Origin of the sequence: Janthinobacterium sp. HH104 (assembly GCF_001758715.1) — a bacterium.
GTDB lineage: Bacteria > Pseudomonadota > Gammaproteobacteria > Burkholderiales > Burkholderiaceae_D > Janthinobacterium > Janthinobacterium aestuarii.
On record NZ_LRIB01000060.1, the window covers coordinates 1 to 57671 of the forward strand.

Consider the following 57671-nt stretch of genomic DNA (forward strand, 5'->3'; position numbering starts at 1 on the left):
GGCGCAGCAGGTCGTCGTCTTCACTGCGCGCGCCGGCGTCGGCCATGGCGGCAAACACGGGCTCCAGCACGCAGGCCGAATGGCACATCAGGGCCCAGTTCAAGTCCGTATGCGCGCCACGGCTGCGCAAATCGACCAGGCCCGGTTTCGGCGTCAAGGTCACTTCATCGAGCAGCGCCTGCAGCACTTGCCGTCCCAACGTGGCGCAGCGTTCCCGCACCGGTGTCATCGTCATCATTGTGCTCATTGCAATCATTACCAGCTCCTGAATTTGGCGGGGGGTTGATACAGGCCGTCCGACCATTCGACCAGGTCGGCGATGCTTTTCGCGGCCAGCAGCGAGCGGTTCGCCGCGCCGCGCTGCACGCCGATATCCTCGGGCAGCGCGATCAGGCCGTCGGCGCGCAATTTGGCCGTCGTCTTCGGGTCGTGGCGCAGGCCAATCGGCGTCACGCCGGCGACCGCCGCCAGCATGGCCTTGCGCTCGTCGAGCGACCGGGCCTTGTACAGGTAAGCGATGCCCTCTTCCGTCAGCACGTGGGTGACGTCGTCGCCATAGATCATCACGGGCGCCAGCGGCATGCCGCTGGCCTGCCCCACGGCCACGGCATCGAGCGATTCGACGATCGTCGGCTGGCCGCCATCCTGGAACGTTTCGACCATCTGCACCACCAGCTTCTTGCCGCGCGCGAGCGGATCGTCCGTCTCGATCAGGTCCAGCCAGGCCGGCGTCGGATGGCGCCGGCCATGCGGGTCGTGCCCCATGTTCGGCGCGCCGCCAAAGCCGGCCAGCCGGCCATTCGTCACGGTGGACGAGTTACCTACGCCATCCATCTGCAAGGTGGCGCCGATGAAGAGGTCGACCGCGTACTGGCCGGCCAGCTGGCACAGGGCGCGGTTCGAGCGCATGGAGCCGTCGCGGCCCGTGAAGAACACGTCGGGCCGCGCAGCCGCATAACCTTCCATGCCCAGCTCCGCGCCGAAGCAGTGCACGCTTTCGACCCAGCCCGTCTCGATGGCCGGTATCAGGGTCGGGTGGGGATTGAGCACCCAGTTGCGGCAGATCTTGCCCTTCAAGCCCAATTGCTCACCATACGTGGGCAAAATCAGCTCGATGGCGGCCGTATTGAAACCGATGCCGTGATTGAGCGACTGCACCTGGTGTTTTTCATACACGCCGCGGATCGCCATCATGGCCATCAGCACGTGCACGGGCTTGATCACGCGCGGGTCGCGGGTAAACAGCGGTTCGATGAAAAATGGTTTGTCGGACTGCACGACGAAATCGATCCACGAGCCGGGCACGTCGACCCTGGGTAAATCGCTGACGTCGTCGACGATCTGATTGACCTGGGCGATGACGATGCCGTCGCGGAAGGCGGCCGATTCCACCAGGGTCGGCGTGTCTTCGGTGCTGGGGCCCGTGTACAGATTGCCCTGGCGGTCAGCCATGTAGCCGGCCACCATGACGACGTTCGGCGTGAGGTCGACGAACAGGCGCGCATACAGTTCGATGTAGGTGTGGATGGCGCCAACTTCCAGCAAGCCATCCTGCAGAAACTGGGCGATGCGCAGGCTTTGCGTGCCGGCAAACGAAAAATCGAGCTTGCGGGCGATGCCCCGCTCGAACAGGTCCAGGTGTTCGGGCAGGCTGACGCTGGGCATGATCAGGTGCAGATGATTGATCTTGTCGGGATTGACCTGGGTCAGCATGCGGGCGAGGAAGTCGGCCTGCTTCTGATTATTGCCTTCGAGGACGACGCGGTCGCCCGGCGCCAGCAAGGCTTCGAGCACGGCGACCATGTCGCCCTGCTGCAGCACGGGGCCGCTCGCGTAGTGGCGCACGGCTTCCAGGCGGCGGCGCTTCTCGGTGCGCCGCGTGTCCCATTGTTTTTGCCGCTGCGCTGGCGCTGCTGTGGCGGTTGACATCTTGCCTCCGAATTAAGCTATCGAACCTTGACGATAGAGCGAAAACGGGGCCGCGACAATCAACCTGCTACCATGTTCATTACCCTGAAGTTAATGAACTCACGATAATCACGGTGAACATGGCCATCAACGAAGAAATCACGCTGAAAAAGCTCGAGGTTTTTCTCAGCTTTATGGAATTGAACAACCTGGCGCGGGTGGCCGACGCGCTGGGCCAGAGCACGGTCAGCGTGCACCGCGCCCTGCACTCGCTGGAAGACGGCTTGCGCTGTCCCCTGTTCAAGCGCGAGGGCCGCAGCCTGATACCGCTGCATGCGGCCTACACCTTTGCCGAATCGGCGCGGCGCGCGCTGGCCGAGTGCGAGGAAGGCGTGCGCAAGGTGCGCGAAATGTCGGGCATCAACCCCGTGCGCCTGAAGATCGGTTCGCTGTATTCATTGACCCTGCACTGCATCCCGCAACTGGTGATCGCCCTGAAGCTGCGCCGGCCCGGCCTCGACATCGACCTGACCCTGGGCTCGAACCGCGAACTGCTGCAAAGCCTGGCCGATGGACGCCTGGACGCCATCATCGTCGGCGTGCAGGAGGAAGAACAGCATGCCGGGCTGGTGGCCGTGCCCCTGTTCCAGGACGACGTCTACCTGGCCGCACCGCTAGCCTCGCCCTATGCGGGCGCCGCCTCGGTGGACTTGCAGCTGCTGCGCCATGAGAAATTCGTCACCCTGAACGAAGGTTTCGTCACCTCGCAAAGCTTCAACCACGCGTTCGACCTGGCGGGATTCGTGCCCGACACGGCCATGCGCGTGGGCGACATCTTCTCGCTGATCAACCTCGTCAGCGGCGGCATCGGCTACAGCCTGCTGCCGGGCCGCGTGCGCGCCTTCAGCTCGCGCATCGAACTGCTGCCGCTGGACGCGCGCTACGGCTCGCACCAGCAAATCACCCTGCTGATGCTGAGCAGCCGCGAGCGCGACCCGAATTTGCTGGCGCTGGCGGCGGAGTGCAGGTTGTATGGGCGTGGCGAGCGCGCAACTGGCAGCTGAAATGGCGTCGCAGATGCGCCGCGAACATGCCTGTATCAGCTCAAGTTGGAAACTCTCCGCGCATATAGGTTTTCCAGAGATTGTCGATAAAGTCGATCTCGACTTTATCGTGGCATGCCTGTGCAATCAGGCCCATATCGTCCGACACATAGCCAGCAAGGTCGGAATTCTCAGTGATTTGATACACTTTCTTGAATGCGACCTCCCTGATCCCCTTCACCAGGGCGCCTTCAGGTGGACAAGATGAGGTCACTTTTTCGTAGCTGGCACACCATGCGCCATCAAACTCAACAGATTCCCTGGCGCACAATACAGCATCCCAATCAGTATCTTTCTGGAAAATAGTCTCAAGAAAAATGCTGTCATTTATTGTCGCTAAAATGTCGTTTGCGGTCGTCATCTCGGTATTTCGTATTGATCAGTGTGGATGCCATTCGGCATTTCGTATTCCTGCGCACCAAGGCTGGTGATGACCTGGCGCGTCATGACATGGCACAATTAAATAGCGCTATCCCAAGGCGCCGACAACCTGACGGCGCAGTTGATCAGGCCCACCATCGAATACGTCTGCGGGAAATTCCCCCACATCTCCCCCGTCACCGGGTGCGTATCTTCCGACAGCAGGCCCAGGTGGTTGCGCGCCATCAACATCGTTTCGAAGATTTTGCGCGCTTCGTCTTTCCTGCCGATGCGGGCCAGGGCGTCGATGCGCCAGAAGGTGCAGATGTTGAAGGCCGTTTCCGGTTTGCCGAAGTCGTCGGGCGCTTCGTAGCGGCGCATGTAGGGGCCGTCGCACAGCGATGCTTCCAGCGCGTCGACGGTGGCGATGAAACGGGGGTCCATGGGGTCGATGAAGTTGACTTCCGCCATCAGCAGCACGGATGCGTCGAGGTCGCGCCCGCCCAGGCTTTCCGCGAAGGCCTGGCGTTCCTCGCTCCACGCTTCGCGCAGTAATCTCTCGCGTATCAGCACGGCGCGGCTGTTCCAGTGCTCGGCCCGGTCCGGCAAGCCCAGCTTATGGGCGACCTTGGCCAGGCGGTCGCAGGCGGCCCAGCTCATCAGCATGGACGAGGTGTGGACCCTGGCCCGCGTGCGCAGCTCCCACATGCCCGCGTCCGGTTCCGCGTGCAGTTTGAAGGCCTGGTCGCCCACGGCTTCCAGTGCGGCGAACTCGGCTTTTCCGCCCCGGTGGAACAAGCGGTGGTCGAGGAAAGCCTGCGCCGCGCCCAGGACGATGTTGCCGTAGACGTCGTGCTGAAAGTGTTCCTGCGCCTGGTTGCCGACGCGCACGGGACCATTGCCGCGGTAGCCGGGCAAGTGGTCGAGCATGGATTCGGGCAACTGCTCTTCCAGGCCGATGCCGTACAGGGGCTGGATGTGGCCGCCTTTCGAGCGGGCGACGATATTCGTCAGCCAGCGCAAATACTCTTCCATCGTCCCAACTTCCGACAGGCTGTTCAATGCCCGCACGACGAAGAAGGCGTCGCGCAGCCAGCAGTAACGGTAATCCCAGTTGCGGCTGCTGCCCGGCGCTTCCGGAATGCTCGTCGTCATGGCGGCGATGATGGCGCCCGTGTCCTCATATAAAGACAGTTTTAATGTGATGGCGGCGCGGATGACCACGTCCTGCCATTCCAGCGGCACGGCCAGGCGGCGCGTGTAGGTGCGCCAATAGTTAATCGTTTCCTTTTCGAAGATGCGCGCCGTCTCGTCGATGCCGCCGGCCAAGGTTTCATCGGGGCCCAGCAGGAAGTTGGCGGTGCCGCCCAGCACGAAATACGTTTCGCTCAGCACATAGTTGAGCGAAACATCGGTGTTCAGGCGCAAGGTCTGATCCGGCCCCACGTAGCGGATGTGGTGGCTGCCCTGCGTGACCTGCGGCGCCAGCTTGCCCCAGTCATAGCGGGGCCGCAGGCGCACACGGATGCGCACGGCGTGATCAAGCGGACGGACCCGGCGGATCAGCATCAGCGGGCGGAACATACGGTCGCGGCTGAGGAAGCGGGGCGCGAAATCCGTGATTTCCACGCCGCGCCCATCCGTGTCGTACAGCCGCGTGCGCAGTACGGCCGTGTTCGGCTCGTAGAATTGTTCGCTGCGGGCAAAATTCTCGATGTCGATGGCCCACACGCTGCCATTTTCCGTGTCGTCCAGCAAGGTATTGAAGACGGGGTCGCCATCGAAACGGGGCAGGCAGGACCAGACGACTTGCCCCGCCTGGTCGATCAGGGCGCTGAAGGCGCAATTGCCCACCACACCGCAGTTGAGGGACGCTTGCGCCGGCGGCGCAGTGGCGGCGGACGCATGGGCGCCGCTGGGGGTGTCATAGGATGTCGTCATTGGCTACTCCTTGAACGGGGATACGGACGCGGCCAGCAATACGGTGCGCAAGACGTCCGGGCTGGCCAGGCGCAGGCTGGCGGCGCTGGGGCCGCTGCCCACTTTCACGCCCTGCCCCCCAATTTGTTGAACATAGGCAAAACCTGCCTCGTCGGTGGTATCGTCGCCCGCGAAGACAGGACGGCGTCCCTTGAACGGCGCCTCGGCCATGAAGGCGGCGATGGCGCCGCCCTTGTCCGTGGCGGCCGGCTTGGCTTCCAGAACCATTTTGCCATGCAACAGCAAAAGACCGGGGCACGCTTGCACGGCCGCCGTCATTTCCTGCAGGCACAGCTGTTCCAGTTCCGGCGCCAGCCGGTAATGCAGGGCCACGGCGCCGCGCTTGTGTTCCACCAGCAAGCCCGGATGGCGATCCGCCAAGGCCCGGGCATGCGCCAGCACGGACGACACGTCGGGCGTGGCCGCCACATGCCGTGTGCCGTCGGCGCCGCGCCGCTCCACGCCGTGCACGCCGGCCACGGGCAGGATCAGGGGCGCCAGCATGGCGTCGATCTGCGCGACGGGGCGGCCGGAAACGAGGGCCAGCGCGCCGCCATGCCAGCGCGCCAGCAGCATCAGCGCGTCGACCACGCCCGCTTCCAGGCGCACGCCGTCGGGCGTGGGCGCCAGGTCGACCAGGGTGCCGTCAAAGTCGAAAAAGACGGCGCTGCCGGGCGCACTCAGCAGTTGCAGCAAGGCTGCGCTATCGTCAGGGATCTCCGCCATCAGATCCCCTTGCGCCGCTTGATGCGGCTGTGGGCATCGATCTTGGTCATGACCTTGTCGCGCTGGCGCAGACGGGCCGCATCGAGCAGCATGCGCCCGGCCCAGCGGTAGACATTGAAATGTTTTACACGGGCCCGCATGCTCTTCATGCGCTCGCGCTGTTCCACGGGCGGCATCACGAGGGCGCGGTACAGGGCTTCGGCGCCCTGCTCGATATGGTAGGGGTTGATGATCAGCGCTTCGTGCAGCTCGCGCGCGGCGCCCGTGAACTGGCTCAGTACCAGCACGCCCAGCTCGTCGTCGCGCGCGGCGATGAATTCCTTGGCCACCAGATTCATGCCGTCGTGCAAGCTTGTCACCATGCACACTTCGGAAGCGCGGAAATAGCGCTGCAAATCGTCCTGGCCATGGTGCTCGGCTTTCAGCAGGATGGGCACATAGTCGCCGCTGCCGAAGCGGCGGTTGATGCGTTCGACCATCTTGCGCACCCGGGCGTCGAAACTCTGGTATTCATCGAGAGACGCGCGGCTGGGGGCGGCGATTTGCACGAAGGTGAAATGACCGACCATGCCAGGCTGCTGTTCCAGCATGCGTTCGACGGCCTGGAAGCGCTCGACGATGCCTTTCGTGTAGTCGAGGCGGTCCACGCCGATACCCAGCAAGTGGTCGGGCGCCACGCCCAGTTCGCTGCGGATTTGCGCGCGGCACGTGGCCACGTCGGGCTGGTCCGGGTTGTCTTCCGGCCAGGCGATGGAAATCGGATAATCCTCGACCTGCGTCATCTCGCCGCCATAGGAAATGGTCGACGCTTCCGGTTCGATACGGGTTTCCAGGTAGCGGTCCACCGTTTCGAGGAAATTCTTGCGGTGGAATGGCGTGTGGAAGCCGAGAATCGTGCTGCCCAGCAAGCCGTCGAGGATTTCTTCGCGCCATGGGCAAATGCCAAACGATTCCGAGTTCGGCCACGGGATATGCCAGAAAGTGATAATCGTCGCCTTCGGCAAGGCTTCGCGCACCATGCGCGGCAGCAAGGCAAAGTGGTAATCCTGCACCAGCACGACGGGATTGTCCGCCTTCGCCTCGGCGATCACGGCGTCGGCAAAGCGGCGGTTGACCTTCACATACTGCTCCCAGTCGGACGAGCGGAACACGGGGCGCACATGGGCGATATGGCACAGCGGCCACATGCCTTCATTGGCGAAGCCATAATAATAGCCCTGCTCTTCCTCCTGCGTCAGCCACACGCGGCGCAAGGTATAGCTGGGATTGTCCGGCGGCACGGGCACGTGGTCGAGCTTGTCAACCGTCTCGCGGTCGGCGGAACCGGCGCCATGCGCGATCCACGTACCGGAACAGGCGCGCATCACGGCTTCCACGGCCGTCACCAGGCCGCTGGCGGGACGCTGCACCGCAACACCGGTCTCCGTTTTGGTGTGGATATACGGTTCGCGGTTCGACACCACGAGCACCTGGTCGCCCGACAAGTCCGCTTCGAGCAAGGCGCGCAGCTTGTCCGGCGTCCAGTCGGACGACCAGCCGTTATCGCCCTGGCGTTCCAGGTGGTATTCCTGCAGCAATTCGCGCAAGTCGCCGATCAGCGGCTGCATTTCCGGCGGCGGCGCGGGCGCGGCGGCCGGTGCGGCGGCGGCAACGGCGGGATTGTTCTTCGACAGCAATTCGCCGCGCAGGATGTCCTTGACGGCCGCCAGCCAGCCGCGCCAGCTCAGGTGCGCCACGAACACGGTCATCAGGGAAATCAGCACGGCCAGCACGGCCAGGAAGGCAAAGATAAAACGTTTGGTATCGGTATTGCGGCGCTCGACAAAGCTCATGTCCTGCACCAGCACCAAACGGCCCAGCTGGGACGCATCCTGCATCACGGGCGTTTCGCTGATATGGACTTGCCCTTGCGGCAATTGCGCCAGGGATTTGTACAGGCCGCCCGTGGAAGGCGTGCTCCAGCAGCCGATGGAAGCGGGGTATTGCGCGGACTGGTACAGCAAATGGCCCGCATTGTCGCAAAAGCCGATGGCGATCAGGCGCTCGTCGCGCGTGGCGCCCTGGAACAGTTCGCTGATGCGGGTGGTGTCCTGCGCGGGCAGGTATTCGGTCAACGAGGGCCGGAGGGTTCCAGCGAGCAATTCTGCCCGGCTGTCGAGGTCGCGCACATACCAGCGCAGGGTGATGTTGTCGAGCAGGGGTACCACAATATAGGCAAACAGTCCCAGCACCAGAGCCAGTGGCAGGATGAAGCGCAAGGACATTCGGAGTGATCGTACTATCATCGTTTTCCTTTGCAAAAACAAAAAGCATGGCAAGTATGACTATGTTTCCACTGCGGCGACGCCCGTTTGCTTTCCGTATTGAAACGTCAACGTGACATGGCGCAGCGCAGCAATTTCTGCAAGTATCCACGTTGATGCAAGTCTTATCCGTACGGCAACGCACGCCCCCGTTACGCCATCTGCCCGTAAAATACCCGCTTCCGACATCCATTTCATTTAAGAACAAGGAGTTTTCGCCTATGGATCTCAGCACGTTCCACTCGTTGATGGGAGGCCCGCTGCGCTCGGCGCTGACCGTGCTCGTTTCCGCCCTGCTCGTCACCCTGGTTGCCATCGGCGTGCACCGGGCCGGCATCAGCCTGCTGAAAAGACTGGCCAATGGCCACCCGCTTGCCAGCAACGTCGCGCGCGTGGCCTTCCGCGCCAGCCAGCTGTGCCTGATCGTCTTCGGCTTGCGCATGGTGCTGGCCAGCGCACCCGACGACACGCCGGGCCTGGTCGCCATGTCGCACCTGGCCAGCGTGGCGCTGATCATCGCGCTGACCTGGCTGGCCATGCAATGCATCGAATCGCTCAGCATCACGATTTCCCAGATCAATCCCGTCGACGCGGCCGACAACCTGCGCGCGCGCCGCCGGATCACCCAGGCCCGCGTGCTCACGCGCAGCGCGCACGCCATCGTGGTCCTCCTGGGCCTGTCCTTCGTGCTGTTGACCTTGCCCGGCGCGCGGCAGATCGGCGCCAGCCTGCTGGCGTCGGCCGGCGTGGCGGGCCTGGTGGCCGGTATCGCCGCCCGGCCCGTGCTCGGCAATTTCATCGCAGGCCTGCAAATTGCCTTCTCTCAACCCATCCGCATCGACGACGTGCTGATCGTCAACGGAGAATGGGGCACGGTCGAGGAAATCAAGGGCACCTATGTGGTCGTGCGCGTATGGGACGAGCGCCGTTTGATCGTGCCGTTGCAGTGGTTCATTGAAAATCCGTTCGAGAACTGGACGCATACCTCCTCGGAGATCCTGGGCACGGTGTTCCTGTGGCTCGATTTCAGCATCCCGATCGAGCCCCTGCGCGCGGAACTGACGCGCATCTGCGAAGGCGCCAAGCAATGGGATGGCCGGGTCTGCACCGTGCAGGCGACGGATTCGAACGAGCGGGCCGTGCGTGTGCGTTTCCTCATCAGCGCTGTCGATTCAGGCACGGCGTTCGAATTGCGCTGCATGGTACGCGAGCAGATGCTGGCCTTCATCACCACCCACTATCCGCACGGCCTGCCCCGCTTGCGCTCGACGCACGACCCCATCGAGCTGCATGGCATGCAGGCGCAGAACGACAGCGTGTCGCTGCACAAAGCATAAAAAAACCGTGCGGCGCGCTGCCCTTGCCCGCGCGCCGCTACAATGGTTTGCATGAGCACCACCGCCTGGTTCATCCTGATCGGTTGCCTGATGCTGGCGCGTGGCCTGGGCGCCGATGGCATCGCGCGCCTGCCATTGACCTCGGCCATGGCTTACCTGGGCGTGGGCCTGCTGCTGGGGCCCATGTTCCTCGGTCTGTTTTCGTTCGATCTGGTGCAGCAAGCGCCACTGCTGGAAACCCTGACGGAAATCGCCGTCCTCATCTCCCTGTTTTCCGCCGGCGTCAAGATGCCCGTGCCTTTCAGCCTGGCGCGCTGGCTGCCGTCGCTGCGCCTGGCGTGGCTGTCGATGGCCATCTCCGTGGCCCTGGTGGCGGCCTTTTCCTGCCTGGTGCTGGGCCTGCCCCTGGGCGCGGGCATACTGCTGGGCGCCATCCTCGCACCCACCGACCCCGTGCTGGCCACCGACGTGCAGCTGCGCCATGCGGGCGACCGCGAGCAATTGCGCTTCATGCTGACCAGCGAAGCGGGCATGAACGATGGCAGCGGCTTTCCCTTCGTCATGCTGGGTCTGGGCTTGCTGGGCCTGCATGAGCTGGGGCCGCACGGGGTCACCTGGCTGTGGCGCGATCTGGTCTGGGCCAGCGCGGGCGCCATCGCCCTGGGCGCGGCCGGCGGCGCGCTGCTGGCCTGGCTGGGCTGGCAGGTGCGCGCCAAGGAGCCGAAACACGCGATGCTGGACGACCTGGCGGCCCTGGGCTTGATCGCCCTCGTGTATGGGGTGTCCACGTGGCTGCACGCGTGGGGCTTTTTGGCCGTGTTCTTTGCCGGCGTGGCCTTGCGCCAGACGGAACTGCGGCTGGCGGGCGCGCCGAAAGACCGGCACGGCTTGCTGCAGGCCGAGGAAACCCATGCCGTGTCCGCCGCCAAGCCGCACGACAGCGACGTGACGCTGACCGTCAGCGGCGAATCCCTCGTCTTCAAGGAACATCTGGAACGCCTGTCCGAACTGACCCTGGTGCTGCTGCTGGGCGGCGCCGTCACGGCCGCCGCTTGGAGCTGGCAGGCGTGGAGCGTGGCGCTGTTCCTGCTGCTGGTGGCGCGCCCGGCCAGCGTGATGCTCGGTCTGCTGGCCTCGGGCACCAGCGTGCGCCTGCGCGGGCTGGCCGCCTGGTTCGGCGTGCGCGGCATCGGCTCGCTGTACTACCTCAGCTATGCCATCGCGCATGGCCTGGCGGACGGCCTGGCGCGCGAACTGGCCGACATCACCCTGGTCGTCGTCATCCTGTCCATCGTCGCCCACGGCCTGACGGTCAAACCGCTGCTGGAACGCTACTGGCGCAAATAGGCGCCGGCGGCACCCATTTGTCACTGCTTCAAAGCAATGTTTTGTCAATTGCGCCTATGACGGGCGGAAATATTGTTAAGATAATTAAAAATGGCAAAAGAGAGAAGCAATGAAACGAAGAAGCGTGCTGGGACTGGGCGTCTCGATGGCCCTGCTGCAAACGGGTTGCGCCACCGATCCGGCCAGGCTGGCGTGGGAAACGGCATTTGACGGCTTCATGCGCGATGGCCTGGCCCGCACGGAAACGCCGGGCATGAGCGTGGCCGTGGTGCGCGGCGAGCAAACGATTTTCGCGCGCGGCTATGGCTGGGCCGACATCCAGGCCGGCAAGAAGGCCGACGCCAGCACGGTGTTCCATGTCGCCTCCGTCAGCAAGCTCGTCACGGCCACGGCCGTCATGATGCTGCTGGAACAGGGCGCCTTCCAGCTCGACGACAAGGTGGCGGCCTACTTGGACTTCCCGCTCATGCATCCGAAGTTTCCCGACGTGCCCATCACCTTTCGCCATTTGCTCAGCCACACCTCGGGCATTTCCGACGCCGTGTACGAAAAGACGACGACGTTTGCCGTGCAGGGCGACCCGCGATTACCGCTGCGCGACTTCGTCAAGGGTTACCTGTCGCGCGGCGGCGCCTGGTATGACGCGGACGTGTCGTTTGCGGCCCGGCCCGGCACGGAATGGCGCTACAGCAATGTCGGCATCGCCCTGCTCGGCTATCTGGTGGGCCGTTTGAACCCCGATGGCCTCGACGCCTTTACGCAAGAGCACCTGTTCGAACCACTGGGCATGGACAGCACGGCGTGGAATCTGGCCGGCTTGCCGCGGCGCACCGTCGTCGCCCAGCCGTATGCGCACAAGGAACCGGGCCTGCAAGCGCTGCCGCCCGTCGGCTATCCGGACTGGCCTGCCGGCCTGCTGCGCAGCTCGGCGCATGACTTTGCCCGCTTCCTGGCCATCTTCAGCAATGGCGGCCGGGTCGATGGCCACCGCTACCTGCAAGACTCCACCCTGCAATTGTTTTTCGCGCCGCAAGCAGCCCCCGTCGTGCCCGCCGACTCGTCCGTGCGGCAAGCCCTCGTGTGGCTGCTGCGCGACGTCGACGGCAGGCCGCTGGCCACGCACAGCGGCGGCGACCCGGGCGCCGCGTCCGTCGTCTGCGTCGACCGCGCCAGCAAGACGGCCGTGCTGGCCTTCGCCAACGTCAGCGCCGACAAGGAGTTTCGTTCATTTCAGAAAGAAGTCGTGCTGCGCCTGCTGGCGCATGGCGGCAGCGCGCAAGCGCGGTAGGCATGCCGCTTGTGTGAGCGGGCGCACGGTGGCGCCCAGGCAAGAACGTATGCTGTGCTGGTCAGATTTGACGTTCAACAAGGAGACCGGCATGACTAACCGCATCGGCAACAAGGACGTGGCGCAGCAGCGCAGCAAGAGTGAAAAAGCCCGCATCAAGGCACAGAACATCGCCAACGAGGCGGTCAAGAAGGCCGAGGCCAGGGCCAAGTACCGCAACGCCGTCAAAGGCCAGCCGGGCCAGCCCGCCCCGGCAGGCTAGGCGCCGAACCAGCCGCGCAATTTCTCGGCGGCCCGTTCCTTGACCTCGGCCGTGATGTAGGTGGCGACCGTGGCGACGGCCGCCGCCAGCACGGCCAGGTCATCCGCATAGCCGACCACGGGCGTGATATCGGGAATCGCATCGATGGGCGAAATGAAATAGCCGAGCGCGCCGTAGATGGCCGTCTTGGCCCACAGCGGCGTATTCGGCTGCTGCGCCGCGTAATACAGCCACAGGGCTTTTTCGATGACTTCGCGTCCCGCCGTCTTGGCGAACTTGACGACCTTGTCCCAGAAGCTGTCATCCGTGTATTTCTTTTCATACTGCTTGTCGGCCTGGGGGGCGTGGTCTTCTTCCAGATTCTTTTTTCTGCCAAACATCTGCTGCTCCTGTCTGCCGCGCACGGCGTTACGAATGCGCACCTTAGCATAACGGCGCGGCAGGTGCGCGGCGTACAAGGTACGCTATATCCATGGAAATATCCGCCACCACCACGGCCCGCGCCGCCGGCCTGCGCTACACGGGCGACCATCAGAGCGGCATCGCCCGATCGGGCAAGCCCGGCAAGTTCCGTTACCGCGACGCGGATGGCAAAGTCCTGCGCGATGCCGCCACCCTGGCGCGTATCAAGGCGCTGGCCATTCCGCCGGCCTGGACGGACGTGTGGATCTGCCCGCACGCGAATGGCCATTTGCAGGCGACGGGGCGCGATGCGCGGGGCCGCAAGCAATACCGCTACCATGCGCGCTGGCGCCAGGTGCGCGATGAAGTGAAATATGAGCGTATGCTCAGCTTTGGCCGCGCCCTGCCCGCCATCCGCGCCGCCGTCGCGCGCGGCATGCAGCTGCCGGGCTTGCCCCGGGAAAAAGTGCTGGCCACCATCGTCCACCTGCTGGAATTGACGATGATGCGCATCGGCAACGAAGAATACGCGCGCACGAACAAATCGTTCGGCCTGACTACCCTGCGCACGCGCCACGTGCAGGTCGACGGCAGCGCCGTGGCCTTCCACTTCAAGGGCAAGAGCGGCGTGCGCCACGATATCCGCCTGAGCGACCGGCGCCTGGCCAGGGTGCTGCAGCGCATGCGCGAATTGCCGGGGCAGGAACTGTTCCAATATGTCGATGAGGATGGTGCGCGCCACGGCATCGGTTCGGGCGACGTCAACGATTACCTGCGCGAAGTGACGGGCGAAGACTACACGGCCAAGGATTTCCGCACCTGGTCCGGCACCCTGCTGGCCGCGCTGGCCCTGCAGACGTTCGAACAGGTCGATTCCGATGCGCAAGCGAAGAAAAACATCGTGCAGGCGATCGAGTTCGTAGCCAAGAAGCTGGGCAACACGCCGACGATCTGCCGCAAGTGCTATGTGCACCCGGCCGTGCTGGAATCGTATCTCGATGGCAGTTTATTGGAAGGCATGCGCGAGCGGGCGCGGCAGCAGATGCAGGACGATTTGCAGGCGCTGGCGCCGGAGGAAGCGGCCGTGCTGGCCTTGCTGCAGCAGCGGCTGCAGGGTGCCGCTACGGTCAAGCCCGGCGTTCCGGCTGGCAATGTGCCGACAGCGTGAGCGCATCGCTGCTGCAGACAGGCAAGGCGCCATGGTCGGCATCGCGCGCCACGGGTGCCGGCGCGGCATCGTCCGGCTGGGCCTCGCCCATATTCATCAAGGTGGCCGCCAGGGTCGAGAACGTAAACAGGCAGATCAGCAGGAAGGGCTTGTTCACGTGGATGGACTGGCCTGGCTTTTGCATCGCGTACTCCGTCGGACTGGTTGGCTGTTGCAGCATGAGCACGATCATCGCGTGTTTCCGCAAGGCATACAATCAGACAGTTTCGACAAGACGGGTAGGACAGCGCTGACAGGCTCAGCCATGACGTCCCGTGTCGGAAAATTTGACACCTGCTCCGTCCCATTGCCGCCAAGCCCTTGTTTTTAAAGCACAATCGATGCAGGAACGCTTCCTGCTTGACCTCCTGCCTGGGCACGCTTGGCGCCAGGCTATGGGGGAACGATCATGAGCTTTATCAAACAGGCGCTGCTGGCGCTACTGCTGTGCGTAATGTCTGCCGCGCACGCGACCAGCATAGGCTACACGGCGACATCGCTGGGCGGCACACAGTGGCGCTACGACTATACGGTCAGCAATATCACCCTGGCCGTGCCCATCGAGGAGTTCACCTTGTTCTTCAGTGTGGGCCAGTACGCCAACCTGCAGAGCGGCTTCACGCTACCAGGCTGGGACGTGCTGGTGGTGCAGCCCGATCCCGCCATTCCCGCCAGCGGCTACCTCGACGCGCTGGCGTTGGTCGGCGGCATCGTCCCCGGCGCCACGCTCACGGGCTTTTCCGTCACCTTCGATTACCTGGGCGCGGGCAGCCCCGGCGCCCAGCCGTTTTCCATCCTCGACCCCGTCTCCTTCATCGAGCTTGAGGCGGGCATCACGCAACCGGCCGCCGTCGCCCTGCCGCCCACGCCATGGCTGCTGCTGGCGGGCGTAATGGCCATGGCCTGCCTGCGGCGCCGGCAACTGGCGGTCGCCGCGCTGGCCACGGGGCTGGCACTGAGCCTGTGTGCCTGCGGCGGCCCGAACGATCCCACGCAGGCGCCCGCGCCGAAGGTCATGCTGGCCGGTGCGACCACCGCCCAGGCCGCCGGGGACCTGGAAGTCACCTTGCTGGAAAAAGTGGCCGAGCAGCGCGTCAACCGCACGGCCTGGGACTACACCTACCGCGTACACATCCGCAACAATGGCAGCGAAGCGGCCGTCAACGTGCAAGCCGTGCTGGCCAGCGCGCCCGCAGGCAGCACCATCATCGATGGCAACGTGCTGGCCGGCAGCATCGGCGCGGGCGCCACCGTCACGCCCGCCGACACCATCACCGTGCGCATCGAGCGCAGCATCGCCTTCCAGAGCTCCGGCCTGACATGGACCTTCAGTACCGGCGACGGCATCGTCCTCGACCCCGTACGGCCCGCGCAAGTGATCGTGCTGCCGCTGGCCGAGCTGGGCTTTCCCGATGGCGCCGACAGCGTCAAGGCCAGCGGGGCCGTGACGGACGTGCTGCTGCAGGACGGCAGCCTGCGCTTTTCCACGCCCGGCGACACGGGCGTGGACCAGCACGCGCAATTTTCCCTCAGCAAGGGCGGCAAGGTCACGACCCTGGACCTGCTGATCCAGACGCAACTGCCCACGGCTGTGGAAACCTATGTGGAGCCGAACGATGACGGCAGCGTGCCGACCACGGCGCCCGTGCTGGCCATCACGGGACTGGGGCCGAACAACCGCCTGCAGCCGGGCGGCCTCGCGTTCCGCCTCGTGGATGCGGCCCCCATGGCCCTGCAGGATGACAGCGACGGCCTGCTGTCCGGCCCGAATGACGTGGCCATCAGCCTCAAGACCTACTGGACGTTCGATGCGGCCAGCGGCACCTTCAGCATCGGCGCCACGGTCATGCAACAACTGCTGGCATCCCTGCCCAACGGCAGCTACGACCTGAACCTCAATTTCGTCTCGCAGGATGGCGAGTTCACGGCCAGCTATGCCTTGATCGTCATCAAATCCGGCATCGTGCTGCAAGGACAGCTGCGCACCCCGGCGGGCGGCAATGCCACGGGACTGGCCGGCAAGAAGATGCTATTGGCCGGCTACAACAACCACCAGCGCCAGGTGGCCGTGGTCGACGCCACGGGCGCCTTCCATTTCGATGGCGTGCTGCCCGATACCTACCAGCTGACCTTGAACGATCTCGTCCACCCGAACGTGGTCAGCGTCAGCGCCGTCGTTTTTGAGAACAGCAGCAACGTCAATGTCGACATCGTCTATCCGTATGCGGCGAGCCTGGCCTTGCGCGGCGGGGTGCAGACCTATGCGGCCGGCCGCGTCACGCAGGATGGCGCCGGACCGCCCGCGCGCGACCTGCCCGCCAGCCCCCGCGCCGCAGGCGACGCCACGCCGCAGGCTGACGAGGGCAGCAAGACCTTCACGGCCATTGCAGCCGCACAAAACCAGACCATCACCTCGCCCATCGCCTTCACCGTGCCCCAGGGCACGAAAAACGTGGGCGTGAAAATCACCGTCAGCACGGCCGAGTATCCCACCTACACGACGGCGCAAAGCCAGTACAACGATACCTGGTCATACGCCGTGACAGGGCTGCCCGGCGTCAACCTGGCCGCCACGGGCGCCGTCAACCAGTCGCACTTCACGCAAGGCACCATCGTCAGGACGGAGTGCGTCGACGTCAGCAAGCAGACCCATACTGGAGCGCTGAACCTGGGTGGCAACGTCAGCGCCACGAATATCGGCGACAGCGCCCTGGCCACCGTGACGACGGTGGAACTGAGTCTCGCGTGCAAGGGTTTGAAGGTGACGCTGGCGAAGTTCAGCTCGCCGAACCAGGCCGCCCACCCCGTGCTGCAGCCGATCAAGCTGACGGGCAATTTGGCGGGGCCGTATGTTTCCGTCTCGCAAGGAACGGCTACGGCCACGCACACCTTGCCGCTGGAATTGCACTACACGCCAGCGGCGGCGACGATTACGGAAGTCAACATCGGCATTTCGTCGGGCGGCGGCAATCCCGCCTTCAGCGCGGAGAATCTATTGTCCCAGACCAATACCAAGACTGCCGGCACCGTAAAATTTCCCAGCCTGGTGCTGCCCGCCTTTGCCGGCGCCAAGCTCGACAAGAAGGCCGTCGTCACGGTGCGTCTGAAGGGCCGCATCGATAATGTCGATGCCAGCTCCGACCCGGCCGAAGGGGGGCAAGTGGAATTCAAGGGCGACACGGCCTACATCCCCCTGTACCTGGCCGACAACGAGGCGGCGCTGGCGGCGCGGCGCTATGGCACGCGCGACCCTGGCGGCGATTCGTGGGCCACGCGCCTGGCCATCGCCTGGCTGGCAGGCAAGGCCTACCGCTTCGACGACATCAGCGGCCAGCACGTGACGCAGACGGCAACGGGCCGCTCCATCCTCGGCCACAGCGGTCACAGCGACGGCCAGCAGATCGACTTGCGCTACGCGGACGGCGCGGGCGGCTACACGGACGCGCTGGGCGGCCAGAACGATGGCGCCGCCATTCAAAATCTGATCAATGCCGCCAAGGCGGAAGTGGTGGCCAACCCCGCGCAAAAGCCGAAACTGGCAGCCCTGGTGGCGTGGATTGCGGCGAACCGCGCCATGCTGGCCCAGGAAGCGGCGCAGGCCAGCACGCGCGTGATCTACATCGGCCCCCGCTTCATCAAGCTGGCCCTCGTCGACGGGCGTTTTTCCGCCGCCACTACCGACCATATCCCCGGCGCTGGCGCCTGGACCAAGCCGGCCAAAGTGCACATCGAGACGGGACACCTGAGCCACTGGCACATCAGCATCACGGCCCATCCGTAAGCATGGTCAGGCGGGCAGATCGGACAGTTCCAGCTCCGAAAACCCCGCCCGGCGCCGCGCTTCCAGGTTGAACGGACCGCGCAGGGTCGGCGCTTCGTAGCGCAGCGCCAGCTCGGCATAGGTGGCGCGCAGCTCCAGGCCCCTTTGATCGCACAGATAGCCATACCAGCGGTTGCCGATTTCCACGTGCCCCACTTCATCGCGCAGGATGATGTCGAGGATGGCGGCGGCGGCCATGTCGCCCGCCTGCGCCAGCTTGGCGCGCAGCGGCGGAATCGCGTCGAGCCCCCGCGCTTCCAGGGTGCGCGGCACGAGCGCCATGCGCGCCAGCACGTCGCCGCGCGTCTTGTCGACCATTTCCCACAGGCTGTCGTGACCGGGGAAGTCGCCATACGTGTGGCCCAGCACCTGCAGGTGCGCCTGCAGCATGGCAAAGTGCGTGGCCTCCTCCTTCGCCACGCGCAGCCAGTCCGTGTAGTAATCAAAGGGCAAATCGGGGAAGCGCCAGAGCGCGTCGAGCGCCAGATTCATCGCATTGAATTCGATGTGCGCGAGCGCATGCACGAGCATGGCGCGCCCTTCCGGCGTGATCATCGACCGCCGCCCCACGAGGCGCGGCGGCACCAGTTCCGGCCGTTCGGGACGGCCCGGCACGGCGCCGGTCGGCGCCAAAGGCAGGTGCGCATCGAGCGTAAGCTGGGCCTCGGCCATGGCCGCCACCATCGCCACCTTCGTTGCCGGGTCCGGTTCGAGCAGGCAGGCGAGCGCAGTTGTACGCAATTCCTGTGGCGGCGTGGAGGTCAGTGGGGATGATGCGTGCATGGTGCTTCCTTCGTGCGCTTTCTTGAACAAGGCGCGCAGTGTATCAAATTGCCTGCCCCACCAGCCAGTCGAACAAGGCCTGCACTCTTGCCGGCAGCGCGGCGCGCCCGCTGTGCACGAGATAATACGCCTGCGGGCTGGCCAAGGAAAAGCCGCCAAACGGCAGGATCAGCTGGCCGCTATCTAGCCACGGCTGCACCAGCTGGCGCCGGCCCATGGCCACGCCCGCGTGGTGGATGGCCGCCTGCGCGCACAGGTCGGCGCGGTCGAAACGCAGGCTGCGCGCGGGCAAACTCACTTCTGGCGCCTGCCCGTTCAGCCACAGCCGCCACTCGGCATCGGGCGCGCAGGCGGGCCAGGCCAGGGTGTCGTGCAGCACGGTCGCGTCGCGCAAGTGTTGCGGCATATCAAGCAAACCATGGTCACGCGCATAGTCCGGGCTGCAGACGGGCGCCAGCCATTCGTCCATCAGCTTGCGCGATGCCAGGCCGGGAAAGTTGCCGTCGCCGTAATGCAAGGCCAGGTCGACCTGGCCCGCGCGAAAGTCCACGCTATCATTTCCCACGCGCAAATCGATCGACACGTCCGGATACTGTGCCGTGAAACCTGCCAGGCGCGGCACGAGCCAGCACTGGGCGATGGAGGGGCGCGCATGCACGGTGATGCTGCCCGTGAGCGCATCGCCGCCGGCCAGCGCCGCATGCAAGCCCTCCCAGCCGATTTGCAGCGCGGCGAAGATGCGCTCGCCATCCTGCGTCAGCTTTACTTGCCGCGTCAGGCGCTCGAACAAGCGCAGACCCAGGCCCGCTTCCAGCCGCGCGATACGGTGGCTGACGGCGCTGGGCGTGAGCGCCAGTTCCTGCGCGGCCAAGGCAAAACTGGCATGGCGCGCCGCCACGAGAAACGTGTGCAGGTTGGCAAACTGGCTGGCCGTCAGCGTCGCCATGCGCGGTGCGCCGGCCGGCATCAAGCGGCGCCGGCCGCCAGCAAGGCGTGGCCGCGCGCCACGTAAGCGGCCATTTCGTGCTCCGGCACCATGCTGCCGCCCGTGCCCCACACCAGGTGCGTGGCCGTTTCCAGGTGCCGCTGGTATTGCGGCGCGGCCAGCACGGCAGGAATGCCCGCGAAACCGGCCACGGCCGACGGTTCCAGGCGCAAGCCTTGCGTTTGTTCCAAGGTCGCCAGCAAGCGGTACAGTTCTTCATCCGTGACGGTGGCGTAGCCGTCGATCAGCCGCTGCATGGCACGCCCGACAAAGCCGGACGGGCGTCCCACGGCCAGGCCATCGGCGGCCGTCAGGTTGTCGATGCCGATTTCCTGCACGCTGATGCCATCATGCAAGCCCGTGTACACGCCCAGCAGCATGCACGGTGAATGGGTCGGCTCGACGAAGATGCAGTGGACATGATCGCCAAAGGCCAGCTTCAAGCCAAAGGCCACCCCGCCGGGGCCGCCACCCACGCCGCACGGCAGATACACGAACAAGGGATGCTGCGCATCGACCGTGACGTTCTTTGCGGCGAACTGGGCTTTCAGGCGCTGGCCCGCCACCGCGTAGCCGAGAAACAGATCGTGCGAATTTTCATCGTCGACGAAGTGGCAGGTCGGATCGCTTTCCGCCTGCTTGCGCCCCGCTTCCACGGCCACGCTGTAGTCGGTCGCGTACTCGACGACGGTGACGCCGTGGCTGCGCAATTTGTCCTTCTTCCACTGCCGCGCATCGGCCGACATGTGCACGGTGGCGCGAAAGCCCAGGCGCGCGCTCATGATGCCGATCGACAAACCCAGGTTGCCCGTGGAGCCGACGGCGATCGCATACTGGCCGAAAAACGCCCGTACGGCGTCGCTGGCCAGCAGGCTGTAATCATCGCCCTCTTTCAGCAAGCCGGCGTCCAGCGCCAGCGTTTCCGCGTGTTTCAGCACTTCATAGATGCCGCCGCGCGCCTTGATCGAGCCGGAAATGGGCAAATGGCTATCCTGCTTGAGCCACAGCTGACCGCTTGTCATGTCTAACGCCAAACCTGGTACCGCCTGCATGGCGGGCAACGGCACGACGGGCGACTCAATGATGCCGCCGCTGGCCTGCGTTTCCGGGAAAGCCTTGGCCAGATACGGCGCAAAACGGGCCAGGCGCGCGCTGGCCTGCGCCACGTCATCCGCCGTCAAGCCCACGTCATTCAAGGCCTCGGCCGCCGGCGCAATGCCGGGATTGAACCAGCTCAAGGGCTGCAAGGCCATCAGTTCTGTAATCAGGGGAAATTTTTCGCGCAGCGCGGCGATGGCGGAAGTGGGCAGCATGGCAAGCTCGTAAAGAAACAAGCCATGATTAGACCGCATCCGGGCGCCGCTGGCAAACGATGGTTGATCAGGCAATGGGTGACGGTGGATCATCTGTCGTGATGGCCCGGCTGCTTCCCTATTTCAATTTGATGTACAGATGCATGGCGGGATTCTTTTCGTTTTGAACTTCTTTGACTTCAACGAAAGGAAGGCGGCGCACCAGCTCACTCAATTTCTGGCAGCCATAGTGGCGCGGGTCGAAGGCCGGGTTATTTTTCAGGATCAGACTGCCGACGCTGCTCAAGGAGGCAAAACCGTCATCGCGCGCCGCGGCGATAATGGCCTTGCGCAACACTTCCCGCGTATCCGCGTCGAGGGAGACAGGCGCCAGCCCATGTAACGGTTTTTGCTGCTTTTCTGCCAAAGGAGGCGGTGTCACCGGCCGCAAGATCTCCGTATAGACAAACTTGTCGCAGGCGGCGACAAAGGCTGGCGGCGTCTTTCTTTCGCCAAAACCATATACGGCCAGTCCTGATTCGCGAATCCGTGTCGCAAGGCGCGTGAAATCACTGTCGGACGATACAAGGCAAAAACCGTCCAGTTTTTCCGAGTGCAGCAAGTCCATGGCGTCGATGATCAGCGACGAATCCGTCGAATTTTTTCCTGTCGTATAGCTGAATTGCTGGATCGGCTGAATGGCCATCAAATGCAGGACTTCCTTCCAGCCCTTCAAATTGGGCGTAGTCCAGTCTCCATAGGCTCTCTTCACCGATGCGGTACCAAAAGTCGACACCTCCGTCAGCAACTCCTTGATGATCGACGCCTGGGCATTGTCCGCATCGATCAGGACGGCCAGTTTGGCATTACTTGTCATAATTTTTGGGCCTGATCAGCTAAACGCCGTTTGATTGCAGTTCCCACTATGCAGCCAAATGTTCCGTCAAGCAATACCAGAACCGGCAGCCCTATCCCTGACGATAGCTAAATTTAATTCCTGAATGCACTATCGATTAAAGAAAAATTACCACAAAGTCACAAAAATAAGTTATCTTAAAGGCAAATAAAAGGAGACATTTTTTCTCTTTTCCACCGAGGCAAAAATGCGCTCCAAGAATGACAAAGTCACTGCTACGAATATGGATATCCTCGACTGCGCAAGGCAGGACGACTTGACGGCCCAAAAGGTCGAAGTCGGCATTATTTTCCAGGAAATGCTCGATACGGCCACGGCCGCCGCCTACCTCGCCAAGAACAAGGTGCCGATCGCCACCGCGCTGCGCGTCCTCACGGGGTCACGGCGGAAAAAGAACGGCGGTGGGAATTGATGGCGCTGTGCCGGATAGCCAGAGGATGGTGTTGAAAAAGATACACGCGCACATTGTCACAAACCCCAGGCGCTCGCCGATGTGGCAATGCCAGCAGGCACCTTCCGTGCGCATCGGCGCAAGAAGGCGCCCGCTGATTACTCGCCTTAGAACTTCAGTTGCAGCCCCAGATCAATCGACCTGCCCTCGGCCGGCAATGCTTGCAGCGCGCCGCCGTTCGCTTTCAAGCCGGACAAATACACGCCACCCAGCGGGTCTGCATACGCGCGGTTGAACAGGTTGCTCACGCCCGCGCTCAGGCTGGCCATCTTGCTCAGCGCTACGCTGCTGCGCAGGTTGACGAGCGCGTAGCCGCCCGTTTCCGGTTCGACGCGGCGCGCGTCGACCTTATCCTTGCGGGCCACGATTTTCGTTTCGATGCGGTTGCTCCAGGCGCCCAGCTTGTGCTCGACGGCCAGCAAGGCGTTGAACGGCATCATACGGTACAGGTCGCCGCCATCGCTGCGCTTGCCCCGCGTGTATGCGGCGTTGCCTGTCGCCATGAAGCTGCCCCAGCGTGCGCTGCTCGTCAGTGGCAGCTGCCACGCCAGATTGGCGCCATACAGCTTGGCGTCGTGGTTGGCAAAGCGCAGCAAATTGCCGTTCGCACCCATTTTCATGTAGGGGTGGAAAGATGACAGCACGTCGACGTCGATGTAATTGTCGACCTTGCTGTAATAGGGGTTGAGGCGCACGAACCAGCCCTCCTCGCCGCCGCCATGCCAATCGGCCGTGAAGGCCGCCGTGTAAGCGGTCTCGGGCTTGAGGTCGATACTGCCCACATAGCCGTTGCCATCGCCAAACCAGTTGGTCATGGTCATCGCCATCGAGCCGCGCCCCCACGAGTAGCGCTCGTACAGGTTGGGCGAGCGCACCTTGCGCGCCAGCGCGAATTCATAGCTGCTGGCCGCGTCTGGCGTGAACGTGGCTTGCGCCGAAGCATCGATATTCGTGTCGCGCTGGCTGCGGCTGCGCGAATTGAAGGCCCTGGCGGCCATCACGTCCGGCATGTTCATCATGTTGGTGCCGTACGATTGCACGTCGCCCGTATCCATGCGCACGGATTCGCCGCGCACGCCCAGCACGCTCGTCCAGCGCGCATCGTGGCGCGTTTCCAGTTCGCCGAACAGCACGGTTCGGTCGCGCTTGCCGTCGTTGATGTTCAGGTAGGTGCGCGGCCCCATCATCATGGAACCGGGCACGGCCGGCCAGTAATCGTCAAGGCGGAAGCCGTGCCACTCCTGGCCCAGGCGCAACTCGCCCGCGCTCATGGGCAAGCTGGCCATCAGCGCATAGCCCGTGTTGCGCCCGTGCGTGATCATCGGCATCGTTCCCGTGCGCTCGGGGGTGAAAAAGCCCATTTCATGGTCCGTCTGCTGCCAGTAGGCGCGCGCGTCAAACACGCCCCAGCCGAACTCGCCCTTGTAAGCGAGGTTGGCGAACTGGCCATGGTTGTCCGTCATGTCCATGTACTGGTTGGGAAAACCCTGGTACGGAATGTGCTGCACGCCGGCGCGCAGGGTCAGCTGCTGGCCATCGCGCTTGGCCGCCAGCACGATGGACTGGTTGATGCTTTCAAACATGCTGGCCAGCACTTTGTTGCCGTGGCCATCTTCATAGCTGTGTCCGCGGGTGTAGGCACCGCTGTAGCCGACGCTGAGCACGTCGCTGCCGGCCGACGCGTTCACGCTGGTCGCCACGCTGTTGTTGACGCTGCGTCCCGACACGGCAAAGCTGCCTTGCGTGAGCAGGCCCGCGCCGGGCTGGGCGAACACGGGCGCGTTCGACTGCACTTCAATGGTGCCGCCGATGCTGTCGCCGCCCGCGCTGACGGGTGTCACGCCCGCGATCAGGCGGATGCGCTGCACCTGCTGCGGATCGATATACGACAGCGGCGCATTCATGTGGTTGGCGCAGGCCGACGTCAGTTCCATGCCGTCGATGCGTATTTTCAGCCGGTCATCGGCAAAGCCATTGACCACCGGCAAGCCGGACACGCCGCCGCCGGCCGCCACGCTGTAGCCGGGCGTGCTCGATAACATGAGCGCCGTGTCGGCGGCGGGACGGTAGCCGTCGCCTATGGCCGTGACGATGACTTTCATCTCGGGCAAAACCTGTTCAGTGCGGGTTTGCGCCACGGCGGGCATGGCGATGGCGAGGGAAATCAATAAGGGGAAATGTTTCATGGTGCTGCTTTCAGATTCTGTATGGGCAAGACGAACAGACGCAAGCGCACGATACGCGCGGCGCAAGGCAGTTCAGGGAAAGGGACAGATCAGAAAGCGGCAGGCGGCCCGCGAGGCTGGACAGGTGTCCAGGCGAACAAGGGCGTGGCGGATTGGTAGAACAGCAGGGGCAGCAAGCCCGTGATGAGCTCTCCGGAAGCGAGCACGAGGGTCGTGGGCGGCACATCCAGGGCTGCCGCATGCATGCTGCAGCACGGGCAATCGCCTATGCGCATGCTGCTCTTGGTATCGGGCTTATCCGTGGAGAATGTTGCGGGTAGCATATTCATGCCGCCCGCCACCGAGCAGATTTCCAGGCTGGGCACGGCCAGGCCGCTGGCGACCGTCAGCGCACGCGATACCGTAGGGGCGAGCGTGGCCAGGAAGATGGCGATACACGCGATCCACAGGACGATGCCGGCCTTGCCTTTGCTGATGAACATGGCAACATTGTATCAGCGCAGGTCACCCGTGGACAGCGCGCAAGTCAAGCCTTATAGATCCACCTTCATCGACAGCTTGATCGCGCGCGGCGCGCCCGATGCCAGGCGTGTGCCGGCACCAGCCCAGTAGCGCTTGTCGGCCGCATTTTCCACGTTCAACTGCCAGACAACGGCCTTGTCCATCACGCGGCTCGCATAGCGGGCGCCCGCGCTGAACAGGCTGACGCCGCCGAGGAAGGCCTGGTTCAAATCGTTGACGGGACGGGCGCTGTAGTAATACGCGCCGCCGTTGACGGACAGGCCCGGCATGGCGTCAAACGCGTAAGCGAGAAAGGCGCTGGCCGTGCGTTTCGACGCGTTTTCCGGCGCCTTGCCGTTGTAGTCGGCGTTGATGTGCGCAAAGCTTGGATCGAGGAACTGGGCCGACGTCTGCCACGACAACTGGCGCGTCAGCTTGCCCTGGGTCGACAGTTCAAGGCCGCGGTAGCGTTGTTCGCCGTCCGACGTGAATACATTGCTGGCATTCGTGTAATAGCCGGGGCGCGTGATGTCGAACAGCGCGGCAGACAGCAAGGTGCCGCCAGGGGTCAGCCAGCGCGCGCCCAGTTCCTTTTGTTTACTCACGCCAGGCGCCATCTTGACGCCTTGGTTGACCGTGCCCGTCGGGCCCGTTTCGCCCTCTTCCAGCCCCCGCGCCGTGGAGGCATAGAACGACAGCTCGGGCATGGCCTTGTAGATCAATGAGGCCATCGGCGTCGTCTTGCTGACGTCGTAGTGGCTGGCGCCCTGGTCGCTTTGATAGCTGCTGCGGCGCACGCCGATGACGCTTTGCCATTGCGGGCTGAAAACCATGCGGTCGAGCGCATACAAGCCCGTGTCGCGCGTGTCGAGCCCGGCCGTCGTCGGCGCCGTCGGCTTGGGGCCGAACACGACAGTCGTCACGGGCACTGGGTTGTACAGGTTTTGCGAGGCGATCGTGTAATTGCTCTGGTAAATCGGATCTTGAGATTTGTCCGTGCGCGACGCGCCCAGGGTCAGTTCGTGGGCGATGGAACCCGTCTTGAAATTGCCGGCCAGTTCCGCGCGCAGCAAGTCCGACGTCATCACGCTGTGCTGGATATTGCCCGTGATGCGGCCCGCGCCCGTGGCCAGCGCGGCCGCGTTGTTCAGGCGGAAGATCGCCAGGCGGCGGTCGCGCGCCGTTTCCGAGTGGCCCGCCTCCACCGTCAAGGCCCAGCCATCGGCGATGGCGTAGTCGGCGCGCAATTGCGCGTTTTTCGTTTGCGCTTCGAAATTCGACCAGTCCGGGCCGATCAGCTTGCGCGGATCAACGGCACGCGGCAAGCTGATCACGCCTTTCACGGCCGTGGGCAAGGCGATGCCCGCCTGCTCCGTCACCCTGCGGCGCTCGTACTCGAGGTCGGCCTTGAGCAGCAATTTGTTCGTCACTCTCCAGTCGAGCGCCGTGGAAAGGAAGCGGCGGTTGCCATTGCCGACATCATCCAGGTAGGAACCGAGGGTGCCGCCAGCGGCATTGATGCGCACGCCGAATTCCTGCTGCACGCCAAAACGGCGCGCCACGTCGACATTCGCCACGGCACTGCCACGGTCATCGAGGCTCAAGCCCATGCTGGTGACGGGCTGGCTGCCGGCCCGCTTGGTAACGAAGTTGACGACGCCGGCCGGCGACGTAAAGCCGTAGTACAGGGCCGAAGCGCCCTTCAGCACTTCCACCCGCTCCTTGTTTTCCATGGGCACTTGCGAGAAGTTCATGATGGGCAGGGAGCCGTTGAGGCGGTAATTCGTGCGGTTTTCCACGGCAATGCCGCGTATCACCAGCTGATCCCACGTCTCTCCCCCGTTTTGCTGGCGCGTCACGCCGGCCGTATTGCGCACGGCGTCGTACAGGCCGGAGACGGCTTGCTGCTCCAGCAATTCGCGCGTGATCACGTTGACGGTCGATGGCACGTCCATGATGCTGGCGCCCCGAAAACTGCCCGCCTCCGTGGTGAGCGGCACCAGTCCTTGCGCGCGGGCGCCCGTCACTTGCACTGCCTGCATGACTTTCTCATCGCCAGCCGTCGGCTCGTCCTGGCCGCTGGCCGCATTGGCCGCCAGCGCGGCGTGGGAAGCGAAGGCCAGCGACAGGGCTGCCGCCACTGGAAGTAAACGGGTGCGGGGAGTGGCAACAGGCATGGCGTCAGGCTTTCAATTGGGAAATGGGGGGCAAGCGGAAACTTACGGTTAGCGCACATGATACCGATAATGAGAATCATTATCAAGAAAAGGTGAGTTTGTGTGAGTTTTACAGAAGAAACTAGCTCCCTTAGGCGCCTGTTATCACTTGAACACGTTTGGATTTTGCAGACGAGGCCGCAAAGAGGCATACTGACAGTCACGGCGCGCAAGACGTGCCGCCCAACAAGATACTAAAAGGTAAGTTCGTGAACACAATCGACAACAAAAGCGTGCAGACGAAAACATTTCGCTGGAAACGCTGGCAGCGCTGGGCCCTGGGCACGGGCTGCGCCCTGGCCGCCTACAGTGCGGCCGGCTTCTGGCTGGTGCCCTACGTCATCAAAAACCAGTTACCCAAATTTGCAGAAAAAGAACTCGCGCGCCAGGCCAGTATCGCCGACGTGCGCTTCAACCCGTTCACCCTGCGCCTGGAAGCGGACAAGATCGCTTTCACGGAAGCGGCCAGCGCAAACAATGCACCGCTACTGTCCATCGGCGCCCTGGCCGTGCAGCTGGAATGGAAATCCATCGTCCGCCGCGCCTGGAGCCTGGCGGAAATCCGCATCACGGCGCCGCAAGCGCAGCTGACGATCACGCCGGACGGCAAGTTCAACCTGGCCGAAGTGCTGGCCACCTGGCAACGCAACCATCCGGAAAAGAGCGAAGGTGGCATGCCGCGCCTCGTCATCGCCCACTTTGCGCTGGAGCAAGGCAAAGTCGACTGGCAAGACAAGAAGGCCGGCTATGCGGACAACTTCACACCGATCAACTTTACGCTCGATAATATCTCCACCCTGCCCGACGCCAACGGCAGCTACAGCCTCAGTGCCGATGCGGCGCGCGGCGGCAAGCTGCACTGGCGCGGCACGGCCTCGCTCAGCCCCATCCGCGGCGAAGGCGAACTGATACTGAACGACGCTTCCCTGCCCGGCCTGGCCGCGTATTTGAAAGCCTATACGCGCGCGACTGTCGCCAGCGGCAAGCTGTCGGCGCGCCTGCCCTACGCTTTTTCCTATGCGGACGGCAAGCTGGAAGCGACCGTCAAAGGTGCGGGCCTCGCCTTGCGCGATTTGGCGCTGCTACAAAGTGGCAAGAGCGACGCCTTTACGTCGCTGAACACTTTGGGCATCGCCGGCGTGAACGTGGATCTGGCAGGCCAGAAGGTCACGGTCGACAAGGTCAACTTGTACGGCGGCAAGGTGGCCGTGCGCCGCGACAGCAAGGGCGAGATCGACGTGGCGAACCTGATGCTGCCCGGTAATCCGGCGCCAGCAGCATCTGCCGCCGCCACGCCCGCCGCACCAGCCACGCCCGGCAAGTGGAAAGTGGACTTGAAACAGCTGGCGCTCGCCAATATGGACGTATCCGCCATTGATGAAACCGTTTCGCCAGCTTTGCAGCTGAGCGCCAAACAGCTGCAGCTGAACCTGCAGCTGGGCTTGCAGCAAGGTCCATCGGGCATGGCCACCGTCATCGACGGCGCACATTTTGGCTTGGCCGACCTCACCATGCAACGGGGCGCGCAAACGCCGTTCAAGCTGGCCCAACTGGGCTTTATCGACGGCAAGATCGACTTGGCCGCGCACACTGTGCACCTGGGCGCCGTGACGGCCAGCGGCGCGCAGATCGACCTGGCGCGCAACCGCCAGGGGGAATTTGCGATTGCGCAAAAGCTGCCCGTGTTTGCCTCCGGCAAGGCCACCCCTGCCAAGGACGCGCCATCCGCGCCATGGTCCACCAAGGTAGACAAGGTGGAACTGAGCAAGTTCGGCGCCCGTTTCGATGACGCGGGCACGGGCATCAAGGTCAATGTGCAGGATGCCCGTTTGTCACTGCAAAACGTCAGCAACGACATGAAACAGGCGCTGCCGTTTGAACTGGGCGTGGGCCTGCGCGAAGGCGGCCTATTGACGGCCAATGGCAAGTTCGTGCCGAGCACGGGCGCCGTCGATGCGCAGCTGAATTTGAAACAGCTGACCCTGGCGCCCGTGCAACCATTGCTGGCGCAGCACGTAAAACTGAAGCTGGCGGGTGGCGCAGTGTCCGGCAGCGGCCGCCTGATGACGGGCGGCGGCGCGCCGAAAGCGCCCAAGGTCCGCTATGTGGGCGGCGTCGATATTGCCGGCCTCGTGCTCAATGAAACGGATGGCAAGCGCTTTGCCTCTTGGAAAAGCGTGCGCGCCGACAAGATGACGGCCAGCGTAGGCCCGGACTTCGTCGACATCCCCGAACTGCGCGTGGTGGAACCGAACGCCCAGCTGATCATCGAAAACGACCGCAGCCTCAATGCCCAGCGCCTGCTGGTCAAGGCGCCCGAGCCTGCCACGGCAACGGCCCCCGCTCCTGCGGCCTCCGCCACGCCGGCAGCCGACGCCGCCTTCCCCGTGCGCGTGCGCCGCGTGCGCCTGCAAAACGCCAAGCTGGATTTTGCCGACCTCAGCTTGCGGCCCCAGTTCGCCGCCAAGATCTATGAACTCAATGGCGTCGTCACGGGCCTGTCGACCAAGCGCGATGCGCGCAGCCAGATCGAACTCGATGGCCGCATCGACGAATTCGGCCTGGCCCGCGTGCGTGGCCAGCTGAACCCGTTCGCCCCGACCGACAACACCGACTTGAACGTGGTCTTCAAGAATGTCGACATGGTGTCCGCCTCGCCGTACACGATGAAGTTCGCCGGCTACAAGGTGGCAGAAGGCAAGATTTCGCTGGACTTGCAATACAAGGTGCGCAACCGCCATCTCGACGGCACCAATCAGATCGTGCTCGACAAGCTGACCCTGGGCGAGCGCATCGACAGCCCGGACGCCTTGAAGCTGCCGCTGGAACTGGCGCTGGCCATCCTCAAGGACTCGGAAGGACGCATCGACCTGGGCTTGCCCGTGTCGGGCGACATGAACGACCCGCAATTCAGCTATGGCGCCCTGATCTGGAAAGCCGTGGGTAATGTGCTGACGAAAATCGTCACGGCGCCGTTCCGCGCGCTGGGCAACTTGCTCGGCATTAGCGCCGACAAGCTCGAAGCTATCGACTTCGACGCGGGTAGCGCCGTGCTGCTGCCGCCCGAGCGGGAAAAACTCAAGCAGGTGGCGCAAATCCTCGCCAAGCGCGAACAGCTGAAGCTGGCCGTGCCTGGTCAGTACAGCGACACGGACGCGGCCGCCCTGCGCGCCCAGGCCGTGCGCCGCGCCGTCGCCGCCAAGGCCGGCATCAAGCTGGAAGCGGGCGAAGAACCGGGACCGTTGAACTTGGGCGAACGCAAGATACGGGGCGCCCTGCGCGACCTGTACGGCGAACGCTTCGGGAAGGCCGAGCTGGACAAGCAGAAAAAGGCGGCGGAATCGGCTGCGCCTGCCACAGCGGCCGCATCCGCCAGCGCCACAGCTCCGGCTCCGGCTCCGGCAAAAATCCCCGTATTCCAACGCCTGGGCAAGCTGATCGAAGGCGAGCCGCAAGTGGCCGATACGGGCGCCTTCTACAAGGGCTTGCGCGAGCAGCTGGAAGCCAAGCAGCCCTTGCCCGCCGACGCCTTGAGCAAACTGGGCACCCAGCGCAGCGCGGCGATTCTGGCCGCCCTGCAGCAGGATGGAACGCCGGCGGCCAGGGTCAGCGCCGGTGCGCCGGAAAAAACGGAGGCCGCGCCGGGCAAGCTGGTGGGACTGAAACTGGGATTGGCGGCGCAATAAAAAAAGCGTTGTCCGCAATAAGCTCGTGGACAACGCCTTTTTATCAGGAAGCGACTTTATTTGAATTTATTTCTTGGGCAGGAATTTTTGCAGATCGAATGCACTGACATCAAATTCAAATACAGGCGAACCTTCCTGATACATTTCTGCGGCAATGCGCAGCCTTTTCGCCTTTTTTAATTCCTGGAAAAATTTATCCCCATCACGGAAGTGGATCGTTGTCGTACTTTGATCGGAGGCGCCAACGGCCTTGTAATAACCAGGCGGACTATCGTCAAATCTCACCTGCACCAGGCAATCTTGATAGGATTGGCACAATATCTGGCCCTTCTTAATCGAGAACATCGCACTCTTCTTAGGCCGGCTATCACTCATCAGCGTCACACTGGCATTCTGTTCTCCGTTATACGGAAAAGCAAAATCAACCGTATTACTGCTATGCAGGTTCGCAAAGTAGACCGTATCGCCGCTCATTTTATCTTCGCTGGTGAAGTAATGCCATGCATCGACCGGCTTGACTGCCTCAATGACAGCAGCTGGGCTGCTATTTGTCGCGGCCTGCGTTGTAGCATCAGGCGCTTTGGGAGAACAGGCGATCAAGGAAAGGAGAATTGCTGTTATTGCGGAAATTTTTATCTTTGTCATTACAATCATTCACATATTATTTGAATTGAAACACCGCTTTGAAGTCTAACAAACGGCGTTCCCACAAGCAACATGCAAATTTGAAAACTCGCCAAACCGACAGCGAATGCCGCCGCGGTGCCGCCAGCAATGGCGGCACCGCGGCGTGTCTAACTATTTCGTCTTCGCCCCCTCCTTCACCGCCTCATCCGGCAAGGCAAACGCCACCAGGCTATCGCCCATCTTCGTGCCCAGCGAACCATGGCCGCCGGCCATGACTACGACATATTGCTTGCCCGTCTTGTCCGAGACATAGCTCATCGGCGTGGCCTGGCCGCCGGCCGGCAGGCGGGCTTTCCATACGGTCTTGCCGTTGCGCACGTCGTAGCCGCGGATGTAGTAGTCGAGCGTGCTGCTGAGGAAGGCCACGCCGCCGCCCGTGGTGCTGATGCCGCCCAGGCTGGGCACGCCCAGCGGCAAGGCGATGGGCACGGGGGCGCTGTCGCGCGTGGTGCCGTTCTTGTGCATCCACACTTTTTTCATGGTGCGCAAGTCGACGGCGGCGATATAGCCCCACGGCGGCGCCTGGCACGGGAAGCCCAGCGGCGAAAGAAAAGGCTTGATTTCCACGGCAAACGGCACGCCCGTCTGCGGCTGCAAACCCATTTCCGATCCCGTGCCGCCCTTCGCATTGGCTTGCGCGCGCGGCACCAGGCGTTCCAGAAAGCCCATGTAATCGGGGTTCACCAGCAACAATTGCCGGCCCGGGTCGATGGCCGCCCCGCCCCACTCGAAGATACCGAGCGGGCCCGGCGAGATGATGGCCCCCTTGATCTTGCCTTCGGCCACCGTTTGCGGCGTGAACGGCCCTTCGTAGCGGTGCTGGCGGAAGATGATGCGGCACGCCAGCTGGTCGAACGGCGTCGTGCCCCACATATCCGTTTCGCTGATGTTTTTCTCGGGCAAGAAAGTGAGGGCCGAAAACGGCTGCGTGGGCGACAGGCGGTCGCCGGGAGCCGGATTGTTCGTCGGCACGGGTTTTTCCGGCGCAGGCACGACCAGGCTGCCGTCGCGCCGGTCGATCACATAGATGTCGCCCCGTTTCGTCGTGGCCACGACGGAGGGAACCTTGCCTTTCGGCGTGTCGATGTCGACCAGGGTGGGCTGGCCGCCGATATCCATGTCCCAGATATCGTGGTGCACGGTCTGGTAGACCCAGCGCACCTTGCCCGTCGCCAAGTCCAGCGCGACGATGGCGCTATTGTATTTCTCGCCATGGGGATTGCGGTTGCCGCCCCACGTGTCCGGCGTTTCATTGCCCATCGGGATGTACACCATGCCCAGTTTTTCATCGACGCTGGACACGCCCCAGGAATTGGGCGAATTGTTCGTGTAGGTCTTGCCATCGGCAATCGGCGCCGTGTCGTCGGGGTTCGACGCATCCCAGTTCCACATCAGCTTGCCCGTGACGGGATCGTAGCCACGGATCACGCCCGACGGCTCTTCCGTGGAAAAGTTGTCGGTGACGCTGGCGGCCATCACCACCACGTTTTGCGCCACGGCCGGCGGCGACGTCGGCATCAGGAAGCCCCGCTTCTTCATGCCCATGCCGTGGTACAGGCCGATCACGCCGTTTTCGCCGAAGCTTTTGCAGGCTACGCCCGTGTCCGCGTTGACGGCGATCAGGGTCGCATCCATGGTGGGCGCGAGGATGCGGCGCGGGCATTCCATGCCGGCCGCCTCGGGTGCCGGGTCGCCCTTGGCGCGGCCCGCGTTGACGTCCCAGTAGGCGACGCCACGGCAGATCATGTGCTGGTAGGTCGATGCGTCGCGGTTGATCTTCGGATCGTGGCGCCAGATCTCCTTGCCCGTGTCCGGATCGAGCGCGATGACGATGTTATGCGGCGTGCACAGGTACAGCATGCCGTTTACTTTCAGCGGCGTGACTTCGTTGGCGATCTCGCCCGGATCGTTCGGACCCTTGAAGTCGCCCGTGTTGTACACCCATGCCTGTTTCAGCTGCGACGCGTTGGCCGGCGTGATCTGCGCGGCCGGCGCATAGCGGTCGCCATAGCCGGAACGCCCATACGCGGCCCAGTCGTTGGGCGCCACGCCGGGCGCGAAATCGCCTTGCGGCGCGGCCGCCATGTTCTCGGCCGGCACTTCGCCATGCAAAGTGTAATAGTCCTGGAACAGCGAGAACACGCCCACGGCAGCCGTTAGTACCACGGCGGCGGCCAGCGCGCTCTTGCCCGCATCGCGCGGTTTCGCTCCGGCCGTCAATGGCGGATCGAGGCGGCGGTCGACGAAGGGCAGCAGCAGCCAGACGGCGGCGGCGAACCAGATATCGAGGCGCGGCAGCAATTGCCACCAGTCGAACTTCACTTCGATCACGGACCAGATCAGGGTGGCGAACAGCAGCAGCGCGAGGAACAGCTGGGCGCTGCGCCGCCCCTTCCACACGAGCGCGCCCGCGACGAGCATGCCGATACCGGCCACGACGTAATACCAGGAACCGCCCAGGCTGACAAGCCAGGCGCCGCCGCCGGCAAGTGCCAGGCCCAGCAAGATGAAGATGACTGCGGTGATGACAAGCAAGGGTCCAGGCCGGGCAGAGGCAGTCATGATGCTCCTTTACAAGAGTCAGTCGGCGGCACGCGCCTGCGCACCGTATTTGATGGCGATCAAGGAATTCATTTTTTCACTAATCGGCAAAGCGTGCCACACGCCAGAAGGCCAGGTACACGCCGTGTGGCTTTTTATACACGGCCTGACCGTCCAGCCCGCTATAAGCATATGTTTTCAATGAAAATCATTGAATAAAATAATTAAACAACAAATTTCTCGAATAAAACGAATTTTTATCGTAAAATGGAAAAAAACACCCAAGCCAAACATTTTTCTTGAATTTCACTTCATTGGAGCGGCGCCCATCATGACCATCGCTAAACGGCTGTACGCCTTGATCCTCTCCGTCGTCCTCGGGCTGGCCGCCCTTGCGGGCTTTGGCATCTACCAGATGGACCGCGTGTACACGGCGGCCAGCTATGCCACTGTCAACACGGTACCCAGCCTGCTCACCCTGAACGACGCTTTCGTACCGTTCGCGCAGATGCGCACGGCCGTCTGGCAGCACATGGCCAGCAAGGATGCGGCCGGACGCGCCAAGCTGGAAGCGGGCATCAGGGAAGCGCGCACGGCGGTCGGCAAGGCGCTCGACCAGTATGAAAAAGAAGATATCACCGATGAACAGGACCGCGCGCTGCTGGCCGCCGACCGCGCCGTGCTGCTGCGCTACGATGAAGTACGCGACAAGGTGCTGGCGCTGTCGAAGGCCGGTGAGCTGGACGCGGCGCGCGACTTGCTGGTGCAAAACCAGCCCATCATCAAGGAACTGGTCGACGCCCTCGCCGCCCACCACCGCTACAACGCAAACCTGGCTGCCAAAGGTGCGGCCGATGGCGCCGCAGCCGCTGCCAGCGCGCGCTGGATTGCCATCACCCTGTCCCTGGCCGTGACGGCGCTCGTAGCCAGCATGGGCCTGCTGCTGGCGCGGCGCATCGCCGCCTCGCTGGCCGACGCCATCGGCGTGGCCCGCACCATCGCGGACGGCGACCTCAGCGTGCAGGTCCGCGCCACCTCGAACGACGAGGTGGGCCAGCTGATGCAGGCCATGGCGGACATGAGCGCGAGCCTGGTGCGCATCGTGGCCGAAGTGCGCTCCGGCACGGACAGCATCGGCACGGCCTCGGGCGAGATCGCGTCCGGCAACCTGGACCTGTCGGCGCGGACGGAACAGCAGGCGGGCTCCCTGGAAGAAACCGCCTCGGCCATGGAAGAACTGACGGCCACCGTGCGGCAAAACGCGGACAATGCCCGCCAGGCCCAGCAAATGGCCATCGGCGCCTCGGACAAGGCGCAACGGGGCGGGCAAGTGATGGGCGACGTGATACGCACGATGGAAGCGATCGACAGCGCGTCGAACAAGATCGCCGACATCATCGGCGTCATCGACGGCATCGCCTTCCAGACCAATATCCTGGCCCTGAACGCGGCCGTGGAAGCGGCGCGCGCCGGGGAACAGGGACGCGGCTTTGCCGTCGTGGCCACCGAAGTGCGCAACCTGGCGCACCGTTCGGCCGCGGCCGCCAAGGAAATCAAGGTACTCATCAGCGACTCCGTGGAACAGGTGGGCCAAGGCGGCAAGCTGGTCCAGCAGGCCGGCGCGGCCATGACGGAAGTGGTCGACACGGTACGCGGCGTTACCGACATCGTCAGCGAAATCTCGGCCGCCAGCGTGGAGCAAAGCACGGGCATCGAGGAAATCAACCGCGCCATCACGCAGATGGATGAAGTCACGCAGCAGAACGCGGCCCTGGTCGAAGAAGCGGCGGCGGCATCGCAATCGCTGCAGGAGCAGGCAGCCAGGCTGGCCGGCGTGGTGGGCGCCTTCAAGCTGGCGCAGGGACAGGCCGGCGCGGCGCCGCGCGCGCCTGCCGCGCCGCGGCCCGCGCCGCACAAGGCGACGCTCAAGCTGGTCGCCACGCGCCCCGCAGGCCAGGCCAGGAAAGCGGCGCCGTCCGCCGCCGATTCGGGCGACTGGGACGTATTTTAGGTCCGCCATCACGCAGGATCACTCGCATAGAACGCACTGGAACACTGCCATGAACTCCTTTCTCGCCATTCACCCCTTCCTTCGCTGCGAAGATCTCTCGCTGATGCGCCCGGCGCTGGCGCTGGCAGGCCTGCTGTTGCTGCTGGCCGCGCTGCTCTGGCGCCGCACCCGCTGGCAGCAGGCCGACCGCACACAGGCCGCCGGCGCGGCACCGGCCGATCTGCATGCGCTGCTGCAAATGCGCAAAGCGGTCCCGCCGGCCAAGGCGGCTGACAGCGCACCACCGTCGACAGCGCCCAAGACACCGGACACGCCGCCATTCGACGCGGCCCGCCTGGACGCCATGTTCGGCCACGACCGGCGCCTGCAGGGCGAGATCCTGGCCCTGTTCGTGGCCGAGACGCGCGACCGCCTCGCCGGCATCGCCCATGCGCTGCGCTGCGAGCGGGCCGCCCCGGCAAGAGTGCTGGCACAGGAAATTCTCGACGGCAGCCAGTCCATGGGCCTGCTCCCATTGCAGGCCCTGTCGCGCCAGGCCGTGCATGCGGGCTTTTCCAACGATATCGGCGCCCTGCACCGCCTGCATGCGGAACTGCTGATGGCGCTCGATGCGCTGTCGCAAGCCGTCACGGCCCTGCAAACGGCGGGCGCGGCGCAGGCCGATGACTGCAGCGGCGTAAGAAGCCGGCCATGAGCGCACACATCGACCTGACGCGACTGCCCGGCGGCGCCATCCTGCCTTCGCCCGCCTGGCGGCGCCACTGGCTGGCCACCTTGGGCCAGCAGCAGGTGCCGCTCGATGAGCTGGCGGAACAGCTGGGTTGCGATCCGGCCATGACCGGCAAGCTCATCGGCCTGGCGAATGCGGGCGTGCCGCCGGGCGGGCGCAGGCATGGGGCCGTCAGCACCGCGATGCTGGCGGCCATCGGCCTGCCCGCCCTGCGCCAGGCGTGCGCCACTCCGGCCCCGCCAGCGCCCACGTGCGCGCACTTCGACGCGCAGCGCTACTGGTCGCACTCGCTGGCCATGGCGTGCGCCGCCCGCGTGGCAGGCGACGCGCTGCAGCTGGCGCCGGCCGATGAGCTGTACAGTTGCGGCTTGCTGGCCAACTGCGGCCAGCTGGCCCTGGCCACCGTGCATCCGCAGGAATATGGAGAACTGCTGGGCCAGTACGGCAATGGCGTCACGGCCCGGCTGCTGTGCGAAGAATCGCAGCGCTTCGGCCACCACCAGCTGGCCCTGTCGGCCATCCTCATGCGGGGCTGGGGCATGGCGGACATCCTGTGCGACGCCGTGCTCTGCCATGCCGCGCCGCCCGGCTTCGGACGGGCCGGGCGCATGACGGACCTGGCGAAGCTGCTGAAGCTGGCCAGCAGCTTCGCCGACCTGATACTGCGCAACGGCGCGGGGCCGCGCGAGCTCGCCCTGGCCACGGCGCGGGTACTGGGCCTGGACGCAGGCCACATGGAAACCCTGCTACGCCACAGCAATGCGGAGTGGAGCGAATGGCGCGATATCCTGGAACCGCACACCCATCCCGCCCCCTGCCGTACGCGCACGCGAGTCCGGCCTGCCGCACGCCAGGTTTTCAGTGAATTCATCTAATTCGTTGAAATTGATTTTTTGAGCCCGATTGCGTATCATTCCCTTCAACTTCATCGCGACCATAAAGCCCATCATGCACACTGCAGACGTCTGCACCACCCAAAAGGCCGCCGAAATCCTCGGCATCTCGGTCACCTCAGTGCAGCAACTGGTCGAGGCCGGCGTGATCGAAGCCTGGAAGACCAAGGGCGGCCACCGGCGCATTCCCCTCGCGGCCGTCGAAGCCTACAAGGGCAATCCCGGCCAGCCGGGCCAGGACCAGCGCGCGGCACGCGCCAGCCGCCCCGCCCCATCGGGCCGCCCGCCGTCCATCCTGGTGATCGAAGACAATCCGATCGAGCGCGCGCTGTATGAAAAACAGATCGGTTCATGGGGCTTGCAGGCGGACTTGCGCTTTTGCGAGAACGGCTATCAGGCGCTGATGGAAATCGCCCGCGACCAGCCCGACATCCTGCTGGCCGACATCGTCATGGAAGGCATCGACGGCTACGAAGTGATCCGCACCATCCTGGCCGACCCGCTGCTGGCCGACATGCACATCGCCATGCTGTCGAGCCTGACGCAGGAAGAGCTGCAGGAACGGGGCGGCGTGCCGCCCGGCGTGGTGTTCTTTGCCAAGCCCGTCAATTACGACGAGCTGCGCGGCTATCTGCGCGCCTGCTGCGCCGGCCACGCGCGGCGCAACAGCCTGGCCGCCTGAGCCGCCACCGCTTTCCCTTCGCCACGGAGCCGCCATGCCAGCCTATCGCCACATCGATCCTGCCGTGCTGTTCCACGCCACCGGCCACGACCTCGAGATGTTCCGCGCCCTGTCGCAGACCTACCTCGACACGTCGCCGGCCATGTTTGCGCGCGTCGAGCAGGCCGTGCGCGGCGGTGCGGCGCAAGCCATCGTGCATAGCTGCCATACCTTGCGCGGCACCGTGGCCCTGCTGGGCGCCAGCGCCCTCGTGGCGCGCCTGGCGGCACTCGAGCAGCTGGTGCGCCACCAGGGCGTGGCGGCACCGGAATGGCTGGCCGAAACGGCGGTGCTGATCGGCGCAGTGGAGCAGGAAGTACGCCGCAGCATGCTCGAATACACGGGCGCGCAGGCATGAACGCGCGCCAGGCCGTCCTGCGCCTGGTGCACCACTATCGGCCGCGCACCACGGCGGCCATCGTGGGCCTGGTGCTGGTGGGCCTACTGGCGCTGCGCATCGTCGTCTCCGGCGTGGTGCTGCACCGCGAAGCCGTCGATGACTGGAAACAGGACCTGTCCAATCTGTCGCTGCTGCTGGCGGAAAACACGGCGCAGAGCATGACGGCGGCCAGCCTGGTGCTCGACAGCGTCAGCAACGAGATCGAAGCCGCCGCCCCCGCGGACGCGCAGGCGCTGGCCGCCGCCGCCGGCACCCCGGCCATGCACCAGATGCTGCGGCACAAGATCGGCGGCGTGCCGCAAGTGGACGTGGTATCGATCGTAGGCAGCGATGCCGGCGTGCTGGCCTTCAGCCGCGCGTTTCCCGCGCCACCCATCCGCCTCGGCGAGCGCGACTACTTCGAGTATCACCGGCGCCACCCGCACGGCGGCATGCATGTGAGCGCGCCCGTGCAAAACAAGGGCAATGGCGCCTGGACCTTCTATATCAGCCGGCGCATCAGCGGGCCGGACGGCCGTTTCCTGGGCGTGGTGCTGGTCGGCCTGTCGTGCGATTTCTTCAGCAAATTCTTCCAGAGCACCAGCATCGGCGAACACACGGCCTTTTCCCTGTACCGGAGCGACTACACGCTGCTGGCCCGCTGGCCGGCCGTGCCCGCCATGATGGGCAAGCGCAACCTGACGGGCAGCACCTACCGCTTGCTGGAACAGGGCAAGACCGACGGCGTGCTGCAGGTGGACACGCCGCGCGCGGCCGAGCAGGGCCGCCCGGTCAAGCGCCTGGCCGGCGTACGGCTGGTGCGCGACTATCCGCTGGCCGTCAACGTCACCGTGACGGACGAGGTCTACCTGGCGGGCTGGCGGCGCATGCTGCGCACCATGGGCGGCGCGGCCGTGGTCAGCCTGCTCGTGCTGGTCGGGGCCATCGCGCTGATCATGTCCCTGCTGCAGCGCCAGGAGCACGAGGCGGCCCTGGCCCTCGCGCCTCAGACGCCGGCCGCCACATCGCCGGAGCCGGAGACAGCAGCGCCATCCGAATCCACACCCGCACCCGCGCCTGCACCCGCCCCGGAACCGGGCGCGCGCATCCTGCTGGTCGAGGACACGGCGCTGAACCGCCAGCTCGTGTGCCTGCAGCTGGGATCCCGCGGCTACCGCATCGACACGGCGGAGAACGGCGCGCTGGGCTTGCAGGCGCTGGCCGACCGGCAGTACGACCTGGTGCTGATGGATTGCATGATGCCCGTCATGGACGGCTACCAGGCGTGCGAGGCACTGCGCGCCCGCGAAGCGGCCAGCGGCGCGCCGCGCCTGCCCGTCATCGCCCTCACGGCCGGCGTCACCGAAGACGACCGGCAGCGCTGCGTGGCGGCCGGCATGGACGATTACCTGTCCAAGCCGTTTACGGCCAGCCAGCTGCGCGACATGGTCGAGCGCTGGCTGACGCACTAGGCGGCGACGCGCTAGCCGCCAGAGCCAGCGCTCAATACAACACTTCCCGCATAAAAATCATTTTATTCGATAAATTCAATTATATTCACTATAATTGATAAATCGCGCGCAGAATGACAACCCTTGCGGAGGCAGCATGCAACAGCACAGATACGGGAAGGCCATGGCCTGGCAGCGTTGGGAACGCTGGGATGCGCGCACCCTGCTGTCACTCTTCATGGCCATGCTGCTGGCGGGGCTGTGGAGCATCACCGCACTGCAACTGCGGCACGCCTACGACAGTGCCATCGCCGGCGCCGGGCGCGATGCGCGCAGCATGGCGCGCGTCTTCGACGAGCACGCGATCCGCACGATCGAGGCGGCGGACCAGGCGGCCACGTATTTGCGCAGCCGCTACCAGGCGCTGGGCAACGGCCTCGACATCGTAACGGACCTGCGGCAAGGCCTCAGGCCCGGCCCCCTGTACAACCTGTTTACCATCGTCGACGAACAAGGCGACATGGTGCTGTCAAGCCGCCCCTTCCAGCCGACCAGGCTGGCCGACCGCGAGCACATCCGCGTACACATGCAGCGCGATAGCGGCGAACTGTATATCAGCAAGCCCGTGCTGGGCCGCGTATCGCAAAAATGGTCGATCCAGATGACGCGCCGCATCAACCATGCCGATGGCCGGTTCAAGGGCGTGGTGGTGGTCTCGATGGACCCGTATTACTTTACCCGCCTGTACGACGAAGTCGACCTCGGCGACAACAGCTCCACCGAGCTTGTCGGCAGCGACGGCGTGGTGCGCGCGCGCCGGGTCGGTGCCGCCGACACCATCGGCCAGGACATCGGCGCCAGCAAGGTATTTTCCTTGATGCAAGGTAAAACGCGGGGCAGCTTCACCGAGCGCAGTCCCGTCGACGGCATCGTGCGCTTTTACGCATTTGAAAAACTGGCCGGCTACCCGCTGTACATGCTGGTCGGACTGGACCGCGACACGGTATTGGCCGACTACGTCTCGCGCCGCAACCAGGCCTTGCTGATGGCGGCCGTCACGAGCGCGCTGATCGTGCTGTCGTGGGCCGCGCTGGTGCTGCTGATCGGCCGCCTGGTCGACAGCCGCGCCAGGGCCATCGCCGCCAGCGAAGCCAAGTCGCGCTTCCTGTCGAACATGTCGCATGAATTGCGCACGCCCCTCAACGGCATCCTCGGCTTCTCCGAGCTGCTGCAAGAGCAGCTGCGCGAGCCGGAACAGGCCGCCTATGCACAAACGATACAGGACAGCGGCCGCCAGTTGCTGTCCATGGTCGAAGCGGCGATGGAATTGAGCGCGCTCGAGCACGATCAGGTCAGGCTGGAGTCCGCCGCCGCGCCATTGGACCAGTTGCTGGAACTGGCGCTGGCGCCGCACCGGCCGCGCGCGGCGCACAAGGGCTTGCAGCTGGCCGCGCAAGTGGCGCCCGCCACGCCGCCCAGCATCGATTGCGACCGCATCCGCTTCGTGCGCGTGCTCGACATCCTGCTCGATAACGCCATCCGCTACACGGCTGCGGGACGGGTCGACGTGCACGTCACGCACAGCGGCGCGGACCTGCAGATCGAGGTGCGCGATACGGGCATCGGCATCGCGCAGGCGCAGCAGGGCCTCATCTTCGACAAATTCTCGCAGGCCGACGACTCGCCGAGCCGCGCCCATGACGGCGCCGGCATGGGTCTGGCCATCGCACGCCAGCTCGTCGCGCTGATGGGCGGCAGCATCGGCGTCGCATCCGCGCCGGGTGAAGGCGCCGTCTTCCGCCTGCGGCTGCCGCTGGGCGGCAAATTGACCACACTATCACATGCATAGTTGTGCCAGTTGTGCGCAAGAGTTGTTCTCCATCCCTATCGGGTATAGCATCGCCACATGAGCTATCACACAGAGGCGGCGGCGTTGCGCAGACGATGGATCGAGTGGCTGTTCCTGCTTCTCGGGCTGCTGATCGTCGCTGCGGCCCTCGCCTACGCGCACCTGGCCGAAGCGACGCGGCATGACGAGGCCGAGCGCGAGCGCCTGAGCGTGCTGACGGCGCTGCTGGCAAAAAACATCGAAGTCGACCTGGCGGCGACCAACCTGGTGCTCGGCGGCGTGATCCGCGACTATCTGGCCGCCGGCCCCGCACCGGACGCCGGCCAGGCGCTGCCGCGGCGCCTGGCCGCGCTGGTCGACGCCATGCCGGGCGTGCGCACCATGCTCGTCATTGATGCGCAAGGCAAGGCGGTCGCCACCAACATCGCGGAACTGGCAAACCAGGATTTTTCGCGCCGCGGCTACTTCCAGACGGCGCGCGACGCCCCCGATGCGCGCATGCTGTATATCTCGGCGCCCTTCCATTCCTTCAAGGGCGACCTGGTCATCACGGCGTCGCGCATGGTGCAGGACAAACAGGGACGCTTTGCCGGCGTGGTGGTGGCCACCTTCGCCCCCGAATACTTCACGGCCAAGTTCCGCACCGCCATGTACGCCCCCGACGTGTGGGCCGTGGTGCTGCATGGCGACGGCCAGCAGTTTCTCAACTACCCGGCCAGGACTGCCAATGGCGGCAATATGGACGTCCCCGGCAGCTTCCTGCGGCGCTTTCGCGACAGCGGCCACCAGGCCGGCGTCCTGAGCGGCGTCGAAATTGCCGGCGCCGGCGCCCATACCGCCCCCCGCATCATGGCCATGGCGACCATCGCCCCGCAAACCCTGCACATGGACCGCGCCCTGATCATCGGCCTGAGCCGCGAAGAAGCGGCCATCGCCGCCCCGCTGCGGCGCCAGGCGCTCGGCTACGTCCTCTCCTTTGCCGTGCTGGCGCTGGCCGCGGCCAGCCTGCTGTTCTGGAGCCAGCGGCGGCGCCGGCAGCAGGCCGCCTGGCATGCGGAACAGGAAAGCGAGCGCCAGGCCATGCAAGCCGTGTCCGACAGCGAAACGCGCTTTCGCACCCTGATCGAAGATGCGCCCGTGGCCATCGCCATCCTGCGCCACGGCCGCTTCATCTATTCGAATCCCCGCTACCGCAATCTGCACGGCTACACGATGGAAGACAATCTGAACGGCCTGCCCTGGTCCGCCATGATTTCCCCGCCATCGCTGGCGGCGCTGGCCGCCAACGAAGCGCTGATCGAGGCCGATTCGCCCAGTGAACAGGTGTTCGAGGCCCTAGGCCTGGGCAAGCAGGGCCTGCCCGTCCCCATGTTCAAGACCACCACGCGCGTGCTGCTCAAGGATGGACCGGCCACCCTGATCTTTGCCCAGGATATCTGCGCGCAAAAACAGGCCGAAGAGGCCATGCTGCTGGCGCGCGACGCGGCCGAAGCGGCCAACCGCAGCAAGGCGGAATTCCTCGCCAACATGAGCCATGAAATCCGCTCGCCGCTCAACGCCATCCTCGGCATGGCCTGGCTGCTGGAACGCGACGGCCTCGATGGCGAAGCGCTGCAGATGGCGCGCAAGATCCGCGCCGCCGGCCAGTCGCTGCTGGGCATCATCAACGACGTGCTCGACGTGTCGAAAATCGAGGCGGGCCACATGACCATCGAACAGGCGCCTTTCCGCCTGGCCGACGTGATCGACAAGATCGCCGCCAGCATGGGCGTTGCCGCGCATGACAAGCCGATCGAGGTGCGCATCGCGCCGCTGCCCGAGGGCGTCGACCAGGTGATGGGCGACGCGCTGCGGCTGGAACAGGTGCTGGTCAACCTGACCAGCAATGCCATCAAGTTCACGACGCAGGGCACGGTCGAGCTGACAAGCGCACTGGAAAGCCGCGACGGCGACGCCGCGGTGCTGTGTTTCAGCGTGCGCGACACGGGCATCGGCATCGCGCCCGAAGTGCAGGAAGCGATCTTTTCCGCCTTCGCCCAGGCCGACACGTCCACCACACGCCGCTTCGGCGGCACGGGCCTGGGCCTGACCATCTGCCGCCAGCTGGTGCGCCTGATGGGCGGCTCCATGCGCCTGACCAGTGTCACGGGCCAGGGCAGCACCTTCAGCTTCACGGTGCCGCTGCAGCTGATGGCCGCCAGCGTCCCGTCCTCGCCCGACATGCAGGGCTTGCGCGTCTTGCTGGCCGATGGCAAGGCCGACGCGCGCGGCGCCGTGGCCGCCGTGGCGCAGGGCCTGGGCTGGAGCGTGCATGCCGTCTCCGGCGGCCAGGCGGCGCTCGAGCATGCACTGGCCTGTGCCGAAGACGCGCGGCCCGGCGTCATCGTGCTGGCCGCGCGCATGCCCGACATGGACGGCGAAACCACGGCGCGCGCCCTGCGCGAGCACCTGCCGCCGCAGGACTGCCCCATCGTCATCCTGGCGGCCAGCGGCACGCCGGCGACAGCGCCCGCGCGCCGCCGTACGGACCCGGCCAACCCGGCCGATGCCATCCTCAATGAACCGGTGACGGCGTCCAGCCTGTACAACGCGACGATGGAAGCGCGCCAGCGGCGTGCCGAAGCGGCCGGCCTGGACGTGGGCCTGGACGTTGTTCATGGGGCGCTGGGCGAGCGCGTGCTGGCCGGCGTGCGCGTGCTGGTGGTCGACGACAGCGACATCAACCGGGACGTGGTCAACCATATCCTGTGCGACCAGGGCGCCCTGCCCTCGTTCGCCTGCGACGGCCAGCAGGCGCTGGACTGGCTGCTGGCCCACCCGGCCGACGTCGACATCGTGCTGATGGATGTGCAGATGCCCGTCATGGATGGCTTGCAGGCGACGCGCGCGCTGCGCCAGCTACCGCAGTTCCAGGACCTGCCCGTGGTGGCGCTGACGGCCGGGGCGTTCCAGACGCAGCGCGCGGCGGCGCTGGAAGCGGGGGTGAACCATTTCATCAGCAAACCGTTCGACGTGCCGCAGACCATCGCCCTGATTGCGCGCGCGCACCGGCGCCATGCGCAAGGGCTGCCGGCCCTGCCGCCCGTCGTGGCCGAAGCGGCAGTGCCCATGCGGACAGGCGGCGCGGCGCCCGTGATCGACCTGGCGCAAGGCATGGAGCAGTGGCTCGACGAAGCCCCCTACCGCCAGCACCTGTCGCACTTCGGCAGCACCTACCGCAACACCGTGGGCGCCATGCGCGCGCTGCTGGCGGCCGATGCACGCGCCGACGCCGCCGCGCTCGCGCACAAGCTGGCCGGCGTGGCCGGCAGCCTGGCCCTGCCCGCCACCGTGCACGCGGCCCAGCAAGCCGAACAGCTCCTGCACGCGGGCGACGATGCGTCGGCCGCCCTCGATGCACTGGAACAGGCACTAGCGCAGGCCATCGAGGCCGCCGCCGCATACACGGCACAGACGCCGCCAGGCCAGGCGGCCGTGCCAATGACAAACCTGTCGACGTGAAATTTAGGGAGACGCCATGATCTGGTGCAGGGATTTACTGCTGAGAGCCTTCATGCTGGGCATGCTGCTATTCGTCGTGGGCGAATCGCTGTCCTACTGGGCGCCGGAAATCCGGGAACTGCTGGTCTGGCGCCCTTCCTGATACCAGCCTAGCCTTCGCGGCCATCCACCCTGACGCGCCACAGATACGGCGCATACACGCATGCATACAGGCCAAAGGCCAGCGACCAGCAGGCGCCGGCGGCCAGCAGCAGCGGCATGGACAGCGCGGCGGGACCGACGGCGGCCAGCAGGCGCGCCAGCGCGCCCAGCTGGATCAGCCAGTACATCGCCGCTTCCGCCTTCCCGCCCTTGAGCGGGCGACCCGTGTGACCCAGGGTGGTGCGCGTCATCATGCCGATGATCAGGCCCGCCATCGAGCCCACCGTCAGCGCGTGCAAGGCGGCGCTGGCGGGCAGCAGGCCCAGGCTGGCGGCCGCCAGCAGCGCAAAGCCGATGCCGATCCACGCATACGACAGGTGCAAAATCCACAGCAGCGGCACGCGCACCGTACGCTGCGGCTGCCAGGCCAGCAGGTTGGCAAGCGACACGCCGGCGGCGCAGAAGGCCAGCGGCGCCGTCAGCCAGGCTGGCGCGCCGGCCAGCCACGCGATCGCGGCGGCCGCCATGCAGGCCACGGCCGCCAGCGCGCGTTTCGGACTGGCCACGGGCGTGCTGCCCGGTGCGCCATTGCGCGTAAACATGGGGATCACGCGCGCGCCGATCACCGATTCGATCAGCACGATGATGAAAATGGCCGCCTGCACGGGCACAAACAGCGACAGCGGAAGCCAGCCCAGCACGGCCGCGTGGAACAGGCCATTGGCCAGCGCCAGCAGGGCCAGCAAGCCGACGAGGAACAGGTTGCGCGTATTGCCCGAGCGGCGCAGCACCAGGTACAAAGGCCAGGCGGCCAGCGGCAGGAACAGCCAGTCGACCAGCGCCGCCAGGAATCCGGGGCCGCACAGCATGGCCACGCGCCCGGCCAGCCACAACGCCACCAGCGCCATCAGCTGGGCGCCGTGCGGCGTCGGCAAGCCAGTCCAGTTGCGCCCCGCCGTATAGAGGAAGCCAACGACGACGGCCAGCGCGAAACCGAACACCATTTCATGCATGTGCCAGCCCAGCCCCACCTGCAGGCCGCCCGTCAGCCAGCCCGCATAACTGGCCAGCCACAGGGGAATGCCGATGGCCGCAAACACGGCCGCCAGCAGGTAGAACGGGCGGAAACCCAGTTGCCAGACGGCGTGGCCGGCATGCCAGGGCGCGGCGCTGGCGGCGGCGGGAGGAGAAGATGGTTCGCTGATCGGGGTGATGGCCATGATGGGCTCTCTTTTAAAGATATATTCAATATACTACTTTAAAAGTGCGATGGCGGCCATCGGCAAAAAGGACTAGAAGAATGACTGGCAGCGGCCATGGGGCCGGCCCGGCGGGCCTGACCCCAACTACGCGGCTACTTGCCTTGCCGGTGCTCGACCGCGTACACGGCCGCCTGCACGCGGCTGGTGAGGTTGAGTTTTTTCAGCACGTTCTGCACGTGGATCTTGACCGTGCTTTCGGCCAGGTCGAGGGTGCGCGCGATGCCCTTGTTGCTCTCGCCGCGCGACAGGCAATCGATGATTTCCTTTTCACGGGGCGTGAGCTTGTCCAGTTCCGACACGGGTTCCTCGCGCCGCGTCCCCGCCTGCAGCTGCGCCACCAGCTTGCCCGTCATCGCTTCGGCGATGACGACTTCGCCGGCAGCCGCGCGGCGGATGGCGCGCACCAGGTAATCGGCGTCGATGTTCTTGATCAGATAGCCGCAGGCGCCCGCGCGCAGGGCCGTGGCCAGGTCTTCCGCGTCTTCCGACACGGTCAGCATGACGATGGCCGTATCGGGGCAATCGTGCTGCATCAGCTGCAGCGCTTCCACGCCGGACATGCCGGCCATGTTCAGGTCCAGCAGCACCACGTCGGGCTGCAGCTGGATGGCGCGCTTGATGCCTTCCACGCCATCGGCCGCCTCGCCCACGACGGCAAAATCCGTATGCCGCTGCAGCAGCGAGCGTATGCCGCTGCGGAACAGCGCGTGGTCGTCGACCAGCATGACGGTGATCGGTTTATCGGGTGTCTCCATTTTTTATACTTTCAGGTAGTTACTCAGGCGGCGCGGCGCTGCTCGCGCGACAGATGCAGTTCGACCGTGGTGCCGCCGCCCTGGCAGGCATGCACGTCAAACGTGGCGTCGATGCGCTGCGCGCGCTCGCGCATGATATGGATGCCGACATGGCTGTCGCCCTTTTCCAGCACGGCGGCAGCGTCGAAGCCGACGCCATTATCGCTGATCGTCAGGGTAAAGTCCTGGTGATCGGCGAGGCGCACTTCGACGTGGCTGGCCTGGGCGTGCTTGCGGATATTCGACAGCGCTTCCTGCACGATGAATAATAACTGCAATTGCTGCTCGCGGGGGAACGGCGCGCCGTCCACATCGGCCAGCAGTTCGGCGTCGATGCCCGTCTGGCGGCGGAATTTGTCCACGGCCGCGCGCAGGGAGCCGATCAGATCGTCCTCCATCAGGCGGCTGCGGAAGTTGGCCAGCAGTTCGCGCACGTCCTCGTAGCTTTCCTTCACGCCCGCATGCAGGGCCGGCACGATGCCCGCCACCTCGTCGAAACGCGCGTTGCGCACGGAGTCGTCGAGCATCTGCACCTGCAGGTTGAGGAAATTGAGGCTTTGCGCGATGCTGTCGTGCAGGCCTTGCGCCACCAGGTTGCGCTCTTCGGAAATGGCCATTTCGCGTTCGCGCGCGGCCAGGCGCAGGTTTTCCAGCGCGATGCCCAGCAGCTGGCCCAGGGTTTCCAGCAAGGCCAGCTCGCGCGCGGAAAACACGCGCGCATGGCGGAAATGCAGGTTGAAGAAGCCGAGGTGCTGTTCGTGCGCATGGATATGGAAGACGGAGACGGTGGCAAAGCCTTCGCGGTGGCAGCGCAGCTCGTGCGCCTTGTCGATGCGGCGCATGTCGTGCACCTTCGCCACCTTCATCTCGACGGCCGTGCCGCACAGGCAGTCGCCCACCTTCAGGCAATGCTCGGACGCCACCAGTTCCTCGGACAGGCCCGTATGCACGACCATGTGCAGGTTGCCCCGCTCGGCGTCGAGCACGCGCACGGTGGAGCCGTCCGCTTCGAAATAATCGACGATGCGCTGCATGAAGCCGCCGCAGATGTCTTCCAGCGGCTGCGGGCGCTGCAGGAAAGCGGCGCTTTCGTACAGCAGCGCCAGTTCGCGGTTGCGGTATTCGAGGGTGGCCGTCTTGCTGCGCACGCCCTCTTCCAGGTTGCCGTACAGCGCCTGCAGGCGGTCGGCCATCTGGTTGAAGCCACTGGCCAGCTGGCCGAATTCGTCATTGCTTTCCACTGCCAGGCGCACGCTGAAATCGCGTTCCTTCATGCGCTGCATGCCCAGGCGCAGCCGCGTGACCGGTTCGATGATCAGCATGAACATCAGGTAAATCATGCTGACCGTGCCGATGACGGCCATGCCGACGAGGATCAGCTGTGAGGCACGCAGCCAGAAGGTGCGCTGTTCGCTATCATGCTCGATCAGGCGCACCAGTTGATCGACCTGCCCCACGAAGGTATCGGCGTCATGCTCGAACTGGCGCGCGCGCGCGGTGGAATCGGCGGCCAGCGCTGCCGGGCGCAAGGCGCCGCGCCAGGCCGTGCCGATGCGTTCGAATTCGGACTTGATGGCCGTGCTGGGGGGCAGGAACAGGGGGCGCTGCGGGTCCCCGTGGCCGATCTTGGCAAGGGTCTCGTCGATCAGCAGCACTTGCTGGCGCGCCTGTTCGCGCGCATCGCTGGCAAGCAGCAGGGTCAGGCGGTAGGTCTGCATGCGCAGCCGGCCCGTCTCGTTGATGGCGGCCGAACTGCCTTCGAGCTGCCAGGACAGGAACAGGGTGCAGCCGATCGCACTCAAGGCCAGCACCAGCATGAGCAGCAGCGCGCCGACGATCTTGGTCGACAGCTTCTGCCAGGAGGAAAACATCGCCTTGAATTTCATACCGCCCTTGAATGTAAATGCAAACTGCCTCAGCCGCCCGTCTGCGCCATGAACCGGATAATTTTATCGGGCTGCGTATTGAAATCATGCTGCTGCGGCTTCAGTTCGATGGCGGCGCGGATCGCCGCTTCGATCTCCGCATCCGTGGCCCCGCCGCGCAGCATGGGGCCGAGGGCGAATTTCTCTTCCTGGCCCAGGCACAAATACAGGGTACCATCGACGGACAGGCGCACGCGGTTGCAACTGGCGCAAAAATGCTGCGACATGGGCGTAATGAAGCCGATGCTCGAGCGTCCATCGGCTGTCGCCATGTAGCGCGCCGGCCCGCCGCCCAACTCTGTTGCCTGCGGCACCAGGCCAAAACGGGCCGCCAGGCGCTCGCGCACGGGACCGAGCGGCATATAACTGGCATTGCGGCCCGTGCTGCCCATCGGCATGGCTTCAATCAGGCGCAGGATGAACTGCTGCTCGATGCAAAACGCCGCCATGGCCTCGATCTGGCCGTCATTGATGCCGCGCATGGCCACCATATTGATCTTGATCGGGTCGAAACCGGCCGCCTTGCCCGCCATCAGCCCATCGAGAATCGGCTGCAGGCTGTCGCGCCCCGTGATCTGCTGCATGCAGGCGCGGTCGAGCGAATCGAGGCTGACGTTGATGCGGTCCACGCCCGCCGCGCGCAAAGCCACGGCGTGCTTGCCCAACTGGGTGGCGTTGGTCGACAGCGACAAGTCCTGCAAACCAGGCAATGCCGTCAGCCGCTGCGCCAGTTCCGGCAAATTGCGCCGCAACAGCGGTTCGCCGCCCGTCAGGCGCACGCGGCGCGTGCCGAGGCGAACGAAGATGCCCAGCAGGCGCTCGATCTCGTCGAACGTCAGCCAGTCCTTCGGCTCCTCGAAGCCGCGAAAGCCCTTGGGCATGCAGTAACTGCAGCGCAAGTCGCAGCGGTCGGTGACGGACAGCCGCACATAATCGATCGAACGGCCAAAACGGTCCTGCAACTTGACGCTACCCATGACGCTACTCCTGTTTCTTACTTGATTGTAAAGGCTGGGGCACGATCTGGCTGTGCCCCAGAAGGCCTAGCGGCCTACGCCTTTCGGCCTACGCATTGCTACCTACTGAACCAGCGGGCTGGCCGTGCCTTCGAGCTCGATGCCGGCGATCTCGGCGCGCCCCACCAGCAAGTGCAGATACTGGTGCACGGCGCGCTGCCACGCCGCCCGCGACAGGCGGTCGGCGATCTGCGCCTGCACGGCCTCGTAGGCGATGGGCTGGCCCTCGACCCTGCGCAGCACTTGCACGATGTGGTAGCCGAAGCGCGTTTCCAGCAAATGGCCGGCCAGCGCGCCCGCTTCCAGGCGGAACAGCAGCGCATCGAATTCCGGCACGCTCTGGCCCGGCGACAGCTGGCCCAGGTTGCCGCCCAGGGCGCCCGACGGGCAGTTCGAATACTGCGCCGCCAGTTCGCCGAAGCGTTCGGGCGCCAGTTTCAAGGCGTCGAGCACGGCTTGCGCCGTCGTGCGCAGCAGCTCCAGGGGCGCCTCGGGCGTCACCTGGAACAGGATGTGGCGCGCCTCGACCAGCGCCCCGCTGCTAAACAGCTGCGGGCGCTGCGCATAAAAGGTGCGGCAAGCCGCATCGTCGGCGGGCGGCACGCGCACTTCCTGCGCAAACAGCGCTTCGATGCGGTCGTCAATACTGTCGCCCTGCACGCCGAGGCGTTCGGCTTCTTCCAGCAGCAGCCGGCGCAGCACCAGTTCATGCACGGCCTGCTTCAAAGGGTTGCCGGCACCGTCGTGATGCGGCAGTTCCTGCGCGATGTCGGCATCGTCGATATCGATGCCATTGACGGAGATTCCCATGATGTGATTCCTTTCTTAGCGGCGGCGCACCAGTTGATAGGCGCGGCCCAGGTACCCGATGGCGCCGAAACCGCTCCACACGTGCACCAGACGGGTGAACGGGAAGATGACGAACAGCGACATGCCCATGAACAGGTGCAGCTTGAACACCAGCGGCGCATCGACGATGAAGCTGGCGGCGTCACCGCGGAAGGTCACGATGTGCTGCGCCCAGTTCATCAGCAAGACCATCATGTGGCCATCCATGTGCGAGGCCGAGACGAAGATCGAGGACAGGCCCAGCAGCAAAGTCAGCAAGATCCACACCATCACCAGCTTGTCGCCGGCCGTGGTGACGGCGCGCAGCCGGTCGTTACTGAAGCGGCGCACCAGCAGGATCAGGATGCCGACCAGGCACAGGCCGCCCATCACGCCGCCGGCCGCCATGGCCACGCCCTGCTTCAGGCTGTGCGACACGCCCAGGGTATCCCACACCCAGACGGGGGTGAGCAAGCCGGCCGCATGGCCGAACAGCAGGCCGATGATGCCGATGTGGAACAGGATATTGCCCAGGCGCAGGCTGCCGCGGTGCAGCAGCTGGCTGGAATCGGACTTCCACGTGTATTGCTCGCGGTCGAAACGGATCAGGCTACCGAGGAAAAAGATGGCCAGCGCGATGTATGGATAAATGCCATACACAAATTGATGCAAGTAATTACTCATGATGTACTCTCCTCATGCGGACGCGCTTCAAGCGGCGCGCCGCGGCTGCGGGTGAAAATGCACGGGATGGACGCCGCCCGGAACTTGGCCCGGAACTTGGCGCAGCAGCGGCTCGACGCCGTCCGCACCGGGACCGAAGGTTTCCAGCGCTTCATCCATGTCGCGCACCGGCGGTTCGGCCAGCATTTCCGCCGCCACGGGGCTCAGGCGTTCGAGCACGGTGAAGACGGGCGCATACGGGCTGCCGTTGGCCGTCAGCTTGCGGCCGATGTGCGCCAGCACGTGGACGGCGTCGCCCAGCAGCGGCGCGGAGACTTCCTCGTCGAGCTGCGCGAGGAACTCCAGGAACAGCGGCACGAAGTCGGGCAAGTCGTCGCCCACCATTTGCAGGCCGTGGCGCTTGTATTCCTCCATCAGGTCGACCATGGCCTGGCCCCGGTCGCGCGATTCGCCGTGGATATGCTCGAACAGATGCAGCGAGTGCGACGGATTGCGGTCGAACGTGGCCACGTACTGCTGCTGCAGGTCGATCAGGCTGCTGCTTTCCAGGTGCGCCAGCAAGGGCCGCAGCAGCGCGTGCTGCTCCGGCACGGCCGCCAGCGCGGCGTCCAGCTGCGGCAAATGCGCGATCAGCTCTGGCTCCGGATACAGCAGCAGGCGCGAAAGGACTTGGTAGTGATGCATAGCGTGTTCCATATCAGCTCCTTAAGCGCCTGGCGCCGTTTTGCGCGACTTCGGCATCTGCATGAAGATGGCCGAACCGTGTTTTTTCTTGCCGAACAAGGTCGGCTCGCTGGTGCCGTCCGAGCAGCCGTTGCCGAAGCTGAAGCCGCACGAACCCTTCTCGTTGAAGCTGTCCTCGGCCATTTCCTTGTGGCTGCTGGGGATGACGAAGCGGTCTTCGTAATTGGCGATGGCCATGATGTGGTACATGTCCTCCACCTGCGCCTTGCTCAAGCCCACCTGTTTCAGGACCGTCAGGTTTTCCACCTTCTCGACGGTCTTGCTGCGCATGTAGGCACGCATGGCCAGCATGCGGTCCAGCGCCGTGACGATGGGCGGCTGGTCACCGGCCGTCAGCAGATTGGCCAGGTACTGCACGGGAATGCGCAGGCTTTGGGTGTCCGGCAGCATGCCGTTCACGCCCAGCTTTCCCGATTCGGCGGCCGCCTGGATCGGCGACAGCGGCGGCACGTACCACACCATCGGCAAGGTGCGATATTCGGGATGCAGCGGGAACGCCACTTTCCACTCGACGGCCATCTTGTAGACGGGCGACTTGACGGCCGCTTCCAGCCAAAGGTCGGGGATGCCCTGGCGGCGCGCCTCGGCGATGATGGCCGGGTCGTGCGGATCGAGGAACAGGTCGAGCTGCGCCTGGTACAGGTCCTGCTCCTGCGGCACGGAGGCGGCGGCCTCGATCTTGTCGGCGTCGTACAGCAGCACGCCCAGGTAGCGGATGCGGCCCACGCACGTTTCCGAGCACACGGTAGGCTGGCCAGCTTCGATGCGGGGGAAGCAGAACGTGCACTTCTCCGCCTTGCCGGACGACCAATTGTAGTAAATCTTCTTGTACGGGCAACCGGAAATGCACATGCGCCAGCCGCGGCACTTGTCCTGGTCGATCAGCACGATGCCGTCGTCTTCGCGCTTGTACACGGAGCCGGAAGGGCAAGACGCCACGCACGTCGGGTTGAGGCAATGCTCGCACAGGCGCGGCAGATACATCATGAAGGTGTTTTCGAACGTGCCGTACATCTCCTTCTGCATGTTGTCGAACAGTTTGTCCTTGCTGCGCTGGGCAAACTCGCCGCCCAGGTCATCTTCCCAGTTCGGACCCCACTCGATTTTTTCCATCTTTTTCCCCGTCAGGACGGAGATCGGACGGGCCGTCGGCGGCGTCTGCGACAGCGGCGCGCTTTGCAGGTGCTCGTAGTCGTAGGTGAACGGCTCGTAGTACTCGTCGATGGCGGGCAGGTTCGGGTTGGCGAAGATATTCGCCAGAATCTTCAGACGGCTGCCCTGGCGCGGCTCGATCTTGCCCGCATCCGTGCGGCGCCAGCCGCCGTTCCACTTGTCCTGGTTTTCCCACTGCTTCGGATAGCCGATGCCGGGCTTGGTTTCCACGTTGTTGAACCATGCGTACTCGACGCCGTCGCGGCTGGTCCATACGTTCTTGCAGGTGACGGAACAGGTGTGGCAGCCGATGCACTTGTCCAGGTTCAGCACCATGCCGATTTGCGCTCTGATTTTCATACTATGCTCCTTGTTCCTGCAACGGGCCTTCGAGCCAGTCGACCTTGTTCATCTTGCGCACCAATACGAATTCATCGCGGTTGGAGCCCACCGTGCCGTAGTAATTGAAGCCGTACGCCAGCTGGGCGTAGCCGCCGATCATGTGCGTCGGCTTGGGCACGGCGCGCGTCACCGAGTTATGGATGCCGCCCCGCTTGCCCGTCATCTCCGCGCCAGGCACGTTAATGATCTTTTCCTGGGCGTGGTACATCATCGTCATGCCGGCCGGGATGCGCTGGCTGACGATGGCGCGCGCCGTCAGGCTGCCATTGACGTTGAAGACTTCGATCCAATCGTTGTCGACGATGCCGGCAGCTTGCGCGTCCGTCTCCGACAGCCACACGTGCGGTCCGCCGCGCGACAATGTCAGCATGCGCAGGTTGTCCGAATACGTGGAGTGGATGCCCCACTTCTGGTGCGGCGTCAAAAAGTTCAGCGCCAGTTCCTTGTTGCCGTTCGGCTTGGTGCCCAGCAGCGCTTCCGTCGTCTTCGTGTTGATGGCCGGTTTGTAGACACACAGTCCCTCGCCGAAATCGCGCATCCACAGGTGATCCTGGTAGAACTGCTGGCGGCCAGTCAGGGTGCGCCAAGGGATCAGTTCATGCACGTTGGTATAGCCGGCCGTGTAGCTGACTTCTTCGCTTTCCAGGCCAGACCAGGTGGGCGAAGAAATGATCTTGCGCGGCTGCGCCTGCACATCGCGGAAGCGGATGCTGTCATGCTCGCGCGGCAGCGCCAGGTGCGTATGATCGCGTCCCGTGATGGAGGACAGCGCGGCCCAGGCTTTCACGGCCACATGGCCATTCGTTTCCGGCGCCAGCGACAGGATCATCTCGGCCGCATCGATGGCCGTATCGAGGCGCGGCTGGCCCTGCGACACGCCTTCGTCCAGCACCGTGCGGTTGATGCCGCGCAGGACGTCGACTTCATGCCCGGTTTTCCAGGAAATGCCCTTGCCGCCGTTGCCGATGGTTTCCAGCAGCGGGCCGATCGAGGTGAACTTCTTGTAGACGTCGCGGTAATTGCGTTCGACCACCGTCATGTTCGGCATCGTTTTGCCGGGAATCGCTTCGCATTCGCCCGCGCGCCAATCCTTGGGATCGAAAGGCTGGCCCAGTTCGCCCGGCGTGTCGTGCATCAGCGGCGTGAGGATGATGTCTTGCTGGGTGCCCAGCAGCTCGCCGCCGATTTCCGAGAATTTCTCGGCGATGCCCTTGTAGATTTCCCAATCCGACTTCGATTGCCACAGCGGCTGCACGGCTTCCGACAGCGGGTGGATGAACGGATGCATGTCCGACGTATTCAAGTCATCCTTTTCATACCAGGTGGCTGTCGGCAGCACCACGTCGCCATACAGGCAGGTGGTCGACATGCGGAAGTCCAGCACCACCAGCAGATCGAGCTTGCCTTCGGCGGCCGGGCGCACTTTCACCTGTTTCGGCGTGAGGCAGTCTTCTTCATCGCTGAGCAAGCCGTTTTGCGTGCCGAGCAGGTATTTCAGGAAGTACTCGTGGCCCTTGCCCGAGCTGCCGAGGATATTCGAGCGCCACACAAACATATTGCGCGGGAAGTTGGCCGGATTGTCCGGGTCATCGCACGAGAACTGCAGCTGGCCCGCCTTGATCTGGTCGAGCGCATACGCGGCCGGCTTCTGGCCTGCGGCGGCAGCGGCCTTGGCCACTTCCAGCGGATTCGTTTGCAGCTGCGGCGCCGATGGCAGCCAGCCCATGCGTTCAGCCTTGGCGTTGTAGTCGAGCAGGGTCAGGTCGCCCGTGCCGCCGGCCGCCGATGGCGAGGCGATATCGCCCGTTTCCAGCTTTTCGTGGCGCCACTGGCTCGTGTGGGCATAGAAGAACGAGGTGCCGTTCATCTGGCGCATCGGACGTACCCAGTCCTGGGCGAAGGCCAATGGCGTCCAGCCCGTTTGCGGACGCAGCTTTTCCTGGCCCACGTAATGGGCCCAGCCGCCGCCGGACTGGCCGATACAGCCGCACATCATCAGCATGTTGATGATGCCGCGGTAGGTCATGTCCATGTGGTACCAGTGATTCAGTCCGGCGCCCACGATGACCATGCTCTTGCCGCGCGTCTGGTCCGCGTTTTCCGCAAACTGGCGCGCCACGGTGATGACGTCGGCGCGTTTGACGCCCGTGTGCTTTTCCTGCCATGCGGGAGTGTACGGCACGTCATCGTCATAGCTTTCCGCCACGTTTTCGCCACCGAGGCCGCGGTCGATGCCGTAGTTGGCCAGGGTCAGGTCGAACACGGTGGTGACGAGACCCGTCGTGCCATCGGCCAGGCGGATGGTTTTCACCGGCACCTTGCGCAGCAACATGTCGGACGCATCCTTGCCGCCGAAGTAGGCAAAGCCCACTTCCGTGACGGCGTCGCTGTCATTGATCATGGAGAGCATCGGCACGATGGGCGCACCGCTGCCGCCAGCCTTCTGTTCCAGATTCCACTTGCCCGACTCGCCCCAGCGGAAGCCGATGGAGCCGGCCGGCGCGGTAATCGCACCCGTGGTCTCGTCGATGACGAGGGTTTTCCATTCAGGATTATTCGTTTCGTCGAGGTTGTTGTCCAGGTGCGAAGCGCGCAGGAAGTAGTCGGGCACCAGGGTGCCGTTATGTTCCTTGAGCAGCACCAGCATGGGGAAGTCCGTGTACTGGCGCGCATAGTCGCGGAAGTAGGCGCTCTGCCCTTCCGAGTGGAATTCCTTGAGGATGACGTGGCCCATGGCCAGCGCCAGCGCGGCGTCCGTGCCCTGCTTCGGCGCCAGCCAGATGTCGCCGAACTTCACCATTTCGCCGTAGTCGGACGAGATAGCGACGGTTTTCGTGCCCTTGTAGCGCACTTCCGTGTAGAAGTGGGCGTCCGGCGTACGCGTCATCGGCACGTTCGAGC

44 protein-coding genes (1 of these 44 running past the window's edge) are annotated in these 57671 nt (G+C 64.6%); 18 read left to right on the forward strand and 26 right to left on the reverse strand.

From position 1 onward, the window contains the following. The coding region (locus JAB6_RS26995; RefSeq protein ID WP_254671820.1) for a triphosphoribosyl-dephospho-CoA synthase at positions 1–235 on the reverse strand (235 nt) is incomplete at its 3' end. Positions 236–255: 20 nt separating this feature from the next. Beyond that, a complete protein-coding gene (mdcA, locus tag JAB6_RS27000) occupies positions 256–1929 on the reverse strand; it encodes a malonate decarboxylase subunit alpha (RefSeq protein WP_070305851.1) in 1674 nt (557 codons plus the stop codon). 119 nt (positions 1930–2048) lie between these two features. Between mdcA and JAB6_RS27005 the strand changes: the two genes are divergently transcribed. Beyond that, positions 2049–2972: a LysR family transcriptional regulator gene (locus JAB6_RS27005; protein ID WP_070305853.1), complete on the forward strand. Its 924-nt coding sequence runs from the start codon at positions 2049–2051 to the stop codon at positions 2970–2972. A gap of 40 nt (positions 2973–3012) precedes the next feature. On the opposite strand, the gene JAB6_RS27010 is transcribed toward JAB6_RS27005, so the two are convergent. The 4 genes from JAB6_RS27010 to JAB6_RS27025 form a co-directional block, all read right to left on the reverse strand. Beyond that, positions 3013–3372, reverse strand: a complete 360-nt coding sequence (locus JAB6_RS27010) for a hypothetical protein (RefSeq protein WP_034751161.1) — start codon at positions 3370–3372, stop codon at positions 3013–3015. 98 nt (positions 3373–3470) lie between these two features. Further along, entirely contained in the window at positions 3471–5312 is a 1842-nt protein-coding gene (locus tag JAB6_RS27015) for a glycoside hydrolase family 15 protein (RefSeq protein ID WP_070305855.1), read from the reverse strand. Positions 5313–5315: 3 nt separating this feature from the next. Further along, the gene (gene otsB, locus JAB6_RS27020; protein WP_070305858.1) at positions 5316–6077 is read right to left on the reverse strand and encodes a trehalose-phosphatase; all 762 of its coding nucleotides are present in this window, start codon (positions 6075–6077) and stop codon (positions 5316–5318) included. Further along, complete coding sequence (locus JAB6_RS27025; RefSeq protein WP_139143514.1) at positions 6077–8341, reverse strand: trehalose-6-phosphate synthase; 2265 nt, start codon at positions 8339–8341, stop codon at positions 6077–6079. Before JAB6_RS27025 ends, otsB begins: the two co-directional genes overlap by 1 nt. A 260-nt stretch (positions 8342–8601) precedes the next feature. Between JAB6_RS27025 and JAB6_RS27030 the strand changes: the two genes are divergently transcribed. The 4 genes from JAB6_RS27030 to JAB6_RS29495 all read left to right on the forward strand — a co-directional run bounded on the left by JAB6_RS27030 (position 8602) and on the right by JAB6_RS29495 (position 12614). After that, positions 8602–9717, forward strand: coding sequence for a mechanosensitive ion channel family protein (locus tag JAB6_RS27030; RefSeq protein WP_070305862.1), 1116 nt, complete (start codon positions 8602–8604; stop codon positions 9715–9717). A 51-nt stretch (positions 9718–9768) separates the two neighbouring features. Then, positions 9769–11064, forward strand: a complete 1296-nt coding sequence (locus JAB6_RS27035; protein WP_070305863.1) for a sodium:proton antiporter — start codon at positions 9769–9771, stop codon at positions 11062–11064. A gap of 109 nt (positions 11065–11173) precedes the next feature. Further along, positions 11174–12352, forward strand: coding sequence for a serine hydrolase (locus JAB6_RS27040; RefSeq protein ID WP_070305865.1), 1179 nt, complete (start codon positions 11174–11176; stop codon positions 12350–12352). A gap of 91 nt (positions 12353–12443) precedes the next feature. After that, complete coding sequence (locus tag JAB6_RS29495) at positions 12444–12614, forward strand: hypothetical protein (protein ID WP_175444627.1); 171 nt, start codon at positions 12444–12446, stop codon at positions 12612–12614. Here the strand turns inward: JAB6_RS29495 and JAB6_RS27050 are convergent. Then, the gene (locus tag JAB6_RS27050; protein ID WP_046685558.1) at positions 12611–12994 is read right to left on the reverse strand and encodes a YkvA family protein; all 384 of its coding nucleotides are present in this window, start codon (positions 12992–12994) and stop codon (positions 12611–12613) included. The two genes, JAB6_RS29495 and JAB6_RS27050, sit on opposite strands and share 4 nt — an antisense overlap. 92 nt (positions 12995–13086) lie before the next feature. Here JAB6_RS27050 and JAB6_RS27055 point away from each other — a divergent pair, with 92 nt between their 5' ends. Continuing rightward, a complete protein-coding gene (locus JAB6_RS27055; protein ID WP_070305869.1) occupies positions 13087–14184 on the forward strand; it encodes a DNA topoisomerase IB in 1098 nt (365 codons plus the stop codon). On the opposite strand, the gene JAB6_RS27060 is transcribed toward JAB6_RS27055, so the two are convergent. After that, on the reverse strand, positions 14144–14368 hold the full coding sequence (locus tag JAB6_RS27060; protein ID WP_139143515.1) for a hypothetical protein: 225 nt from the start codon (positions 14366–14368) through the stop codon (positions 14144–14146). The two genes, JAB6_RS27055 and JAB6_RS27060, sit on opposite strands and share 41 nt — an antisense overlap. Positions 14369–14632: 264 nt before the next feature. On the opposite strand from JAB6_RS27060, the gene JAB6_RS27065 reads away from it, so the two are divergent. Next, positions 14633–18004, forward strand: a complete 3372-nt coding sequence (locus tag JAB6_RS27065) for a hypothetical protein (protein WP_070305873.1) — start codon at positions 14633–14635, stop codon at positions 18002–18004. Between the two features lie 6 nt (positions 18005–18010). On the opposite strand, the gene JAB6_RS27070 is transcribed toward JAB6_RS27065, so the two are convergent. The 4 genes from JAB6_RS27070 to JAB6_RS27085 all read right to left on the reverse strand — a co-directional run bounded on the left by JAB6_RS27070 (position 18011) and on the right by JAB6_RS27085 (position 21980). Further along, positions 18011–18826 (reverse strand): ferritin-like domain-containing protein, encoded by an 816-nt coding sequence (locus JAB6_RS27070; RefSeq protein WP_070306039.1) that lies wholly within the window; start codon positions 18824–18826, stop codon positions 18011–18013. Positions 18827–18869: 43 nt separating this feature from the next. Further along, positions 18870–19772 (reverse strand): DNA-binding transcriptional regulator DsdC, encoded by a 903-nt coding sequence (gene dsdC / locus JAB6_RS27075; protein WP_139143516.1) that lies wholly within the window; start codon positions 19770–19772, stop codon positions 18870–18872. A gap of 20 nt (positions 19773–19792) precedes the next feature. Further along, the gene (locus JAB6_RS27080) at positions 19793–21124 is read right to left on the reverse strand and encodes a D-serine ammonia-lyase (RefSeq protein ID WP_070305876.1); all 1332 of its coding nucleotides are present in this window, start codon (positions 21122–21124) and stop codon (positions 19793–19795) included. 118 nt (positions 21125–21242) lie between these two features. After that, positions 21243–21980, reverse strand: a complete 738-nt coding sequence (locus JAB6_RS27085; RefSeq protein ID WP_070305878.1) for an NYN domain-containing protein — start codon at positions 21978–21980, stop codon at positions 21243–21245. A gap of 262 nt (positions 21981–22242) precedes the next feature. Here JAB6_RS27085 and JAB6_RS27090 point away from each other — a divergent pair, with 262 nt between their 5' ends. Then, positions 22243–22431 carry a hypothetical protein gene (locus tag JAB6_RS27090; protein ID WP_139143517.1) on the forward strand — a complete coding sequence of 63 codons (189 nt, stop codon included), beginning with the start codon at positions 22243–22245 and terminating at the stop codon, positions 22429–22431. Positions 22432–22577: 146 nt separating this feature from the next. Here the strand turns inward: JAB6_RS27090 and JAB6_RS27095 are convergent, their stop codons facing one another. The 3 genes from JAB6_RS27095 to JAB6_RS27105 form a co-directional block, all read right to left on the reverse strand. Continuing rightward, the gene (locus tag JAB6_RS27095; RefSeq protein ID WP_070305879.1) at positions 22578–24656 is read right to left on the reverse strand and encodes a TonB-dependent receptor; all 2079 of its coding nucleotides are present in this window, start codon (positions 24654–24656) and stop codon (positions 22578–22580) included. A gap of 89 nt (positions 24657–24745) precedes the next feature. Next, complete coding sequence (locus tag JAB6_RS27100) at positions 24746–25138, reverse strand: DUF2946 domain-containing protein (RefSeq protein ID WP_070305881.1); 393 nt, start codon at positions 25136–25138, stop codon at positions 24746–24748. Positions 25139–25189: 51 nt separating this feature from the next. Beyond that, entirely contained in the window at positions 25190–27334 is a 2145-nt protein-coding gene (locus tag JAB6_RS27105; protein WP_070305883.1) for a TonB-dependent siderophore receptor, read from the reverse strand. Between the two features lie 248 nt (positions 27335–27582). Here JAB6_RS27105 and JAB6_RS27110 point away from each other — a divergent pair, with 248 nt between their 5' ends. Beyond that, entirely contained in the window at positions 27583–31059 is a 3477-nt protein-coding gene (locus JAB6_RS27110; RefSeq protein WP_254671814.1) for a DUF748 domain-containing protein, read from the forward strand. Between the two features lie 66 nt (positions 31060–31125). On the opposite strand, the gene JAB6_RS27115 is transcribed toward JAB6_RS27110, so the two are convergent. Both JAB6_RS27115 and JAB6_RS27120 read right to left on the reverse strand, forming a co-directional pair. Continuing rightward, positions 31126–31704: a hypothetical protein gene (locus JAB6_RS27115; RefSeq protein ID WP_139143518.1), complete on the reverse strand. Its 579-nt coding sequence runs from the start codon at positions 31702–31704 to the stop codon at positions 31126–31128. A gap of 153 nt (positions 31705–31857) precedes the next feature. Next, entirely contained in the window at positions 31858–34308 is a 2451-nt protein-coding gene (locus tag JAB6_RS27120; RefSeq protein WP_070305886.1) for a membrane-bound PQQ-dependent dehydrogenase, glucose/quinate/shikimate family, read from the reverse strand. Between the two features lie 310 nt (positions 34309–34618). Here JAB6_RS27120 and JAB6_RS27130 point away from each other — a divergent pair, with 310 nt between their 5' ends. From JAB6_RS27130 to JAB6_RS29920, 9 genes are all read left to right on the forward strand, one after another. Next, positions 34619–36298, forward strand: coding sequence for a methyl-accepting chemotaxis protein (locus JAB6_RS27130; protein ID WP_070305889.1), 1680 nt, complete (start codon positions 34619–34621; stop codon positions 36296–36298). Positions 36299–36347: 49 nt separating this feature from the next. After that, entirely contained in the window at positions 36348–36992 is a 645-nt protein-coding gene (locus JAB6_RS27135) for a hypothetical protein (RefSeq protein WP_070305891.1), read from the forward strand. Continuing rightward, positions 36989–37903 (forward strand): HDOD domain-containing protein, encoded by a 915-nt coding sequence (locus JAB6_RS27140; RefSeq protein WP_070305892.1) that lies wholly within the window; start codon positions 36989–36991, stop codon positions 37901–37903. Before JAB6_RS27135 ends, JAB6_RS27140 begins: the two co-directional genes overlap by 4 nt. Before the next feature lie 73 nt (positions 37904–37976). Continuing rightward, positions 37977–38603, forward strand: coding sequence for a response regulator (locus JAB6_RS27145; protein ID WP_070306043.1), 627 nt, complete (start codon positions 37977–37979; stop codon positions 38601–38603). 34 nt (positions 38604–38637) lie between these two features. Further along, the gene (locus tag JAB6_RS27150) at positions 38638–39000 is read left to right on the forward strand and encodes an Hpt domain-containing protein (RefSeq protein WP_070305894.1); all 363 of its coding nucleotides are present in this window, start codon (positions 38638–38640) and stop codon (positions 38998–39000) included. Continuing rightward, on the forward strand, positions 38997–40493 hold the full coding sequence (locus JAB6_RS27155; protein ID WP_070305895.1) for a response regulator: 1497 nt from the start codon (positions 38997–38999) through the stop codon (positions 40491–40493). Before JAB6_RS27150 ends, JAB6_RS27155 begins: the two co-directional genes overlap by 4 nt. A gap of 136 nt (positions 40494–40629) precedes the next feature. Beyond that, a complete protein-coding gene (locus JAB6_RS27160; RefSeq protein ID WP_254671815.1) occupies positions 40630–42321 on the forward strand; it encodes an ATP-binding protein in 1692 nt (563 codons plus the stop codon). A gap of 57 nt (positions 42322–42378) precedes the next feature. Next, complete coding sequence (locus tag JAB6_RS27165; protein WP_070305898.1) at positions 42379–45822, forward strand: response regulator; 3444 nt, start codon at positions 42379–42381, stop codon at positions 45820–45822. Positions 45823–45838: 16 nt separating this feature from the next. After that, the gene (locus tag JAB6_RS29920; protein WP_257620466.1) at positions 45839–45964 is read left to right on the forward strand and encodes a hypothetical protein; all 126 of its coding nucleotides are present in this window, start codon (positions 45839–45841) and stop codon (positions 45962–45964) included. Positions 45965–45971: 7 nt separating this feature from the next. Here JAB6_RS29920 and JAB6_RS27170 read toward each other — a convergent pair whose 3' ends face one another. The 9 genes from JAB6_RS27170 to JAB6_RS27210 form a co-directional block, all read right to left on the reverse strand. Continuing rightward, on the reverse strand, positions 45972–47183 hold the full coding sequence (locus JAB6_RS27170) for an NnrS family protein (protein ID WP_070305900.1): 1212 nt from the start codon (positions 47181–47183) through the stop codon (positions 45972–45974). 134 nt (positions 47184–47317) lie between these two features. Then, positions 47318–47980, reverse strand: coding sequence for a response regulator (locus JAB6_RS27175; protein ID WP_034751227.1), 663 nt, complete (start codon positions 47978–47980; stop codon positions 47318–47320). A gap of 23 nt (positions 47981–48003) precedes the next feature. Next, on the reverse strand, positions 48004–49890 hold the full coding sequence (locus JAB6_RS27180; RefSeq protein WP_235194215.1) for a type IV pili methyl-accepting chemotaxis transducer N-terminal domain-containing protein: 1887 nt from the start codon (positions 49888–49890) through the stop codon (positions 48004–48006). A gap of 44 nt (positions 49891–49934) precedes the next feature. Further along, positions 49935–50921, reverse strand: a complete 987-nt coding sequence (gene moaA / locus JAB6_RS27185) for a GTP 3',8-cyclase MoaA (protein ID WP_034751232.1) — start codon at positions 50919–50921, stop codon at positions 49935–49937. A 102-nt stretch (positions 50922–51023) separates the two neighbouring features. Beyond that, positions 51024–51770, reverse strand: coding sequence for a peptidylprolyl isomerase (locus JAB6_RS27190; protein WP_070305902.1), 747 nt, complete (start codon positions 51768–51770; stop codon positions 51024–51026). 15 nt (positions 51771–51785) lie between these two features. Next, positions 51786–52472, reverse strand: a complete 687-nt coding sequence (narI, locus tag JAB6_RS27195) for a respiratory nitrate reductase subunit gamma (protein ID WP_070305903.1) — start codon at positions 52470–52472, stop codon at positions 51786–51788. Positions 52473–52499: 27 nt separating this feature from the next. Further along, positions 52500–53156, reverse strand: coding sequence for a nitrate reductase molybdenum cofactor assembly chaperone (gene narJ / locus JAB6_RS27200; RefSeq protein ID WP_070305905.1), 657 nt, complete (start codon positions 53154–53156; stop codon positions 52500–52502). 21 nt (positions 53157–53177) lie between these two features. Beyond that, on the reverse strand, positions 53178–54728 hold the full coding sequence (gene narH, locus JAB6_RS27205) for a nitrate reductase subunit beta (protein WP_034751243.1): 1551 nt from the start codon (positions 54726–54728) through the stop codon (positions 53178–53180). A gap of 1 nt (position 54729) precedes the next feature. After that, positions 54730–57671, reverse strand: partial view of a nitrate reductase subunit alpha gene (locus JAB6_RS27210; RefSeq protein ID WP_070305906.1) — the 3' portion only. The gene runs 757 nt beyond the window's last position; 2942 of the gene's 3699 nt are visible here — the last part of the coding sequence; its start codon lies beyond the right edge, outside the window — the gene reads right to left on this strand; it ends in the stop codon at positions 54730–54732.

Excerpts from the sequence above, each read along its gene's own strand:
- mdcA (WP_070305851.1), bottom strand. The coding sequence starts at position 1,929 with ATGTCAACCGCCACAGCAGCGCCAGCGCAGCGGCAAAAACAATGGGAC.
- JAB6_RS27005 (WP_070305853.1), top strand. The coding sequence starts at position 2,049 with ATGGCCATCAACGAAGAAATCACGCTGAAAAAGCTCGAGGTTTTTCTC.
- JAB6_RS27010 (WP_034751161.1), bottom strand. The coding sequence starts at position 3,372 with ATGACGACCGCAAACGACATTTTAGCGACAATAAATGACAGCATTTTT.
- JAB6_RS27015 (WP_070305855.1), bottom strand. The coding sequence starts at position 5,312 with ATGACGACATCCTATGACACCCCCAGCGGCGCCCATGCGTCCGCCGCC.
- otsB (WP_070305858.1), bottom strand. The coding sequence starts at position 6,077 with ATGGCGGAGATCCCTGACGATAGCGCAGCCTTGCTGCAACTGCTGAGT.
- JAB6_RS27025 (WP_139143514.1), bottom strand. The coding sequence starts at position 8,341 with ATGTCCTTGCGCTTCATCCTGCCACTGGCTCTGGTGCTGGGACTGTTT.
- JAB6_RS27030 (WP_070305862.1), top strand. The coding sequence starts at position 8,602 with ATGGATCTCAGCACGTTCCACTCGTTGATGGGAGGCCCGCTGCGCTCG.
- JAB6_RS27035 (WP_070305863.1), top strand. The coding sequence starts at position 9,769 with ATGAGCACCACCGCCTGGTTCATCCTGATCGGTTGCCTGATGCTGGCG.
- JAB6_RS27040 (WP_070305865.1), top strand. The coding sequence starts at position 11,174 with ATGAAACGAAGAAGCGTGCTGGGACTGGGCGTCTCGATGGCCCTGCTG.
- JAB6_RS29495 (WP_175444627.1), top strand. The coding sequence starts at position 12,444 with ATGACTAACCGCATCGGCAACAAGGACGTGGCGCAGCAGCGCAGCAAG.
- JAB6_RS27050 (WP_046685558.1), bottom strand. The coding sequence starts at position 12,994 with ATGTTTGGCAGAAAAAAGAATCTGGAAGAAGACCACGCCCCCCAGGCC.
- JAB6_RS27055 (WP_070305869.1), top strand. The coding sequence starts at position 13,087 with ATGGAAATATCCGCCACCACCACGGCCCGCGCCGCCGGCCTGCGCTAC.
- JAB6_RS27060 (WP_139143515.1), bottom strand. The coding sequence starts at position 14,368 with ATGCAAAAGCCAGGCCAGTCCATCCACGTGAACAAGCCCTTCCTGCTG.
- JAB6_RS27065 (WP_070305873.1), top strand. The coding sequence starts at position 14,633 with ATGAGCTTTATCAAACAGGCGCTGCTGGCGCTACTGCTGTGCGTAATG.
- JAB6_RS27070 (WP_070306039.1), bottom strand. The coding sequence starts at position 18,826 with ATGCACGCATCATCCCCACTGACCTCCACGCCGCCACAGGAATTGCGT.
- dsdC (WP_139143516.1), bottom strand. The coding sequence starts at position 19,772 with ATGGCGACGCTGACGGCCAGCCAGTTTGCCAACCTGCACACGTTTCTC.
- JAB6_RS27080 (WP_070305876.1), bottom strand. The coding sequence starts at position 21,124 with ATGCTGCCCACTTCCGCCATCGCCGCGCTGCGCGAAAAATTTCCCCTG.
- JAB6_RS27085 (WP_070305878.1), bottom strand. The coding sequence starts at position 21,980 with ATGACAAGTAATGCCAAACTGGCCGTCCTGATCGATGCGGACAATGCC.
- JAB6_RS27090 (WP_139143517.1), top strand. The coding sequence starts at position 22,243 with ATGGATATCCTCGACTGCGCAAGGCAGGACGACTTGACGGCCCAAAAG.
- JAB6_RS27095 (WP_070305879.1), bottom strand. The coding sequence starts at position 24,656 with ATGAAACATTTCCCCTTATTGATTTCCCTCGCCATCGCCATGCCCGCC.
- JAB6_RS27100 (WP_070305881.1), bottom strand. The coding sequence starts at position 25,138 with ATGTTCATCAGCAAAGGCAAGGCCGGCATCGTCCTGTGGATCGCGTGT.
- JAB6_RS27105 (WP_070305883.1), bottom strand. The coding sequence starts at position 27,334 with ATGCCTGTTGCCACTCCCCGCACCCGTTTACTTCCAGTGGCGGCAGCC.
- JAB6_RS27115 (WP_139143518.1), bottom strand. The coding sequence starts at position 31,704 with ATGACAAAGATAAAAATTTCCGCAATAACAGCAATTCTCCTTTCCTTG.
- JAB6_RS27120 (WP_070305886.1), bottom strand. The coding sequence starts at position 34,308 with ATGACTGCCTCTGCCCGGCCTGGACCCTTGCTTGTCATCACCGCAGTC.
- JAB6_RS27130 (WP_070305889.1), top strand. The coding sequence starts at position 34,619 with ATGACCATCGCTAAACGGCTGTACGCCTTGATCCTCTCCGTCGTCCTC.
- JAB6_RS27135 (WP_070305891.1), top strand. The coding sequence starts at position 36,348 with ATGAACTCCTTTCTCGCCATTCACCCCTTCCTTCGCTGCGAAGATCTC.
- JAB6_RS27140 (WP_070305892.1), top strand. The coding sequence starts at position 36,989 with ATGAGCGCACACATCGACCTGACGCGACTGCCCGGCGGCGCCATCCTG.
- JAB6_RS27145 (WP_070306043.1), top strand. The coding sequence starts at position 37,977 with ATGCACACTGCAGACGTCTGCACCACCCAAAAGGCCGCCGAAATCCTC.
- JAB6_RS27150 (WP_070305894.1), top strand. The coding sequence starts at position 38,638 with ATGCCAGCCTATCGCCACATCGATCCTGCCGTGCTGTTCCACGCCACC.
- JAB6_RS27155 (WP_070305895.1), top strand. The coding sequence starts at position 38,997 with ATGAACGCGCGCCAGGCCGTCCTGCGCCTGGTGCACCACTATCGGCCG.
- JAB6_RS27160 (WP_254671815.1), top strand. The coding sequence starts at position 40,630 with ATGCAACAGCACAGATACGGGAAGGCCATGGCCTGGCAGCGTTGGGAA.
- JAB6_RS27165 (WP_070305898.1), top strand. The coding sequence starts at position 42,379 with ATGAGCTATCACACAGAGGCGGCGGCGTTGCGCAGACGATGGATCGAG.
- JAB6_RS29920 (WP_257620466.1), top strand. The coding sequence starts at position 45,839 with ATGATCTGGTGCAGGGATTTACTGCTGAGAGCCTTCATGCTGGGCATG.
- JAB6_RS27170 (WP_070305900.1), bottom strand. The coding sequence starts at position 47,183 with ATGGCCATCACCCCGATCAGCGAACCATCTTCTCCTCCCGCCGCCGCC.
- JAB6_RS27175 (WP_034751227.1), bottom strand. The coding sequence starts at position 47,980 with ATGGAGACACCCGATAAACCGATCACCGTCATGCTGGTCGACGACCAC.
- JAB6_RS27180 (WP_235194215.1), bottom strand. The coding sequence starts at position 49,890 with ATGTTTTCCTCCTGGCAGAAGCTGTCGACCAAGATCGTCGGCGCGCTG.
- moaA (WP_034751232.1), bottom strand. The coding sequence starts at position 50,921 with ATGGGTAGCGTCAAGTTGCAGGACCGTTTTGGCCGTTCGATCGATTAT.
- JAB6_RS27190 (WP_070305902.1), bottom strand. The coding sequence starts at position 51,770 with ATGGGAATCTCCGTCAATGGCATCGATATCGACGATGCCGACATCGCG.
- narI (WP_070305903.1), bottom strand. The coding sequence starts at position 52,472 with ATGAGTAATTACTTGCATCAATTTGTGTATGGCATTTATCCATACATC.
- narJ (WP_070305905.1), bottom strand. The coding sequence starts at position 53,156 with ATGCATCACTACCAAGTCCTTTCGCGCCTGCTGCTGTATCCGGAGCCA.
- narH (WP_034751243.1), bottom strand. The coding sequence starts at position 54,728 with ATGAAAATCAGAGCGCAAATCGGCATGGTGCTGAACCTGGACAAGTGC.